The organism is Paraglaciecola sp. IT1134, from assembly GCF_058068185.1.
Genome location: NZ_CM176486.1, coordinates 5016930 through 5074600 on the forward strand (window position 1 = coordinate 5016930; position 57671 = coordinate 5074600).

General features: G+C 45.0%; 62 protein-coding genes (2 of these 62 cut by a window edge). 32 read left to right on the forward strand and 30 right to left on the reverse strand.

From position 1 onward, the window contains the following. The 4 genes from AC3RV5_RS21910 to AC3RV5_RS21925 all read left to right on the forward strand — a co-directional run. A protein-coding gene (locus AC3RV5_RS21910) for an HNH endonuclease (RefSeq protein ID WP_489729676.1) crosses the window boundary here: on the forward strand, positions 1-55 show its final stretch. Its footprint begins 494 nt before the window's first position; only the last 55 of its 549 coding nucleotides appear in the window; its start codon lies off the left edge, out of view; its stop codon occupies positions 53-55. 155 nt (positions 56-210) lie between these two features. Continuing rightward, a complete protein-coding gene (gene yihG / locus AC3RV5_RS21915; RefSeq protein WP_489729677.1) occupies positions 211-1116 on the forward strand; it encodes a 1-acylglycerol-3-phosphate O-acyltransferase, YihG family in 906 nt (301 codons plus the stop codon). A gap of 3 nt (positions 1117-1119) precedes the next feature. Beyond that, the gene (yihG, locus tag AC3RV5_RS21920; RefSeq protein ID WP_489729678.1) at positions 1120-2028 is read left to right on the forward strand and encodes a 1-acylglycerol-3-phosphate O-acyltransferase, YihG family; all 909 of its coding nucleotides are present in this window, start codon (positions 1120-1122) and stop codon (positions 2026-2028) included. Then, the gene (locus tag AC3RV5_RS21925; protein WP_489729679.1) at positions 2018-3262 is read left to right on the forward strand and encodes a mechanosensitive ion channel family protein; all 1245 of its coding nucleotides are present in this window, start codon (positions 2018-2020) and stop codon (positions 3260-3262) included. The genes yihG (AC3RV5_RS21920) and AC3RV5_RS21925 overlap by 11 nt, the downstream gene beginning before the upstream one ends. A gap of 25 nt (positions 3263-3287) precedes the next feature. Here AC3RV5_RS21925 and AC3RV5_RS21930 read toward each other — a convergent pair whose 3' ends face one another. Then, on the reverse strand, positions 3288-3485 hold the full coding sequence (locus AC3RV5_RS21930; RefSeq protein WP_489729680.1) for a hypothetical protein: 198 nt from the start codon (positions 3483-3485) through the stop codon (positions 3288-3290). Positions 3486-3759: 274 nt separating this feature from the next. On the opposite strand from AC3RV5_RS21930, the gene AC3RV5_RS21935 reads away from it, so the two are divergent. Next, positions 3760-4536, forward strand: a complete 777-nt coding sequence (locus AC3RV5_RS21935) for a YggN family protein (RefSeq protein WP_489729681.1) — start codon at positions 3760-3762, stop codon at positions 4534-4536. Between the two features lie 15 nt (positions 4537-4551). Continuing rightward, positions 4552-5364: an NAD-dependent epimerase/dehydratase family protein gene (locus AC3RV5_RS21940; protein WP_489729682.1), complete on the forward strand. Its 813-nt coding sequence runs from the start codon at positions 4552-4554 to the stop codon at positions 5362-5364. 50 nt (positions 5365-5414) lie between these two features. Here AC3RV5_RS21940 and AC3RV5_RS21945 read toward each other — a convergent pair whose 3' ends face one another. Together AC3RV5_RS21945 and AC3RV5_RS21950 are read right to left on the reverse strand one after the other, a co-directional pair. After that, on the reverse strand, positions 5415-6836 hold the full coding sequence (locus AC3RV5_RS21945) for a sodium-dependent transporter (protein WP_489729683.1): 1422 nt from the start codon (positions 6834-6836) through the stop codon (positions 5415-5417). 146 nt (positions 6837-6982) lie between these two features. Continuing rightward, positions 6983-7726 (reverse strand): SDR family NAD(P)-dependent oxidoreductase, encoded by a 744-nt coding sequence (locus tag AC3RV5_RS21950; protein ID WP_489729684.1) that lies wholly within the window; start codon positions 7724-7726, stop codon positions 6983-6985. Between the two features lie 326 nt (positions 7727-8052). Here AC3RV5_RS21950 and msrA point away from each other — a divergent pair, with 326 nt between their 5' ends. Next, positions 8053-8595, forward strand: coding sequence for a peptide-methionine (S)-S-oxide reductase MsrA (msrA, locus tag AC3RV5_RS21955; RefSeq protein ID WP_489729685.1), 543 nt, complete (start codon positions 8053-8055; stop codon positions 8593-8595). 8 nt (positions 8596-8603) lie between these two features. Here msrA and AC3RV5_RS21960 read toward each other — a convergent pair whose 3' ends face one another. Further along, positions 8604-9719, reverse strand: coding sequence for an esterase-like activity of phytase family protein (locus AC3RV5_RS21960; RefSeq protein ID WP_489729686.1), 1116 nt, complete (start codon positions 9717-9719; stop codon positions 8604-8606). 279 nt (positions 9720-9998) lie between these two features. On the opposite strand from AC3RV5_RS21960, the gene fldB reads away from it, so the two are divergent. The 3 genes from fldB to AC3RV5_RS21975 all read left to right on the forward strand — a co-directional run bounded on the left by fldB (position 9999) and on the right by AC3RV5_RS21975 (position 11893). Further along, a complete protein-coding gene (gene fldB / locus AC3RV5_RS21965) occupies positions 9999-10547 on the forward strand; it encodes a flavodoxin FldB (RefSeq protein WP_489729687.1) in 549 nt (182 codons plus the stop codon). A 2-nt stretch (positions 10548-10549) separates the two neighbouring features. Next, positions 10550-11356 (forward strand): CLCA_X family protein, encoded by an 807-nt coding sequence (locus AC3RV5_RS21970; protein ID WP_489729688.1) that lies wholly within the window; start codon positions 10550-10552, stop codon positions 11354-11356. A gap of 129 nt (positions 11357-11485) precedes the next feature. Continuing rightward, a complete protein-coding gene (locus tag AC3RV5_RS21975) occupies positions 11486-11893 on the forward strand; it encodes an ExbD/TolR family protein (RefSeq protein ID WP_489729689.1) in 408 nt (135 codons plus the stop codon). A gap of 93 nt (positions 11894-11986) precedes the next feature. Here AC3RV5_RS21975 and rraA read toward each other — a convergent pair whose 3' ends face one another. After that, positions 11987-12472 carry a ribonuclease E activity regulator RraA gene (gene rraA, locus AC3RV5_RS21980; protein WP_489729690.1) on the reverse strand — a complete coding sequence of 162 codons (486 nt, stop codon included), beginning with the start codon at positions 12470-12472 and terminating at the stop codon, positions 11987-11989. Positions 12473-12663: 191 nt separating this feature from the next. Here rraA and AC3RV5_RS21985 point away from each other — a divergent pair, with 191 nt between their 5' ends. The 8 genes from AC3RV5_RS21985 to AC3RV5_RS22020 all read left to right on the forward strand — a co-directional run bounded on the left by AC3RV5_RS21985 (position 12664) and on the right by AC3RV5_RS22020 (position 19115). Then, positions 12664-13173 (forward strand): phosphatase PAP2 family protein, encoded by a 510-nt coding sequence (locus AC3RV5_RS21985; RefSeq protein ID WP_489729691.1) that lies wholly within the window; start codon positions 12664-12666, stop codon positions 13171-13173. Between the two features lie 13 nt (positions 13174-13186). Then, positions 13187-14281, forward strand: a complete 1095-nt coding sequence (locus AC3RV5_RS21990) for an MJ1255/VC2487 family glycosyltransferase (RefSeq protein WP_489729692.1) — start codon at positions 13187-13189, stop codon at positions 14279-14281. Positions 14282-14361: 80 nt separating this feature from the next. Beyond that, positions 14362-14535, forward strand: a complete 174-nt coding sequence (gene lptM / locus AC3RV5_RS21995) for an LPS translocon maturation chaperone LptM (protein WP_489729693.1) — start codon at positions 14362-14364, stop codon at positions 14533-14535. 1 nt (position 14536) lies between these two features. Continuing rightward, entirely contained in the window at positions 14537-15787 is a 1251-nt protein-coding gene (lysA, locus tag AC3RV5_RS22000) for a diaminopimelate decarboxylase (protein ID WP_489729694.1), read from the forward strand. Positions 15788-15947: 160 nt separating this feature from the next. Beyond that, a complete protein-coding gene (gene dapF / locus AC3RV5_RS22005; RefSeq protein ID WP_489729695.1) occupies positions 15948-16778 on the forward strand; it encodes a diaminopimelate epimerase in 831 nt (276 codons plus the stop codon). Beyond that, on the forward strand, positions 16775-17473 hold the full coding sequence (locus AC3RV5_RS22010; RefSeq protein WP_489729696.1) for a DUF484 family protein: 699 nt from the start codon (positions 16775-16777) through the stop codon (positions 17471-17473). The genes dapF and AC3RV5_RS22010 overlap by 4 nt, the downstream gene beginning before the upstream one ends. After that, positions 17473-18369: a tyrosine recombinase XerC gene (locus tag AC3RV5_RS22015; protein ID WP_489729697.1), complete on the forward strand. Its 897-nt coding sequence runs from the start codon at positions 17473-17475 to the stop codon at positions 18367-18369. The genes AC3RV5_RS22010 and AC3RV5_RS22015 overlap by 1 nt, the downstream gene beginning before the upstream one ends. 29 nt (positions 18370-18398) lie before the next feature. After that, positions 18399-19115, forward strand: a complete 717-nt coding sequence (locus tag AC3RV5_RS22020) for an HAD-IA family hydrolase (RefSeq protein ID WP_489729698.1) — start codon at positions 18399-18401, stop codon at positions 19113-19115. Between the two features lie 17 nt (positions 19116-19132). Here AC3RV5_RS22020 and cysE read toward each other — a convergent pair whose 3' ends face one another. Beyond that, positions 19133-19912, reverse strand: coding sequence for a serine O-acetyltransferase (cysE, locus tag AC3RV5_RS22025; RefSeq protein ID WP_489729699.1), 780 nt, complete (start codon positions 19910-19912; stop codon positions 19133-19135). 147 nt (positions 19913-20059) lie between these two features. On the opposite strand from cysE, the gene uvrD reads away from it, so the two are divergent. Further along, a complete protein-coding gene (gene uvrD / locus AC3RV5_RS22030; RefSeq protein WP_489729700.1) occupies positions 20060-22228 on the forward strand; it encodes a DNA helicase II in 2169 nt (722 codons plus the stop codon). A gap of 517 nt (positions 22229-22745) precedes the next feature. Here the strand turns inward: uvrD and rarD are convergent. Beyond that, a complete protein-coding gene (gene rarD, locus AC3RV5_RS22035) occupies positions 22746-23657 on the reverse strand; it encodes an EamA family transporter RarD (protein WP_489729701.1) in 912 nt (303 codons plus the stop codon). A gap of 166 nt (positions 23658-23823) precedes the next feature. Here rarD and AC3RV5_RS22040 point away from each other — a divergent pair, with 166 nt between their 5' ends. Both AC3RV5_RS22040 and AC3RV5_RS22045 read left to right on the forward strand, forming a co-directional pair. Then, positions 23824-24393, forward strand: coding sequence for a YqaA family protein (locus tag AC3RV5_RS22040; protein WP_489729702.1), 570 nt, complete (start codon positions 23824-23826; stop codon positions 24391-24393). A gap of 40 nt (positions 24394-24433) precedes the next feature. Beyond that, positions 24434-25360 (forward strand): formate/nitrite transporter family protein, encoded by a 927-nt coding sequence (locus tag AC3RV5_RS22045; RefSeq protein WP_489729703.1) that lies wholly within the window; start codon positions 24434-24436, stop codon positions 25358-25360. A 53-nt stretch (positions 25361-25413) separates the two neighbouring features. Here the strand turns inward: AC3RV5_RS22045 and AC3RV5_RS22050 are convergent, their stop codons facing one another. After that, positions 25414-25818: a DUF2177 family protein gene (locus tag AC3RV5_RS22050; RefSeq protein ID WP_489729704.1), complete on the reverse strand. Its 405-nt coding sequence runs from the start codon at positions 25816-25818 to the stop codon at positions 25414-25416. A 246-nt stretch (positions 25819-26064) separates the two neighbouring features. Here AC3RV5_RS22050 and AC3RV5_RS22055 point away from each other — a divergent pair, with 246 nt between their 5' ends. The 6 genes from AC3RV5_RS22055 to AC3RV5_RS22080 all read left to right on the forward strand — a co-directional run bounded on the left by AC3RV5_RS22055 (position 26065) and on the right by AC3RV5_RS22080 (position 31748). Next, on the forward strand, positions 26065-26511 hold the full coding sequence (locus AC3RV5_RS22055) for a hemerythrin domain-containing protein (RefSeq protein WP_489729705.1): 447 nt from the start codon (positions 26065-26067) through the stop codon (positions 26509-26511). Positions 26512-26640: 129 nt separating this feature from the next. After that, positions 26641-27174 (forward strand): peroxiredoxin-like family protein, encoded by a 534-nt coding sequence (locus AC3RV5_RS22060; RefSeq protein WP_489729706.1) that lies wholly within the window; start codon positions 26641-26643, stop codon positions 27172-27174. Between the two features lie 336 nt (positions 27175-27510). After that, a complete protein-coding gene (locus tag AC3RV5_RS22065) occupies positions 27511-29145 on the forward strand; it encodes a diacylglycerol kinase family protein (protein ID WP_489729707.1) in 1635 nt (544 codons plus the stop codon). A 235-nt stretch (positions 29146-29380) separates the two neighbouring features. Then, positions 29381-29944: a CC0125/CC1285 family lipoprotein gene (locus tag AC3RV5_RS22070; RefSeq protein ID WP_489729708.1), complete on the forward strand. Its 564-nt coding sequence runs from the start codon at positions 29381-29383 to the stop codon at positions 29942-29944. A 77-nt stretch (positions 29945-30021) separates the two neighbouring features. Continuing rightward, positions 30022-30999 carry a mechanosensitive ion channel family protein gene (locus tag AC3RV5_RS22075; protein WP_489729709.1) on the forward strand — a complete coding sequence of 326 codons (978 nt, stop codon included), beginning with the start codon at positions 30022-30024 and terminating at the stop codon, positions 30997-30999. 320 nt (positions 31000-31319) lie between these two features. After that, positions 31320-31748, forward strand: a complete 429-nt coding sequence (locus tag AC3RV5_RS22080) for a PA2169 family four-helix-bundle protein (RefSeq protein WP_489729710.1) — start codon at positions 31320-31322, stop codon at positions 31746-31748. 210 nt (positions 31749-31958) lie between these two features. Here AC3RV5_RS22080 and AC3RV5_RS22085 read toward each other — a convergent pair whose 3' ends face one another. The 11 genes from AC3RV5_RS22085 to AC3RV5_RS22135 all read right to left on the reverse strand — a co-directional run bounded on the left by AC3RV5_RS22085 (position 31959) and on the right by AC3RV5_RS22135 (position 40827). Next, positions 31959-32288, reverse strand: coding sequence for a hypothetical protein (locus tag AC3RV5_RS22085; RefSeq protein WP_489729711.1), 330 nt, complete (start codon positions 32286-32288; stop codon positions 31959-31961). Positions 32289-32577: 289 nt separating this feature from the next. Further along, positions 32578-33216: a pentapeptide repeat-containing protein gene (locus AC3RV5_RS22090; protein ID WP_489729712.1), complete on the reverse strand. Its 639-nt coding sequence runs from the start codon at positions 33214-33216 to the stop codon at positions 32578-32580. Between the two features lie 876 nt (positions 33217-34092). After that, positions 34093-34659 carry a BON domain-containing protein gene (locus AC3RV5_RS22095; RefSeq protein WP_489729713.1) on the reverse strand — a complete coding sequence of 189 codons (567 nt, stop codon included), beginning with the start codon at positions 34657-34659 and terminating at the stop codon, positions 34093-34095. Between the two features lie 253 nt (positions 34660-34912). Beyond that, positions 34913-35719, reverse strand: a complete 807-nt coding sequence (gene dkgB, locus AC3RV5_RS22100) for a 2,5-didehydrogluconate reductase DkgB (RefSeq protein WP_489729714.1) — start codon at positions 35717-35719, stop codon at positions 34913-34915. Positions 35720-35909: 190 nt separating this feature from the next. Beyond that, positions 35910-37235, reverse strand: a complete 1326-nt coding sequence (locus AC3RV5_RS22105; RefSeq protein WP_489729715.1) for a DUF2254 domain-containing protein — start codon at positions 37233-37235, stop codon at positions 35910-35912. Positions 37236-37274: 39 nt separating this feature from the next. Further along, positions 37275-37460, reverse strand: a complete 186-nt coding sequence (locus AC3RV5_RS22110) for a hypothetical protein (RefSeq protein ID WP_489729716.1) — start codon at positions 37458-37460, stop codon at positions 37275-37277. A 169-nt stretch (positions 37461-37629) separates the two neighbouring features. Then, positions 37630-37824, reverse strand: coding sequence for a hypothetical protein (locus tag AC3RV5_RS22115; RefSeq protein WP_489729717.1), 195 nt, complete (start codon positions 37822-37824; stop codon positions 37630-37632). Between the two features lie 43 nt (positions 37825-37867). Next, a complete protein-coding gene (locus AC3RV5_RS22120; protein ID WP_489729718.1) occupies positions 37868-38044 on the reverse strand; it encodes a DUF1328 domain-containing protein in 177 nt (58 codons plus the stop codon). A 420-nt stretch (positions 38045-38464) separates the two neighbouring features. After that, positions 38465-39553, reverse strand: coding sequence for an AsmA family protein (locus AC3RV5_RS22125; RefSeq protein ID WP_489729719.1), 1089 nt, complete (start codon positions 39551-39553; stop codon positions 38465-38467). 73 nt (positions 39554-39626) lie between these two features. Next, a complete protein-coding gene (locus AC3RV5_RS22130) occupies positions 39627-39785 on the reverse strand; it encodes a YqaE/Pmp3 family membrane protein (RefSeq protein WP_489729720.1) in 159 nt (52 codons plus the stop codon). A 79-nt stretch (positions 39786-39864) separates the two neighbouring features. Further along, a complete protein-coding gene (locus tag AC3RV5_RS22135) occupies positions 39865-40827 on the reverse strand; it encodes a YihY/virulence factor BrkB family protein (RefSeq protein ID WP_489729721.1) in 963 nt (320 codons plus the stop codon). A gap of 140 nt (positions 40828-40967) precedes the next feature. Here AC3RV5_RS22135 and AC3RV5_RS22140 point away from each other — a divergent pair, with 140 nt between their 5' ends. Beyond that, complete coding sequence (locus tag AC3RV5_RS22140) at positions 40968-42116, forward strand: mechanosensitive ion channel family protein (protein WP_489729722.1); 1149 nt, start codon at positions 40968-40970, stop codon at positions 42114-42116. Positions 42117-42263: 147 nt separating this feature from the next. Here AC3RV5_RS22140 and AC3RV5_RS22145 read toward each other — a convergent pair whose 3' ends face one another. The 5 genes from AC3RV5_RS22145 to AC3RV5_RS22165 all read right to left on the reverse strand — a co-directional run bounded on the left by AC3RV5_RS22145 (position 42264) and on the right by AC3RV5_RS22165 (position 45915). After that, positions 42264-42437, reverse strand: a complete 174-nt coding sequence (locus AC3RV5_RS22145) for a hypothetical protein (RefSeq protein WP_489729723.1) — start codon at positions 42435-42437, stop codon at positions 42264-42266. A gap of 349 nt (positions 42438-42786) precedes the next feature. Beyond that, on the reverse strand, positions 42787-42987 hold the full coding sequence (locus AC3RV5_RS22150) for a hypothetical protein (protein WP_489729724.1): 201 nt from the start codon (positions 42985-42987) through the stop codon (positions 42787-42789). 183 nt (positions 42988-43170) lie between these two features. After that, positions 43171-44418, reverse strand: a complete 1248-nt coding sequence (locus AC3RV5_RS22155; protein ID WP_489729725.1) for a glutamate-5-semialdehyde dehydrogenase — start codon at positions 44416-44418, stop codon at positions 43171-43173. Continuing rightward, on the reverse strand, positions 44415-45521 hold the full coding sequence (gene proB / locus AC3RV5_RS22160) for a glutamate 5-kinase (RefSeq protein ID WP_489729726.1): 1107 nt from the start codon (positions 45519-45521) through the stop codon (positions 44415-44417). The genes AC3RV5_RS22155 and proB overlap by 4 nt, the downstream gene beginning before the upstream one ends. Next, positions 45514-45915, reverse strand: coding sequence for a hypothetical protein (locus AC3RV5_RS22165; protein WP_489729727.1), 402 nt, complete (start codon positions 45913-45915; stop codon positions 45514-45516). Before AC3RV5_RS22165 ends, proB begins: the two co-directional genes overlap by 8 nt. Before the next feature lie 439 nt (positions 45916-46354). Between AC3RV5_RS22165 and AC3RV5_RS22170 the strand changes: the two genes are divergently transcribed. The 4 genes from AC3RV5_RS22170 to AC3RV5_RS22185 all read left to right on the forward strand — a co-directional run bounded on the left by AC3RV5_RS22170 (position 46355) and on the right by AC3RV5_RS22185 (position 51090). After that, positions 46355-46828, forward strand: coding sequence for a MarR family winged helix-turn-helix transcriptional regulator (locus AC3RV5_RS22170; protein ID WP_489729728.1), 474 nt, complete (start codon positions 46355-46357; stop codon positions 46826-46828). 470 nt (positions 46829-47298) lie between these two features. After that, entirely contained in the window at positions 47299-48219 is a 921-nt protein-coding gene (locus AC3RV5_RS22175) for an MlaA family lipoprotein (RefSeq protein ID WP_489729729.1), read from the forward strand. A 7-nt stretch (positions 48220-48226) separates the two neighbouring features. Then, on the forward strand, positions 48227-50638 hold the full coding sequence (locus AC3RV5_RS22180; RefSeq protein WP_489729730.1) for an efflux RND transporter permease subunit: 2412 nt from the start codon (positions 48227-48229) through the stop codon (positions 50636-50638). Between the two features lie 263 nt (positions 50639-50901). Beyond that, a complete protein-coding gene (locus AC3RV5_RS22185) occupies positions 50902-51090 on the forward strand; it encodes a CsbD family protein (protein WP_489729731.1) in 189 nt (62 codons plus the stop codon). A gap of 124 nt (positions 51091-51214) precedes the next feature. Here AC3RV5_RS22185 and AC3RV5_RS22190 read toward each other — a convergent pair whose 3' ends face one another. The 6 genes from AC3RV5_RS22190 to AC3RV5_RS22215 all read right to left on the reverse strand — a co-directional run. Continuing rightward, positions 51215-53176, reverse strand: a complete 1962-nt coding sequence (locus AC3RV5_RS22190) for a response regulator (protein WP_489729732.1) — start codon at positions 53174-53176, stop codon at positions 51215-51217. A gap of 23 nt (positions 53177-53199) precedes the next feature. Further along, complete coding sequence (locus AC3RV5_RS22195; RefSeq protein ID WP_489729733.1) at positions 53200-53658, reverse strand: response regulator; 459 nt, start codon at positions 53656-53658, stop codon at positions 53200-53202. Further along, complete coding sequence (locus AC3RV5_RS22200; RefSeq protein ID WP_489729734.1) at positions 53648-55141, reverse strand: sensor histidine kinase; 1494 nt, start codon at positions 55139-55141, stop codon at positions 53648-53650. Before AC3RV5_RS22200 ends, AC3RV5_RS22195 begins: the two co-directional genes overlap by 11 nt. 62 nt (positions 55142-55203) lie before the next feature. Continuing rightward, entirely contained in the window at positions 55204-55428 is a 225-nt protein-coding gene (locus AC3RV5_RS22205) for a histidine kinase (RefSeq protein WP_489729735.1), read from the reverse strand. 9 nt (positions 55429-55437) lie between these two features. Continuing rightward, a complete protein-coding gene (locus AC3RV5_RS22210) occupies positions 55438-56763 on the reverse strand; it encodes a sigma-54-dependent transcriptional regulator (RefSeq protein ID WP_489729736.1) in 1326 nt (441 codons plus the stop codon). Between the two features lie 437 nt (positions 56764-57200). Beyond that, positions 57201-57671 carry the final stretch of a peptidase C39 family protein gene (locus AC3RV5_RS22215; protein ID WP_489729737.1) on the reverse strand. Its footprint extends 711 nt past the window's final position, so only the last 471 of its 1182 coding nucleotides appear in the window; the start codon falls outside the window, past its right edge; the stop codon is at positions 57201-57203.

Here is a 57671-nt window from a genome sequence, read left to right on the forward strand (position 1 = left end):
CCAAATGGCTTTTTTAGGCAACCACTTTTCAAAAAATCGCGCCTGGATATCCTAGCCCCCCTCTTTATGTATCTCTGAGCGACCCTGACAAGGCGCTCATATGCTGCTTAAACACAATTATCCCTATCTGGCCAATACTTAGCTACAAAAACGTACTGTGTTTGGTTTACACTAGCGCGCTAAGTATGCAAAGTTCTTATTGGAGTGGGTGTGGTGGCAGTGTTGTTTCGCAATTTGGTCGGTGTAATTTCGATCATCTTATACTTTATCAATACGATATCCTGGGTTATCCCGATTGTCTTTTTATCCTTTTTTAAACTGATCCCTATCAAGCCTTGGCGCACCTTGCTGTCATACTTGCTTGACGGTTGTGCGACATCTTGGATAAGCATCAACACCCTGCTGCAGAACTTATTCACTCCTACACGCATAGACTTAACGGGAGCACAAGACCTCACTTTAAAGGATTGGTACCTGGTTATATCTAACCATCAATCTTGGGTGGATATTCTGATATTACAACGAGTATTTAACCGTAAAATCCCCTTTCTGAAATTTTTCTTAAAAAAAGAACTAATCTGGGTCCCTTTTCTAGGTATGGCCTGGTGGGCACTAGATTTTCCCTTTATGAGCCGCCATAGCAAATCTTATCTGGCAAAAAATCCGCATTTAAAAGGCAAGGATTTGCAGACCACCAAAAAAGCCTGTGAAAAATTTCGCAGTAAGCCGGTTAGCATCATGAATTTTGTGGAAGGTACGCGTTTTACCCAAGATAAACACCAAAGACAGAACTCCCCGTTTAATTACTTACTAAAACCTAAGGCTGGAGGATTGGCATTTGTTCTGGGGGCCATGGGTACCCAACTGCATAAATTATTGGATGTCACTATTCATTATCCTCAGGGTATCCCAACTTTTTGGGATTTTGTCTGTGGTAAGGTCAAATCCATCCATGTAAAGGTAAAAATTTTGTCGGTCGAGGAGTTGCTAAACAGCGATGCTTTTGCCGAGGATTATTTTGACAACCCTGCTCAACGGGTGAAATTCCAGCGTTGGCTGAACGAAATCTGGCAGGAAAAAGATGCCACCATTGAACAACTTTCGGCCGGACAATAATCCATGTTGAGCTGTTTGCCTGGTGTTATTATATTTCCACTACATCTAATTTTGCAGCTGCTTAATTTATCTTGTTGGGCCTTGCTGATCTTAATATTGGGTCTGCTCAAACTGTTAATACCTGTTGCCTCACTCACCCGCGGGATCAATACTTTGCTTAACCTTATGCTCTTTGCATTTGGGGTCCTGAGTGTACGACTCATTCGGCTATTCAATCAGGTTGAACTGGACTACCAAGTCGAAGGGGTACTACGTAAAGATGAGTGGTACTTGATGATGTGTAACCACCTTAGCTGGTTAGACATTATCTTATTAACCGATTTTGCCGCAGGGCGCATACCTGCTCCGAAATTTTTTTTAAAAAAAGAACTGATCTGGTTACCTTTTGTTGGTGTGGGAGCCTGGGTCCTGGACATGCCTTTTATGCAACGTTACAGCCGGGACTTTTTACGCAAATACCCTCACTTGCAGGGCAAAGATATTCAAACCACACGTAAGTCCTGCGAAAAATTTCGCCAGTTGCCCACAACTGTGATTAATTTTGTGGAAGGCAGTCGCTACACCAGATCCAAACATCAGCTGCGTAACAGTCAATTCGACAACCTACTCCCCCCAAAAGCCGGAGGTATTGCCTTTACGCTGGCGGCAATGGGGGAATTATTTACCAGTATCCTGGATGTGACTCTGCTCTATCCACACAATGGCGGCAGTCCCATGCTCAAGATGTTAGCCGGCAAACTGCAAAAAGTGGTTATTAGAGTCAAGGTGCTGCCAAAAAGCCAAGATATAGTGGGGGACTATTTTTATGATGATGAGTTTAAAGAAGGTTTTCAGCTGTGGTTGAATAGCCACTGGCATAATAAAGATGATTTACTGACTCAATTAATTGGAGACAAAATAAGTGACACTTAACACCCAGCTAGTGGATTGGATAATACAAGGTTACGCTTACCTGGGTATTACAGTGACAGACACCAGCCTATTGTTCAACTGCACCGCAGTGTTGGGATTATTGGTAGTCGCCTGGCTGAGTTTCCGCCTTGCCCGTTTGATACTCAAAGGCAGAATGACCAAGCTGTTTTTCGCTACCAAAAACAAACTCGACGACGAACTACAAAAACATGGGGTATTCCGGCGCTGTGGACACATCATACCCGCCGTTATGATCTATATGCTCAGCTCAGTAGTTATCAGCGATCCACTATTACTGGCATTTTTACAAAAAATTGCGCTTATCTACGTGATCATAGCGGCTGTAGCAGCCAACAGCGCATTATTAAACACGGCCGAACAGATGTATAACGCGTCTGAATTAGCCAAACGGGCACCGATAACCGGCTTTGTACAAGTGGCCAAACTATTTGTGATTATTGTCGCCTCTTTATTAATTATTGCTAACCTGTTGAATAAATCCCCCATCTTATTACTCTCTGGACTAGGTGCCATCACCGCTATCCTGCTGTTGATATTTCGTGACACTATTTTAGGTTTTGTAGCTGGGATCCAAATTGCAGCGAATCGCATGGTCAATACGGGGGACTGGATAGAGCTGCCAAAATATGGCGCGGACGGCACAGTGCTCCAGGTCGGGTTAACGACAGTAAAAGTACAAAACTGGGACAATACCATCTCCACCGTACCCACCTATAGCCTGATCACGGATCCCATGAAGAATTGGCGTGGTATGACAGAATCTGGCGGGCGGCGCATCAAAAGATCCCTGTACATTGATGTCAATAGTATCCAATTTTGCGACCGAGCGATGCTGGCTAACCTAGGCCAAATTCGATTTATCAATCAGTACATCGAACAAAAACGCGCCGAACTGGACGCCTATCACCTAGAAAAGAAAATCGATATGCAAGATTTGTTAAACAGCCGTAGACTAACCAATATAGGTACGCTTAGAGCTTATCTTGATTCCTATTTACGTCATCACCCCAAAGTCAACCAGACCATGACCTTGATGGTCAGGCAGTTGCCCCCCACCGAACTTGGCCTACCTTTGGAAATCTACTGTTTTAGCGCAGACAAAAACTGGATCAATTATGAGGGAATTCAAGCGGATATTTTCGATCATGCTTTGGCGATGTTACCCATATTTGGCTTGCGAGCTTATCAACGTGCCAGTGACAGGACGCACTAACAAAGCACTACCTAATGGCTGTGGATTAACCTACAGTCAAAGCGTAAATAAACAGACCAAATAAGGCGACCCCTGAAATGCCGAAAAAACCGTATTCGACTCGATTTTTGATGACGTCTTGCTGACTAGGCTGAGCGATAAAACCCATAATAATACTGCTGATCCCTAACACAAATGCCACCAGTGCGAATCCAAAAAGTATTGCGTCACTCCAATTACCCATATTTGTTCCTAATGTTATAACGGCTACTGAATCATACCCACAAAATTTGCCCGCAATTATATACCTAAATAAACAAAGAAATATAGACTGGTGATACCCACTAATTATTGGTGCTTTAAACGATGATATAGCGGTAAACCGATCCAGCAGAATAGACACTTATCTATAAATGTTTATTTATTAAGGATTTATTAATACTGGCTTGCTAGTTGCTTTGATTCGAACATGCCAATACACCCTATGATCTACCCTGACAGTCTATTTGGAGAACCCTATGCAAAAACTGATTTTTACTAGTCTTTTACTACTGAGCGCCACGTGCGCGGCAGCCAATCAATGTGATGTCGAATTTAATGGTCAGATTGAACTTGAACAGCACGTCTTAACCATTATTACCAAACAACAAAATAAGGTGCTGATCAATCCAAACAAGGAACTCTTTGTCAATGGACAGAAAATCAAGCTGAATGTACAGCAACAGCAGCGGGTAGCCGAGTATTACGAGGGTATTAATGCTACCGTGCCTATGGCTGCAGATATCGCTTCAGATGCATTGGTGTTAGCCAGTAGTGCAATCAATGAAACCTTCAGCAAATTACTCGGTGCCGATAGTCAGGTAGTCGCTGATGCTTCAGCACAAATCGACTCGCTGAAGAAAACCTTAGATCACAATTTTTACGCAGAGGATGGATCCATACGCCTGCATTCCAAACAGTTCGAAGACGGCGAATTTTTTGGTGAAGACTTTGAACAACAATTAGAACAGGCGATTGAAGGGATCATTACCCAATCCATTGGTCAAATTATGGTGTCCTTGGGCACAGAGATGTTGTTAAACGGCGGTGACATGGAAACATTCGAACAGCGAATGAAAACCTTCGGCGACGACATCGAGCAAAAGTTTACGCACCAAGGCGCGGCATTAGAAAAACGCGCTGATATATTTTGTGCTAGTTTGGCCAATATCGACCGTACCGAACAAAAATTACAAAACGAAATTCCACAACTGGCAGATATGGACGTGCTGCAGGTCAAAAATTTTGAGATGTAACAGACGGTAACTAAAATGAAGATAACTATTTGCGGAGGGGGCTGGCTGGGTCAACCATTGGCCAAACAGCTAATGGAAAGTGGCCATGACGTATTGGCCACTTCACGCTCCCCCCATGGCGTACAGGTTTTGCTGGGTAACGAGATCCCGGCCGTTGCATATACACTTGGGGAGGCAGTGCCGAAGAAATTGGATTGTGACTTGTTAGTAGTCAATATTCCCCCCGGAAGCAAGGGAATGGATCACAAGGATCACAGGACATCCACCTTTGTAGCCCAGGTTTGCAGCCTGCTTAACCAGCTCTGTATTCAGTCAAACAGCAAACTCATATTTATTAGCACCACTGCCGTATATGGCGTCGCCCATGGACGAGTAACCGAACAAATGCCCGTGGCCCCCCAAACCGCATCCGCCAAGGCCCACGTGCAAATCGAACAGTTTATCATTGGCCACATCGGATCCGATGCCTGCATTTTACGCCTCGCTGGCTTAATAGGTGAACGGCGTCATCCCGTCACTTATCTGGCGGGTAAAAAAGATCTACAAAATGGTCAGCAGCTAGTCAACTTAGTACACCAAGCCGATGTTATTGCGGCCATAAGGCAAATTATTGCAAAACAACTGTGGGGGGAGATATTCCACTTGTGTGCCACTGACCATCCCAGCCGCCAAGCTTATTATAGCTGGGCAGCCAAGCAATTGGGGTTAATCCCTCCAGAGTTCATTCAAGGGCAGAATAATGGTCTGGGCAAGATACTGGACGCTACTGGCAGCTTGGATAAACTGGCCATGACACTCAGCTACCCTAGTCCATACGATATGTTGTAATCTAGCCCAAACTGACGCCCAGCGTAAGCCTGCTGGGCTTACACCGCAAATTATCCGATCAGCGCACTACCAAAATATTTAAGGGCGATGGTGTTGATAAATATCAGCAACAAAATCACCGGAATAAAGGTGCCCACGGAAAAGTTTACATATTTTTCGAACCAGCTTTTTGCAAACTGTGGCGCGCCTTTGTCCAGTTCTGCGTTAAAGTTGGCCTTTTTCCAGCGGTAGATCACAAAGATACAAATCAGTAATCCGTTGAAGGGCAAAATCGTGTCATAAAACACGTCTATGATGACATCGAACACCGATTTACTTTGTCCCGCGTAGCTGACAAAGTCAGTAAAAAATCCTACCAGACCAAAAGAGGTCGCAGCGAAAATCGACATTACTACCAACAGCAAACCTAACACCCCCAGAGAAGCCTTACGGCTGAGTTTCTTCTCTTCCATCAAGGCTGCTACCGGCACTTCAAAAATAGAAACCAGTGAGGTAATAGCGGCAAAAAATACCAGCAAGAAAAACAGGCTCGCTACCACGCTCGCCCCCACAAAACCTATATTGACTTGCAGAGCCAGAAAGATTTTTGGCAAGAAAGTAAAGATCATGCCCACTGAGGAGTCACTCAAATCTGCGGTATTGGTATTGGGGTTAAAAGAAAACACAGCAGGTAAAATCAGCAAGCCGGCAATAAAGGCCACGGCTGTATCCACTAATGCCACCAGCTTGGCCGAGCCGGGCACATCGCTGGCATCATCCAGGTAGGAGCCATACGTGATCATGATACCCATCCCCAGTGACAGGGAGAAAAACGCCTGGGACAGGGCAGCACTGACCACGGTTGCATCAATTTTTCCAAAATCCGGGATCAGATAATATTTTACCCCTTCTATGGCGTTATCCAGCGTCAATACAAAGACCACCAGGCCGATTAACATGATGAATAAGGCTGGCATCATTAATTTTGCGGCTTTTTCAATGCCTTGTTTTACACCTCCTTGGAGGATCAAATACACCACCAGCAACACTGCAAGCATATAATAAAATAGATCGTAACCATTGATGAAAGTGCCAAACGTACCCGGGGCTGCCAATACATCTAAATTACCCATTATACACTGCACCAGATAACCAAAGATCCACACGGTCAGCACCAGATAAAATACTGCGATCATAAAGGGTGTGATAATCGATAACCAACCGGCCAGCTTCCAGTGCCGTTCGCCCCCCGTCAGATTGTTATATGCCCCAAGCGGGTCTTTGCGGCTGTGACGCCCCACCGACATTTCGGCCAACATGACCGGCAGGCACACAAATGCCACAAAAATAGCGTACATCAGCAGGAACGCCCCACCACCGTTTTTGGTGGCCGCAACGGGAAACCCAACCATATTGCCAATACCCACAGCAGAACCGGCTGCTGCCAGAATAAAACCTAATCGAGATCCGAACTGTTCGCGAGGCGCACCCATAGTGTCATCCTTTATTATTTTTATAATTAGCAGCGGATGTTAACAGCAGATAAATCAAAAGTCTTCGCACAAATGCGGGTACCGCGTACTGAACACGCAGGAAGCAAAAATGCCTAAAATATTTACAGGATGTAACATCGACTGCTCTACCAGGGAATGGACTTACCATCCCAGTCTATGTAATGCGGTCCATCATGGGCATGTAACTGGACTAACTGACTGAGCAAGCGATTGACAGTAAAATGAGCCGTAAACAATTTATCTCTTTGTACATTGGCTTGAAACGGCTTTGACAGATCGGTATCAACGGTTCCGGGGTGATAACAAATCAAGGCCAGATTATTGACCCGACGTAGATATTCAATCTGGGCCGTTTTTATCAGCATATTGAGCGCCGCTTTACTGGCGCGATAACCATACCAGCCTCCAAGGTGGTTGTCGGTAATACTGCCTACCCTGGCACTAAAAAAAACCATCTTGGCAGGCCGATCTCTTGACACTAAAGGCTCAATATATTTCAGCCAAATGGCCGGTAATATCGTATTGGTAAAAAAATAGCCGCTGAGTCTGCCCATGGACAAATCTTCCAGACGTTTTTCTGGCTTGAGGGTGACGCCTTTTACGGTAGAACCCTGGAGTACTCCAATACAACAAATTATCAAGCTAAAACGTTCCGGCTGCTGAGTTAGCGCCTGGCAATACTCAGCCACTTTTTGTTCGTTGCTATAATCAATTTTTGAATACTCAACCCCCACTACCGGGCTGGTTGGCAAGGTTCTGGAAACAGCGTGCACAGTGGCAAAGTCGTCACTGTAACTCAGCTGACGTACCAGCTCACGGCCTATCCCCCCATTGGCGCCGATTACTAAGGCATCCAGTTTATTTGTCATCTTACATTGCCCTCTCCTGCTATATTTAGCTAAATCTGTTGTTGGTTAACAGATACCAAGAATTCTAAGCCGACTAATTCATACCTCTCTTACCAATGACGGACTCTGAGGCCAATAAATATGCCTGGTGCAACTATCAAAGCTCAGGTTTCGAGTATCGAGACGAGGCTTACAGATGCGGTTTTCACCGACTAGTGCTCTATAAATTATATTACGCAGTTTTCGAATAATCAGATTAGTAGGAAAAAAAATTTAATAATCTTTAACCTTGAACATTTCTAGTGGCGTAACCACATCATGTTTTTAGGCTATTACTGGAGTAACACATGGCAAACATTCAACAGGCTACCGTGGCTGGCGGCTGTTTCTGGTGCCTTGAATCAGCGTTTAACACAGTCGAGGGTATTGAAATAGCATTGTGCGGCTACGCGGGTGGTGAAACACAACATCCAACCTATGAGCAAGTTTGTAGCGGTACCACCGGCCATGCCGAGGTGGTTAGAGTCAATTTTGATGGGGATAAGATAAGTTACCGGGAGGTCCTGGAAATATTTTTTGCTCTGCATAACCCAACCCAGTTAAATCGTCAGGGCAATGATGTAGGCAGCCAATATAGAAGTGCTATTTTTTACCATAACAAGGAACAAAAACAGCTGGCTGAACAGATTGTGCAGGAAATCAGTGATGAGCAGATTTGGCCCGGCCCCGTGGTCACCCAAATCAATGACTTGTCCAATTACTCAAACGCAGAAGATCATCACCAGGACTACTTTGCCAATAATCCGCAAAATCAGTACTGCAATATGGTGGTTGCACCCAAACTGGCCAAATTTAAGAAAACCTTTGCCAGTCGGTTGAAGGTAACTTGACCTTTTAGTTATTCAAACCAATTAGCCTCAATAGGTAAGCTGAACAGTAACGGGGCCATCATGAGGTAATTGGCTCTGTTTTGTTCGCACTGCACGTTTTGCATATAGATCTGTTTCCAGGGATCGTTGATCAGCCACAGAGTCTGGTTCATTACAGCCACGCCTTCAATGGAAGCATTGTCCATCAACTCCCACTCGGGACAGCCGTGTCCGGGGGGCACCGGTGCCTGAAACGACAGATTTACGATGCGTGTGTCCTTGATGCCGGAAAGATCAATAATCCACAGTGTTTCGTCATTTCGGGCAGCAGCCAGCAGGTAACCTTTTCCGCCGTCGGAATAATACCCCAGGCCATTAATTGGGTGATTGCCTTGATTAAACTTGGGCAATTTCACCTTGGTATCCCTTAGCGCAACAAATTCCTCTGTCTGCCAAAAATTGTCGGTAATCTTGGCGGAGAAAATACGCGCACTACCTTTACTATCTTTCTCTAACGCCAAATACAGGGTGCGATCTGTGCCAATAGCCAGTCCTTCGATACCATCATTAGGAAAATTACCTATCTTGAACGATGGTGCAAATTGGACTGGCCGTACATGACTCATCAATACCTTACCATCATCCTGTACTTGCAGCCTGACTAACAGGGCAGGAAATTCGGTGGATCCGGAACTGGCGTACTTCTGGTGACAGCTGTCACTTAGCGGACCTTGACTGCTGGCGTCCTCGGTGATGGTGAAAAACACTCCGACCTCCTGAGGATCGGCCACTAAAGCTTCCAGGTCTGGATTGTTTCCCAAATAGTCACCAAAACAACCGGACGTGAGGTGTTCAGCCAAGATCATGGGCATATCTTTCGGGCTGAGTTTGGCGCTCTCAGCCTCAATAGCTCGCAAACGCAATCGTTGCGACGGGTGGCCGCTGTGGTCGCTCAGGGTAATCAGTTGACCATTCCAAAGGGTTAGCCCAGACGTCTGCGGATCGAGCATCACCTGCCCATTGGGTTCGATTATCCAATGTCCCTGTAGTGTGACTCCATCTAGCTCAGGCGATGGATCACTACGGTTACTACAAGCCATCAAACTACCCAACACCAGAGCCAGAATACACATCTTAATTTTCATATATTTTCTAATCCAGACCCCAAATAATTGAATTTAGCTTCACCAACAAAGGTTTAATGATACTCGTGGATTATGACAATCACTATCATATAAACGCCAAAACCGTAAACGTTCGTGCATTCCAGTCTTATCTGGTTAGAGGGGCTGATCGCCAGCATTACTTACTACCCGGCCAAACCCTGTGAGAAATAAAGACAGCAGTTTGTCATTGTCGCTAGACCCCACTGCGGCAAACAGCGACAATATTGCCTACGCTTTAATAAACCGATAAAGGTAAACATGTCTGAGTTGTCTTTTAAAATTGGCCTGTTCTACGGTTCCACTACTTGTTATACCGAAATGGCAGCGGAGAAAATTCAGGCTGCGCTCAATCACCTTTTTGCCGCTGAAGTGGTGCAGTTGTTTAACATCAAAGACGTCTCTTTGCACCAGGCTGAGCAGTTTGATGTGCTCATTTTTGGTATTTCCACCTGGGATTTTGGTGAGCTCCAGGAAGACTGGGAATCTTGCTGGCAAGATATCAGGGGGCTAAATTTACAGGGTAAAACCGTGGCTCTGTTTGGCCTGGGCGACCAACTTGGCTACACCGACTGGTTTCAGGACGCCCTGGGTATGTTACATGATGAAATAATGTTATTAGGATGCCAAATCATCGGATACTGGCCCAATCACGGCTACGATTTTGCACAGTCCAAAGGCCTAACCGCCGATCAAAGCCACTTTGTCGGACTATCGCTAGATGATGAGAACCAGTATGGCGAAACTGAGCAACGTATTACCACTTGGACCGAGCAGTTATTACTCGAACTCGATAACGTAACGGATTGAACATGTCTCAAACCCCAAATTCGAGATTACATCGTCCCTATTACCGCAACGGACCCGAACATAGAGGCGGCGCCGATGTCAGCTTCCGGGACATCGTTAAAATTTTTGGTTTCCCCAGCGCAGACATAGGCAAATGGGTAACGGGCGAGGAGCAACAAATAGCCGCCAATCTGTTTTTCGACGCTTTGTGTGATCTGATGGACATATTGCAGGTGCCGGAATCGGTGATTTCTCTCAATGGTACTTTATCATTGGCCTTTGGCACTGGAGGCCGCAAACATAGCTGTGCCCATTATGAATCCAGTCGTAAACGCCTGGCACTAGCGAAAAACGCCGGCGGCGGGGCCTTGGCTCACGAATGGTTTCATGCCTTCGACCACTATATCTGTGACAAGCTATTTTGTGATACCCAGCCAGGGGATTTTGCGTCCCAATTATGGCTAGACGATTACGAAATGCTGCCACATCGATTAAATAACAAACTTAATACCTGTTTCGAAACTATTTTTCTTGAGAAAGATAATGCCACCGCCCATACCTATGTTCTGACCAGCGCCCAGGTAGATAAAAGCCTGAAAGTTTATTACTACGCACGCCCTGAAGAGCTTGCTGCCCGTGCCTTTGAAGCGATCATTGAAGATCAGGATATACACAACGCCTTCCTCGTCCAAGGCAGCATAAAAAGTCCCGAAGTTATGCTCGGGATCTATCCTAAACAAGGACACAGGCAAATATTGGGACAGAACTTTCTGGATTATTTTCGCCATTTGGGGCAGGCTATATGCTCGAGTCACTTAAAAGATATTTAGGTATAAATGTGAAAAGCCGCACTTTTCATTAACACTATTATTAAAATTTAGTTAATTAGTGGATGCTCTTAAGTAAAACTGCCTTTATACTAGGCGAATTCGTTATCAACAATTTGGCGACAGATACAAATGAAAAGAAAAAAACACGGTTCCGCAGATGATGAAGCAGCAATAGATATGACTCCCATGTTGGACATAGTGTTCATCATGTTAATTTTCTTCATTGTTACGACCTCTTTTGTGAAAGAAAAAGGGTTGGATGTTTTACGTCCTAAAGACACAAACACCCCACCGCCCAAGACTAATGTAAAGTCATTAGCGATACGTGTGGATCAGGACGGCACTATCATAATGAATAACCGTGAAGTGGACATGCGCCGCATTGTGGCTAATATTCAGAGTTTCCTGGCAGAAAACAATACTGATACCGCAGCGGTACAGGCTGATCCAAAAGCCAAACATGGTGTAGTCACCGAAGTGATTAACCAGGTTAAAGAAGCGGGTATAGATAAAGTTTCGGTACTGGTATCTAAATAACTCCGTACGTCTTTAACTAAGACTCAATCAAAAACGCCATCATTTGATGGCGTTTTTTTGTAGGCGTCTAGATAAAAATGAAGAGCAAAGCCGTTATTCAAGGTCCAATGGCTCAGGGGACAGAATGACGCCGGTACTATCGGCATAGATATGATCACCAGGCAGGAAAGTCACGCCACCAAAATTCACGGCCACGTCTATTTCCCCTACTTCTTGATCGTCCGCGCTAACCGGGATAGAGGCAATGGCGTGGATACCGATATTAATTTCTTCTAAATCGTCCACTTCCCGCACACTGCCGTAACAGACAATGCCTTCCCAGCCATTGTCCATGGCAATTTGCGCGGCATTAGAATCGATTAACGCCCGGCGCATTGAGCCGCCCCCGTCAATTAACAGGACCTTCCCCAAACCCGGTTGCTCTAGGGCTTGTAACACCAGCCCCTTATCTTCGAAACACTTAATCGTGGCGATTTCCCCCCCGTAAGAAGGGCGCCCTCCAAAACTTACGAACATAGGTTCGACAACATCAACGCTATCGGCAAAAAGATCGCACAAAGCAGAAGTATTATAATCCATAACATATCCCCGTAATTAGCTTCACTCCCAGTATACTGTTAGGCGATGGCAATGCCACTAATAATCTGTACTCAGAGAAGCCGCTCCTTAGGAGAGATAAAATGCCGTTTCACATACTGTTCTTTAATATGTCACCTAAGTTTCATATACCCAGCCTAACCTAGCGCTATCCGGTTACTTGGAGATGGGTATTGAAAACGCTGACGCAAACAGATACACAATTGTTCCATTGGCTATTTAGCCTCACCGCTAAACGTGATTGCCGCTGGATAATCTGGCTATCAAGAACAGGAGACGGCCATCTATATTTGTTGCTTGGTTTGTACCTGTGGTTATTTGAAAGCCAACACGGCGCGTTGTTTTTATATTCTGCCTTGCTGGCCTATAGTCTGGAGTTGCCGCTTTACCTGGTGCTCAAAAAATTTCTCAAGCGCCAGCGCCCCTGCAACCTGTTTCACAACTTCCATGCCCATATTTGGCCATCAGATAAGTTTAGCCTGCCCTCTGGACACACTGCTGCCGCCTTTTTAATGGCCTCTTTGATTTCTACCTTCTATCCTTCAATGCTGTTACTGGTGTACACCTGGGCCAGCATAATAGGGCTCTCCCGGGTATTATTAGGGGTGCATTATCCAAGTGACATCATTGCCGGTGCGGCGCTGGGCCTGAGCATGTCTTATTTCAGCCTGGCGTTACTGTGAAGAGTATTGACTGGTGAAAATTCTATACGGTGTACAAGGCACAGGTAATGGTCACACAACCCGTGCCAGAGTGATGGCCAAGGCCTTTGCTCAACGCTCAGACGTGCAAGTGGATTATGTTTTTTCAGGGCGAGATAAAGAACAATATTTCGACATGCAAGTATTCGGCAATTACCAATCCTACCGCGGTCTGAGTTTTAAAACCCGTGGTGGAAGAATCAGTAAGTACGCTAGCTGTAAGGCCGCCAATTTCAGTGAGTTGGTGCGTGACATCAAGAGTTTGCCCACCTGTGATTATGATCTGGTTATTAACGATTTTGAGCCGGTCAGTGCCTGGGCGGCAAGACTGAGTAAAACCCCCTCTATTTCCATCAGTCACCAAGCCGCATTTATGCACCCCATACCCAAACATACCCGCTCACTATTTGATCGTGCTATCACCCAATATTTCGCTCCCACCGATGTGCAGCTGGGTGTGCACTGGTATCACTTTGGTCATGCGATCATGCCGCCCTTTATCGACGCACAGGACCTGGGTAGCGCACCCAGCAGCCAATATCTTGTATACTTGCCCTTTGAAGACCTAGAAGAAATCGAAGCCTTGTTAGACCCCTTAGCCGAATTCGATTTCATATGTTTTCATCCTGATGTGATCACTTCACGTGTGGCTGGCCACATTACCTGGTGTCGCCCGGCAAAAGATACCTTTGCACAAATACTGCAAAACTGTTCAGGGGTTATCGCTAATGCCGGTTTTGAACTGGCCAGCGAGTGTCTGCATTTTGGTAAAAAATTGTTGATAAAACCCCTGGCCGGTCAATTTGAGCAACTTTCCAATGCCCGGACCTTGGTTCAGTTGGGGCTTTGTTGCAGCATGCCAGAGTTAGACTCAGAAATTCTCGAAGACTGGCTGACCATGGCGGCTAACAAACCGATCAGGTATCCGCACAATCCCCATATCCTTATCGACTGGCTTATTGCCAGAGACTGGCAGGCGGTAGATAAACTCTGTGACCAGTTATGGCAAAATGTGTATTTTCCTCCCTCTGTGGTGACTCAGCTAGAAAAACTTGCCGTTTCACAGCGCAGCTCTGGATATAAATTATAACGTTTAGGCCACGCCTAATACTTTGCATTTCAGGCAGGTAATGACATCATACAACGCTAATCTGTATGTTGAGAACTGTGATGCGTCGCACCAATAGAAATGCTATTATTTTATGCGGGTTATTAACCGTATTTTGTCTGCCAGGCTGTGGCCAGAAAAAACCTCTATTTTTACCCCCAAACGTTGAAAGCAACCAACCTGCCATGCCTAGCGAATCGCGTCAGCCAACAGCAGTCCAAAAAGGGCAATACTAATATGGATTATTTCGGCTATAAAGATAAGCAACTCTGGGCAGAAGAAGTGTTATTGGCCGATATCGCCAAGCAACACGGCACCCCATGTTATGTGTATTCCCGAGCAACGATAGAGCGTCATTGGCATGCCTTTGACCAGGCCGCTGGGACTCACCCCCATCTGATTTGTTATGCCGTCAAAGCCAACGCTAACCTTGGCGTGTTAAGCATATTGGCCAAGCTAGGCTCAGGTTTTGACATTGTCTCTGGAGGGGAACTAAGACGGGTATTAAAAGCCGGTGGCGACCCAACCAAAGTAGTATTTTCCGGCGTGGGTAAAACGGCAGAAGAAATCGCCTTGGCCCTGGCGCACGATATTAAGTGTTTCAATGTCGAGTCTCCCGCAGAGCTGGAACGCATTAGTCAGGTAGCCGTGAGCCAAAACAAGGTTGCCCCTATTTCTATCCGGGTCAATCCTGATGTCGACGCCAAAACTCACCCTTACATATCAACAGGTCTTAAAGCCAATAAATTTGGTATCGAACGCGAGCAAGCTGTTGCTGTCTACCGTCATGCCGCCTCATTACCAAATCTGGCTATCAAGGGTATTGACTGTCATATCGGCTCTCAGTTAACAGAAGTAGCCCCTTTTGTTGATGCATTGGATAAGTTATTGGTATTGATTGATGAATTAGCCTTGGCAGGGATCCACTTATCTCATCTGGATGTAGGTGGCGGTCTGGGAGTTACCTATAAAGACGAAACCCCACCCCATCCCATTCAGTACACCCAGGCTATCGCTCAGCGCATGCAAGATCGTAGCGACCTCATGTTAATTTTTGAACCGGGTAGAGCGATCATGGCCAACGCAGGCGTGTTACTCACCAAAGTCGAGTTTCTCAAGCAGGGAGCAGAAAAAAACTTTGCCATAGTCGACGCAGCCATGAATGACTTGATACGCCCCGCCTTGTATTCGGCCTGGCAGAATATCATTCCACTGGATATTGGCTTGACCCGCCAACCAGCGGTCTATGATGTGGTTGGGCCCATCTGCGAAACCGGTGATTTTATTGGCAAGTCTCGGGAATTAGCCATAGCAGCCGGTGATTTATTGGCGGTACGAAGCGCCGGAGCATACGGTTTTGCCATGGCCTCGAACTATAATAGCCGCTGTAAAGCCCCAGAAATCATGGTTGACGGTAAACAAAATATAGTGGTGCGTCAGCGTGAAAAATTTGAGGACCTGTGGCGGGGTGAATCCACACTGACTTAAAATCAAGCTGTCAAGATAGCCCACTTTTTATGTTAATTTCTGTAGGCTTTATCAAAGACATGGTCAGTTATGCTACGAAATGTTATAACCTTAATAATAAATGTTTGGAACAAGACGTAATTCCGCTTTCAAACAACAGATTTTGATGTAAGTAGCAAACATGCAAGTTCAGTTTTCAAAAATGCACGGCTTGGGCAATGATTTTGTCGTTATCGATAATGTCACTCAAAATGTATTTTTCACAAAAGATAAAATTAAGCAATTAGCGGATCGTAATTTCGGCATCGGCTTCGACCAAATGTTGCTGGTCGAACCGCCTTACGATCCGGAGCAAGATTTTCATTATCGGATTTTTAATGCCGATGGCTCAGAAGTATCACAATGTGGTAACGGTGCGCGCTGCTTCGCGCGTTTTGTGAAGATGAAAGGCTTGACGAATCGAAATAAGATTGTGGTCAGTACCAAGGCTGGACGTCTAGTCCTGTATCACGAGCGGGACGGCCAGATAACCGTAAACATGGGTGTACCAGAGTTTGAACCAGCGCAGATACCCTTGGTCGCCAACAAACAAGAAAATATCTATATTATCCGCGCCCAGGAGCAAACATTTTTTTGTGGGGCAGTGTCTATGGGCAATCCCCATTGTGTGCTGTTAGTCGATGATGTAGCCAATACCGATGTCAATGGCATTGGCCAGTTACTATCCGGCCATGAGCGCTTCCCTGAGGGTGTCAACGTTGGTTTTATGCAGATTATTAGCCCACAGCACATTAAACTGCGGGTTTTCGAGCGCGGTACGGGTGAAACCTTGGCCTGTGGTAGTGGTGCCTGTGCGGCAGTAGCCGTGGGCCAAATGCAGAACAAGCTGGCAAAGGAAGTCACAGTGGAATTACCCGGTGGCAACCTTAAAATTCGTTGGCAGGGGCCGGACAATATATTAAAAATGACGGGCAATGCGGAACACGTTTTTGATGGAACTATAATGTTATGAAGGACACTTCTGGACAGCAAAAAAGTACGTTAAATGTCGCGCCTTCCTTTGCTGGATCAGATGCCATGACAGAGGATCAGGTGGCTAAATATTTAATCACACATCCAGAATTTTTTGTCACCCACCCCCAATTGCTGGAACAATTAGAAATCCCCCATATCCATAAGGGTAGCGTGTCACTGGTGGAGCGCCAGAGTGAACAACTGCGTCACAAGGTGCGGCAGTTAACTAGCAAGCTGAGCCAGCTCATTGCCATCGCTAAACAAAATGAAGAAATTTATCGTATTTATGCCGATCTCAATCTGCGCATATTACGCTGTACCGACATCAGCGAGGTGCAAATGGTGCTGGCCGAGGTGATGCAAGATCAACTCAACCTTTCATCGGTCGCCCTTAAACCTTACAAGGGTGCCTTGGCTTTACCTGAAATTCAGCGTAAGTTATTTTCCGAGAAGCGTTTTAAAGACAATGGGTTCTTTTTCGGTCGTCTCAGTGAGCACGAAAAGAAGTTATTGTTTAATGATCAGGAAGCCGGATCCGTGGCCTTATTGTTACTTGGCGCTCAAGGTGAATTAGGCATATTAGCCATTGGCAGCAAGGATCCCGGGCACTTTAATCCAGACATGGACACTTTGTTGATCACTCAATTGCAGCAATTTTTAAGTATATTGTTGCCCAAACTTCTGGATTATTAATGATGTTGCAGCCAAGCCTGCAGCCCCTGTTGGACAATTATTTTGCCCATTTGAAATATGAGCGCAACTTGGCCAGCAAGTCCATTGAAAATTATCAACGTCAACTTGCTGTAGTTGTCACCCAATTGACTATTCAATCATGGGCGGAGCTAAAAATGGAAGATGTGCGACTGATACTCAATCACGCCAGACGTCAACAACTCAGTCCCAGGAGCATCGCCCTTAGATTGTCCGCCTTGCGCACTTTTTGCTCTTATCTGGTGAATCAAAATATTTTAAACTGCAATCCAGCCAAGGCATTACAGGCCCCAAAGGCCGGACGCCCTCTGCCCAAGCAGCTGAATGTGGATGAAATGCACCAGTTATTGGAATTCAAGGATGACTCACTCTTAGCCTTACGAGACAAGGCGATGCTGGAATTAACCTACAGTTGTGGCCTGCGCCTGTCAGAACTGGCCGAACTTAATCTGACAGATCTCACTGCTGATAATCAATTAAGGGTGATGGGCAAGGGCGGCAAAGAGCGGATTCTGCCCGTAGGCAAAATCGCCCAGACGTGTTTGAAAAAGTGGTTAGCTGTCCGGCCTTCCCTCGCACAGCCAGAGGAACCCGCCCTGTTTATCAGCAAACACCTAAGGCGTATCAGCACCAGGCAAATTGCTAAACGCATGCAGCTGTGGGCCAAACACCAACAGCTGGATCAACATGTTAACCCACACAAATTGCGCCATTCCTTTGCCACCCATTTGCTGGAGTCCAGCGGTGATTTACGTGGCGTGCAAGAATTGCTCGGCCACGCCAATTTATCCACCACACAAATTTATACACACTTGAATTTTCAACACCTCGCTCAGGTATATGACGGTGCGCATCCAAGAGCCAAACGCCGCACCTAAGATCAGCCCTCAGGAACGAATAACGCAACATGATATTTTATCGCCAACTACAAAAAATTTCCGCCATGAGCTTTGATCTAGATGACACCCTGTACGATAACCACGCTTATATGCTCAAGGCCGAACAAAAATTAATAAGCTTTTTACAGCAACACAATCCCCCTGAAACAACCACTGACAGTCAGTACTGGCGACAACACAAACTGGCCGTACTCGACGCAAACCCCCAACTACACAGCGATATGGGCCAGCTGCGCAGACAGACTTTAATCCGGGGATTAGCTCAGTTGGGACATAAGGGACAGCAGCTGAACAAAGCAGTAGAGGAAGCATTTGCATTTTTCTATCACCAGCGCAGTAATTTCAAGGTAAGCAGTGAAGTTTGTAAAATACTGGATAACCTCGCCGCTCAGGTGCCGCTGGTGGCGATCACTAACGGCAATGTAAATCTGAGCCAAATTGGCATAGCCGAATATTTTCAGACAAGCTATCACGCCAATCTTACCTTACCGATGAAACCCAATAGCAACATGTTTAATGCCGCCCAACAATTTCTGCATTGCCAGGCGGGTGAAATATTGCATGTTGGTGACAATTTACACAAAGACATACAGGGCGCCAAGCTGGCTGGTTTCAGTTGCGCATGGTATGCGTGTAATCGCAGCATGTCCCTGGCCAATGAATCCGGCAGTTTGCTGCCCGACATTCAGTTGGCCAGCCTTGATGAGCTTCGCACTTTGCTCTAGGTTGGCCTTGGCCGCGGTTAATCTTCTAGTACGTTTTGACGCATGGTTTGGCAGGGGTTGGAACAACTGGGTTTTCCTACTATTTTTGCCGGCACGCCAGCCACAGTGACGTGGGCCGGCACATTATTCAGCACAACACTACCGGCACCCACTTTCGCGCCTTGCCCAATCTCAATATTGCCTAAAATCTTGGCCCCCGCCCCGATCATCACACCTTGGCGAACTTTAGGATGACGATCTCCGGTTTCGTTACCCGTGCCGCCTAATGTTACTGACTGCATAATCGACACGTTATCTTCGATCACTGCGGTTTCTCCCACCACTATGCCCGTGGCATGATCAAACATCACGCCCTGTCCTATATAGGCGGCGGGATGAATATCCACCGACAATACTTCGGAGCTTCTGCTTTGAATAAATAACGCCAACTCTTGTTTGTTGTTTAACCACAGAAGATGAGCATAGCGATGTACTTGAATGGCGTGAAATCCTTTGAAATACAACAACACAGTCAAATAAGATTTGACCGCCGGATCCCGCTCAAACACCGCTTGGATATCATGCATAGTAGCCTCAATCAATAGCGGGTGGGTGGTGTAGACATGGGCGAGCATACTGCGCAAGGCCGGCGCAGTCATCACTTCGTCAGACAGTTTGTTAGCTAGAATGAACCCCAGTGAAGATGCAAAATCAGGTTGTTTAAGCACGCATTCCAAGGCATAGGTAGCTAACAATGGTTCATTTTCAACCAGTTCGTGGGCTTCGTGTTTAAGTTGTTGCCAGAAATCTAGTTTCACAAATTTCACCTTATGTTCGCTCATCTATACAGTGTAAATAGCCAGCACAGATATGCCTAATTCTGATTAAGAACAAAATGATTAAATGTATAAAAACACAGTATAACTGCTATACTGGCCCGATGATTTTCCAGCCTTTTTATCTCCATGGATGTATCTCGACTTTTAGAACAACTGAATGACAAGCAGCGCGACGCCGTAGCTTCTCCCGCCTCAGACATGTTAATACTGGCCGGAGCCGGTAGTGGCAAAACCCGGGTATTAGTGCATCGTATTGCCTGGTTAATGGACGTGGAAGGTGTCGCTCCCTGGGGCATACTGGCGGTGACCTTTACCAACAAGGCGGCCCGGGAAATGCGCGGCCGCATCGAGCAGCTCCAGGGTAGTGCCTTAAGCAATATGTGGATTGGTACCTTTCATGGCATAGCCCACCGCTTGTTGCGTACCCATTACACTGAAGCCAAACTGCCACAAAATTTTCAGATATTGGACTCAGATGATCAATATCGCCTGGTTCGCCGGGTCATCAAAAGTATGAATCTGGATGAAAAACAGTGGGCCCCCAAGCAACTGCAGTGGTACATCAATGGCAACAAGGATGAAGGTTTACGTGCCGAGCACATCGAAACCCACGGTGACGTTAATCAACAAACTTTGCGCGATATTTATCACACCTATCAACAAACCTGCGATCGTGCTGGTTTGGTGGACTTTGCCGAATTACTGTTAAGAGCTCATCAGTTGTGGCTGCAAAACCCAGCCATATTGCAACACTATCAACAGCGTTTTCGGGCCATTCTGGTAGACGAATTCCAGGATACTAACAACATCCAGTATGCCTGGTTACGTCTGCTGGCGGCACCGAGTAATAACATGATCATTGTGGGCGACGACGACCAATCTATTTATGGCTGGCGTGGCGCAAATGTGCAGAATATCCAACATTTTTTAAGGGATTACCCCCAGGCTAAAACCATTCGCCTGGAGCAAAACTATCGCTCCACGGGCAATATCCTCAAAGCCGCCAACGCCGTCATTGATAACAACCAGGGCCGTCTAGGCAAAGAATTATGGACGGATGGCGCCGAGGGCGAACAGATTTCACTCTATGCCGGTTTTAATGAATTAGACGAAGCCCGCTTTACCGTATCGCGCATTAAAGACTGGCACAGCCAGGGCAATGCATTAAGTGATTGTGCAATCTTGTATCGTAATAATGCCCAATCCCGGGTGTTAGAAGAAGCCCTGTTGCAAGAGTCTGTTGCCTATCGTATCTATGGTGGTTTACGCTTCTTTGAACGTCAGGAAATACGAGATGCCCTGGGATATTTACGTATTATCAACCAGCAAATTGACGACGCCGCTTTTGAGCGTGTAGTCAATACCCCCTCTCGGGGAATTGGTGATCGTACTTTGGCGCAAATACGCGAGGTGGCCAAGGAAACCGAACAATCTATGTGGCAGTCATGTCTGCAATTGTTACGTGAAAAACGTCTTACGGGCCGTGCTGCCAATGCGTTACAGGCCTTTATCGATTTAATTCTGCAGCTGCAAAAGGACGTACTTGACCAACCCCTGGATTTACAGGCGGATCATGTGATCAAACATTCGGGTCTGTATGCTATGTACCAGGCCGAAAAAGGTGAAAAAGCCCAAGCCCGTACCGAAAACCTGCAAGAGCTAGTCACAGCGTGCAAGCAATATGCGCCGCCAGAGGAAGCTGAAGATATGACACCCTTATCGGCCTTTTTAGCTCATGCCTCATTGGAAGCGGGTGAAGCCCAGGCAGATAAACATCAAGATGCGGTTCAGATGATGACTATTCACAGCGCCAAAGGCTTAGAATTCCCTCTGGTGATCCTAGCCGGTGTGGAAGAAGGCATGTTCCCTAGCCAAATGAGTAATGACGAGCCGGGTAAAATTGAAGAAGAGCGCCGGCTTTGTTATGTGGGCATGACCCGAGCCATGCAGAAGCTATATATCACCTATGCGGAGAGCCGCAGGGTATATGGCCAGGATAAATATCATACCCCGTCGCGATTTATCAAAGAAATCCCCGGGGACTGTATTGAAGAGGTCCGTTTACGCACCACTATTTCCCGTCCCGCGCAAAATCGCTTTCAACCCGTAACAACCCACACTGCCTTTGAATCTACCGGATTTAAACTGGGGGAACGGGTTGCGCACCGTAAGTTTGGCGAAGGCACTGTGCTCAATTATGAAGGCAGTGGTGAACACGCCAGAGTTCAGGTGAATTTTGAGGAGCTGGGTAGCAAATGGCTGGTATTATCCTTTGCTAAATTAACCAAATTATAGTGGGCACTCTCTCTGCTGAAGCCCTGTCATCTGTTTTGCACAACATGGCCCAGCCGAAAAAGTTTAATAAACGGACGGCTTATTCCGCAAAAAGTACTGATAATATAGGACAGCGCAGACAGCATGCAAGAGATCACCAAGCTGATCAAGCTTGCTAAGTTAAGCCGGTTTGCGCCATAGTCGATTACACTCTGCCCGAGGCCCCTCATGCCGGGCTATCGATTTTGCCATGGATTTGTTTTTGTCTACCATAGTAGTCACGGTGCATCCTACGGCCCGTTCTGGCGGCGAAGAATTTTGTGTATTTATGCCAAACGTCTGCATTGATGCAGCGTTTGGCTGCTCGATAGTTTTCGACAAATGCTCGCCAGTCAAACCTTGAGATTCGAAGGTAACAGCTTTAATTGCAAAGTCAGCATTGCTGTGACTGAACTAGATGAGGGCGGTGTAAAAGGTATGATACGCCGGGCCGAGCAACACTTGTATACGGCCAAAAAAAACGGGCGTAATAAGGTGATTATTGACCACGAATTGCCACGACCAGTTTGCGAGCCTGATGATAGTGGCGTAACGAATCGTAGCTAAATATGCCCAGGGCCAGCCATACAAAGGCAAACATCACCAAAGTAGCATTATCCAGGGGTTCAGCATAAACCATGGTGGCCAAGGCAAACATAATACTTGGGCCAATGTACTGGAAAAACCCCAGGGTTGAATACATGATGCGTCTGGCCGCAGCGGTAAAACACAGCAAGGGCGCAGTGGTCACTATCCCGGCACATATGAGAGTGATATTCAAGACGGTATCATTTGTCGTCATATCACTCATCTGCCCAGCGAAGAAAATCCAGTAAATAAGCGCCGCTGGTAACATCATAGTGCTTTCAATCAACAAACCGGGTAAGGAATCCACCGCGACTTGTTTACGTAATAAACCATATACGCCAAATGTACCGGCCAAGGTTAACGCCACCCAAGGTACATGACCATAGGAAAAGAAAAATATCACCACCCCGGACAGTACTAGCCCTACTGCCAGACGCTGCAGATTACGCAGGCGTTCACCTAAAAACACTCTTCCAAGAAACACATTTAACAGTGGATTAATGTAATAACCCAAACTTGCATCTAACAGATGGCCATTATTTATGGCCCATATGAACAAAAACCAATTGCCTGCTAGCAGCAAACCGGATACCAGCAATATCTTCACAACTTTTGGGTTTTTTAGGGCAGCCTTAACCTTGGGAAAATGCCCGGTTACCGCCACCAGTATCAGCAGTAATAAAACTGACCAGACGATGCGGTGCAGCAGAATTTCTATGGCTGGCACAGCGTCAAGCAGCTTAAAGTAAATAGGTGCCACACCCCACATAGAATAAGCAGCGATCGCAAATAATACACCTGACTTAGCTGATTTATCGTACATGTGCAAACCACCCTTTGTTTAGAACGCGGCAGTGTGGATTAAGCGCCCTGAAAAATCAATGTCTTGTGTTGAAGCTTTTTGAAAATTAGCTATGGTATACATCGTGCTTGCTAAATTGTCACATGTATCAAACTCACTAACTGTTACCTGGCATATTAGGAAAAACATGGTCGCCTATTTAAAAGACAAAACGAAAAAACTCGTCGATTCCCACAACATGTACCTAGTGCTGGTTGGGGCCTCGTTTCTGGAATCCATAATAGTCCCTATCCCCTTAGAAGCAATACTGCTCCCCTTGATGCAGGCCAAGCGGGAAAAGCTCTGGCTACTGGCTTTTTTAGCGACCCTGGGCTGCATTTTCGGTGCGGTAATTGGTTACGCTATCGGCTATTTTCTGTTTGAGCAATTTGCACAGCAGATCGCCAATTGGTTTTCTGATCCCCAGCAATTGTCAGCAGTAAAAACCCAGATGCAGGAACAGGGATTTTGGTACGTGCTTTGGGTGGGTATTTTGCCAATCCCTTTTCAAATTGCCATGCTGGCCGCCGGAGCAGCTAAATACTCTTTAGGCATGTTCCTATTAGCTACCTTTATTGCCCGTTCACTGCGTTATTTTGGTTTGGCGTTGCTGGTGAAAATTGTCGGCAATCAGGCAGAAAACCTATTCAAAAGATATAAGATACCTACAGCCATAGTGTTAACCACCACTGTTATTGGTATATGGCTGCTCAGTTAGACGACGTTAACCATTCATCAGTACTTACATTAGGAACATTATGCGCGACTCTCTCGATCCACCTGAAAATAACAGCCATGAACCCAAGATAGTCTCAGCCACAGGTGAGCCCTTATTCAATGAGGATGCTCGAGAGCGCACTAAAGAGCGCAACTGGGAAAGTAACGAATATGTGTCGGTAATAGTTAAACGTACCGACGAAACCTTCCGCCATCCAGATGATATTCTGGAAAAGGCTATTGACGAAGGTATAGAGCAACTTAGCCGCCCAAGCATGTCTCTATTTATGTCGGCTATGGCAGCGGGCATGATCATCTGCTTCACCGTCTTAGCGGTTGGAGTGATGGCCAGCATGACCGGGGATCTCACCAGCGGCTTCAACCGTGTACTGGTCGCGCTGGTTTACCCCTTGGGTTTTGTGATGTGTATATTAAGCCGCACCCAACTTTTTACCGAACACACTGCCACAGCTTTTTATCCTATTTTAGACAGGCGGATCAAGGTCCACAGAATGTTTCGTTTATGGGCGATTGTCATAGCCGGCAACTTAATTGGTGGTGTCGTAAGTGCGGGGTTGTTAGCGCTAAGCGAAGAGGTGATCCACGCAGCAGACGGCTACCTTATTATCGCGGAACACCTGTTATCGTACTCGCCCTTGCCACTACTAATGAGTGCCACGCTAGCGGGTTGGTTGATGGCTCTTGGCGCTTGGACGATCTTGTCAACCCATTCCACTACCAGTCAAATACTGTGTATTTATATCGTGACCTTTGTGATTGGTCTGGGCGGCTTGCATCACTCCATTGCCGGATCGGTAGAATTGCTAGTGGCGTATTTCACCTCTAATACACTGAGCTTAAACGTCATGTTAAAAGCCATTGGCATTGTTTTGTTAGGCAATGCGATTGGCGGCACTGTTTTTGTGGCATTGTTGAATTACAGCCATATTCGAAAATTAAACAAATGAAAAAACCTTGGGAAGGGGGGGGCTCCCCTTAGCGGGTCAACAGACATTCATACTCAGCGAGCCAAACGTTTGACCATAACCCAGCTAAACCAGCCACTTAGGGCAGTTACGACTGTACCCCACACCCAATCCTTGATACTGATAGCAAGGGGCCAGTCAGCAAGAATAGCGTAATTGGTCAAGTTGTAGGCCCCATATGCGGCCATGCCCAATACGGCTCCTGATACCAATACTGGTAACCCCGAGCGCTTTACATAGTGTGGCGCTACCACCAGATGGACTAAGGCGCCACAATATGACAGATAAAACACGACCCAAGGTAAAATGGAGAAATCTTGGCGTAACCAGCCCTGCAAAGCAGTCATATATGTTTCCCGGGCAATCAGACCTAGCCAAATACCGTCTAACAGCAAAAAACTAAGCAACGCTGCCCCATAAGCCACCCAAAATCTTTTCATGCTTTTTCCTTGTTGCCATTTACCAAGTACACCCATTTACCAATAGATAATGCCCGATACCCTTGGTATAGAGTAGGAAATAACTGCGTATTGCGTGTAAGTTTTTCAAGTCCCTATCATCCAGACGTTGTTTTTTTTCTACATGGTTTTTTAAAATATTTTTAAATCAACAACTTACTCTAATGTGATTGGCTGGTATAAAGATCGCATCTAGCCATACATATTGAATTAATAAACGGTGAGTTAATGAAAATTTTTGAAGCCCTTCGACAAGACCACGACACGCAGCGCGAGTTAATGAAAGTGCTGGTTGAAACATCCGGCGATACTGAGCGTCGCCAGAAAAGTTTCAGACTGCTTAAAGAAGCGTTAGAGAGTCATGCCCTGTCCGAAGAGCGCCATTTTTACGCGCCCTTGATGGAATTTGATCAAACTATAGGTCCAGCGCGCCACGCCGTAGCCGAACATCACGAAATCGATGAATTGATTGAAACCCTGGAAGATACGGAGATGGACACCTCTGCATGGCTAACGTATATGAAAAACTTGCAGAAACTGGTGACACATCATCTGGATGAAGAAGAGCATGAATTCTTCCAGCAGGCGGGCAAAGTATTGAGCGAACAACAAAAATCGGATCTGGCCAGCAGTTATCGCAGCGAGATGACTAAACAGCACACCAAGGCTCAATGAGCCAGTCGGATTATAACCCTGTCATGTTTTTGAACGTTTCCGATAAACCATGCCCGTATGGAACTTTAGATCCACAGCCTTGGCTCCAAACAGGCGTGCCCATCAGCTAACAAGCAAAAGAGGATAGAAATGAATACAGTTAAAATTAACGCCGGTGCCACCTTTCCGCAATTAACAGTGCTCGATAAACAAGGGCAGTCGGTCACATTAGTGTCCCCTGAACATAAAGATGACTGGACTATGGTAGTGGTCTATCGAGGCCAACATTGTCCCGTTTGCACCAAGTACCTGAACCGCTTACAAGATATGTACCCTAAGTTCGCCGAAATTGACGTACAAATCGTCGCCGTATCGGCTGACTCAGTGGAACAGTTACAGGCCAAACTTGCGGATGATGTCAGTGTTGACTTCCCAGTGTATGCGGGGTTAACCCTAAAGCAAATGCAGCAACTCGGGTTATACGTTTCCCAGCCAATGTCACAAGCCGAAACGGATCATCCCTTTGCCGAACCGGCTATATTTGTTGTCAACAGCAATCATCAGGTACAAGTGTTGGAAGTAGCCAACAGTCCCTTTGTGCGACCAGATTTAGATACCTTATTATCCGGTTTGAGTTACACCCGAAAAAATGATTACCCCATTAGAGGCACCCATTCAATTTGAGCTGGGTAAGGTATTTAAGACTACGCTGAATCAATGTTAATGGACTACTCACCTGCCGGGAAAAATATTAATACCTGGCGGGAGACGTTTTTTTGATTTATCCCCCCTATTGACCTACAAACCCATAATGGATATTGCGAAGGGCTTGTTTACTTTGTTATCCCTTAATTCGTTGGCAAGAAACACTTCCCCCCGCAAGGGCGAGTGTTTCTTCGGCAAGGTAACTGACGACGTGAAATACCAAAGTATAGGGGTAACAAAGCGGCATGAAATTCGCTTTGTTTCTGTTTTCGGCCACAGTGGTGGCTGTGGGAACAACTTTCAATTGAGAAGCCAATGTTTATCATAAAATATTATCTAGGCAGCGCCCTGTTAGCTTTTGTTCTGGCTTGGTTTAGCCCCAATATTATTTTGACAATTCTTTTAACCTGGATTGGGTTATCTATGTTGGGTGTCAGTGCTGCTTATCTGTTGAAGCAACCGGCTATCTTTCGTAAAAAGCAGGATGGGACCATCCCCTTTTATATTCGGTGGCTGTTTGTGCCCTTTTTGATAGGTGTAACGCTATACAATGCCTGGGCCAGAAAAAATGACACTGTGCCTGCGATCCAGAAAATTGAGGAAAACCTGTTTCTCGCCTGTCGTTTATTCCCCACGGATGTTGAGGAGCTTAAGCACCTCAAAGTTCAGGCAATTCTGGATGTAACGGCAGAGTTTGACGGTCTGGATTGGACCGCCCAGTCAAAAGACCTGGCCTATTTGAATGTGCCTGTACTCGATCACCAAAGTCCATCACAGGAAGACCTGCTGGCTGCCGTTAACTGGATAGAGAATCACAGACGCGCTGGCCGCGGAGTCGTCGTGCACTGCGCGCTAGGCAGAGGACGCTCCGTGCTGGTCATGGCCGCTTATTTGTTGAGTAAACATCCATTGATGAGTGTACGAAGTGTAATGGAAAAAATTCAAGGAGTCAGGCGCACAGCCAATCTGAACTCGCACCAGCTCAAGTCATTGGTGAAGATACATGATACCGGAGCCCTGGACCTGCGCCCGCAAGTTTGGCTCATCGCCAATCCTGTATCTGGTGGTGGGAAATGGCCACAAAACCGGGAGTTTATTGAACAGCGCCTTAGTCCACAAATGCAGTTAACTATCAAAGAAACTAGTGGGGATATCAGCGCTCGCAGTTTAGCTAAACAAGCGATTGATGAAGGTGCAAAAACCATCATTGCCTGTGGCGGTGATGGCACCCTGACAGAGGTAGCCTCAGAACTGGTGGATACGGATTTGAATCTTGGCATTATCCCCTTTGGCACCGCCAATGCGTTGGCTCACGCCTTATTTGGCAGTAAGTCTAAAATTATGCCTGTGGAAGTTGCCTGCGAGAATATAGAACAGGGAATAGTTAAACGTATTGATACAGCCTGGTGCAATGAGCACTTAATGCTGCTAGTTGCTGCGGTGGGATTTGAACAAAAGATGATCGAAAACGCCGATCGCGAAGAAAAAAATCTGGGGGGGCAAATGGCTTATATAAAAGCGTTGTGGGACGCCGTGGATAACAACGAAAGCCTGGAGCTTCAGGTGGAAATCGACGACCAGCCAGCTCAGACAATACACGCCTGTAGCTTGGTTGTGGCCAATGCCGCGCCTTTTACTACCGTGCTGGCCCAAGGTGGGGGGGAACCTAACGTAGAAGACGGTAAACTGGATGTGACCTGGTTACCGCCGCAAAACTCTTTTGGTGGGCATATGTTCAGCCTGTCAGAATTAGTTATGCCTGGGCTTTTTGGAGATACAACTAACGGCCATGTGGAGCACACCAAAGTAGAAAACATCATCATCACAGCGGATTCAGATTTAAAATTTGTGATAGACGGTGAGAATTACACCGCTCAGCAAATAAATATAAGAGTTAATCCCTGCTCATTAAATGTATTGCTGGCACCCAAACAATATACCTCTGGGTAATTTCCCCCCGAACCAAGGAGCAATGAATTTTAACCACCTGAATATGTTTGTCTGGGTATTATGAATATTTTACCGGCACCAAAGTAACTTTTGCGCTAGGGTGTCTGAGCAAAATTTTGCACATCTTACTCACCGTGTTCTGCCACGCTGGCCCGGTTCTTGATACAAGTTTGGCAATAACACGTTAAAGCTGTCACTAAAAAGGTGACCACCAAAACAAAAGTGAGCCACTAATATGAATATACTGCCAGACTATATATTATTGAAACCTAGCTTGACGCTGTGTTTAATATGTTTATGTCTGTTTGGCTGCAGCAGTATCCCACCCACACCTTATCAGGCCGCAGTGGAAAACGGTGATGACGGCTTTAGCCATATCAAGCTCAGCGAAAATCAATATAGAGTGATATTCAACGGCAATAAAACTACAGACGAAACGAAGGTTGAGGATTACACTCTGCTTCACGCTGCAGAATTAACCCAAGCGTTAGGGTTCGATTGGTTCATCATCGTTGACAGCGACACCGAAGTGGAAAGCAAAGATATTACCCGTGTTGGCCCTCGTCCTACCCCCGTAACGCCAATCGGAAGGGACACTAACTGTGGTGTATTGGGTTGTACCACCCCTAGCTCACCCCATTATGCCGGGGGGCAGGTGGTCGTGCAAAAAGTTAAAAACAGCATATTGTCATCATTGTTAATCACTATGGGTAACGGTCAGCCAGATACCCCCTTAGAAGTATTTGATGCCGCTCAGTTGGCCAATAACCTACGTCAGCAATATTCAATTCATCAATAACCACAAGACAGGTATTTCCTCTTAGCGAGTGCTCTGCACTCGCTTTTTTTTGATAATTCAATACCCAGGAAATCATTATGGAATTTAAAGCCCTTGACGAATTTTCAAGTCTGATTAATAAAAAGCTACAAGGCTGGCTAGAAGCAAGCATCATGCATTTGCCCAATTTTGTGGTCGCTGTGGCTATTGTCGTGGTGTTCACTATATTAGCCAGGGTACTTAGCAGTATGTTACGCAAAGGTTTGCATCGTGCCCTGGAGTCACGGCAAATCGCTGATCTTTTAGTCTCGATCTTCAAAGTCTTGGTATTAGCCGCTGGTTTATTTATCGCTCTGGATTTTTTAGGTTTGTCGGGCACAGTGACTTCCTTGCTGGCCGGAGCAGGAATAATCGGATTAGCTATAGGATTTGCCTTTCAGGATATGACGGAAAACCTCATTGCAGGGATTGCTATGGGTATACGCAAGCCTTTCCAAATCGGTGATGTAATCCAAGCCGAAGAAGTTTTTGGTAACGTCAGAACCATTAACTTGCGTAACACTCTGGTGGAAACTTTTTTTGGCCAACTTGAAGTGATCCCCAACAAAATCCTGTTCAGGAATGTCTTAACCAATTATTCAACAATAGGGGTACGACGCATAGAAGTGCCAGTCGGTATCTCCTATGGCGATGATCCCCAGAAGGCTGCGGATGTAATCACTGAAAAACTCAATGGGTGTGAATTTGTCATTAAAAAACAAGAAACTGCGGTTTTTGCCGAAAGCTTTGGTGACAGCAGCATCAATCTGTTGGTCTGGTTCTGGATTGATTATCCAGGGGACACCGGCTTTATGGTCGCTCGACACAAGGCCATAGTTTTGATTAAACAAACTCTAGAGGAGAACGACATACTTATTCCATTCCCTATTCGCACATTGGACTTCGGCGCCAAAGGCGGTGAAAAACTAAATACCATGTTGGCGACAGAACAGCTATCAATGACGGATAAAAAAAACCTCGACGGGGAAAACACCATGCATAAACCGCAAAACTCGGCCGAGACTCCGAAGGATTAATCCTTCCTCAGCACCTATAAAAAAGTTTTAATATTGAGCCACAGTTAGCACTCCCTAGATGCTGGTTCTGCCATGTGGTACCACTTAACGTCTAGTGAAAGAAGAGTCACCCAGGTCGAAATTTCTACACAAAAAAGAAATATTTACCCAAATAGCTGTTCCACCATACATCCGCAAATCCTCACTAGAATTCTCAACTACAGCAGCAATTTTAGGCCAAGCATTTGATTACCAATTAAATTAGGGTTTCTTATGCCATGTTCCGGATTCACTGGTTTGCTTGTTGCATTGTATAGGTTAATCAGACCGAGACTCTGATTGTGTGCATACATTCGATTTCAATTATAAAAGTACTTAACGGCGGCATAGAATTTTATTCAAACGCCATCAAAAAGGTAAACTCCCCGGAAGTAAAAAATGTATTTAGCGCAATGATCCGTGAAAAACAGGCCGCTGCTGCCAAATTACAACCTTTTGCCGTAGCCAAACAAGGGAAATATGAAAGTGATAATTCCGTGGCCGTCGATACACGCAACATATATACCCGCCTTATCAGTACGTTTTCGTCGGATAGTGATCATACTTTTGTTAGCCAGCTAGAAGAAGTTGAGGATAAAACCCTGGACGTGACCAGAGACGCACTGGATGAGGATCAGCCTGGGGATTGCCGCTTAGTATTAAATGCGCTGATGACCGACATGCAACAATGCCATGATCAAATGAAAGCTTTGCAGAAAACCACGTCATAAAGACAAACAACAGATGGGCCCTAAACGTAATATTTTTTGGGTCCTATGTGCTGCACATCGCGACTTTCCTTACCCTCAATTGCAAAAAAATCACCGCACTGTGACTGACAATTCGATGGGTACTAAGGTATGTTACTAAAGCTGGAATAAAATCCCAGGTTAAAGATTTGGATGGGGTAACAGGTACTTGAAATACCCACATGCAGTGAACTAAAAACTGACTGTGGGGGCACCTGAGGATATTCTGCCTTGCAGAGCAAGTAAATTCAGCCCTCTCTGGGCATGGTCTAGCGCTTTGGCTTTCCAGCCGGAATCCAAATGCTTAACTGAGGATTGATAATAATATTGGGCTCGCTGTAGACGTAATCGAGAATTGCGATCATTCAGATCATAATTGGTGTTATCTAATTGGGTTGCAAGTACCTTTATCTCATTAGGCATGGGGAGTTTTGCAGTTCTGTCATCTGCGGCTTGCACAGAAAGCAATAAGGATCCCATGGTTAATAACACAGCTGAAGAAATGGATAATAAGGCTTTCATATAGATCCAATAAGGCTAACTAGTCTGACTAGTGTTGTGCAATTACGATACCAAGACCCCCAGTTAGTAGAAATGCATATCATAATACATATAACAAAATAACTTGTTATTTATCAAATGGTTAAGCTTAACATTTAAAGGAGTAGCTGTTTAGATGTGGTTAAAGCTACATGTGGTGATGAACCCCGATTGCATATCCTACAAAACAGGTATTTTTTACACTTATTAGGGGTTTCTTTGACTAGGAGCGGGTAATAGGTAGAAAAAATTTCTGGCTTGCTACTGTGGGCTACTCAATCAAATCAATATCCATAGCGGCAAGCAGATTCATGGCTTCGAAACGACAAAAGCGTGCCCCTTTTAATACATTACAACGCGGGTCAATATGGTAATCTGTTGCCTCGCTAAAATTTGCTTGGCTAAGATTAGTACGCACAAACAAACTGTTATAAAGGTCGGTACCGGTAAAGTTTGCGCTGGTAAGATCCGTCTCCCGAAAGTCAACATCTTGGGCTTTGCATTCAATGATTTGAATGCCGGCAATACCCAACGCAAAAAAAGTTGATGAGTTTAAGTTAGATTTTTTGAACTTCAATCCTGCCCCGGACATCAAGCCTCGCCAACAGGCATTTGTCCAATTGACACCCAGTAATTTACAGGCACAAAATTCCACATTTAGGAACTGACTAGCATTGAGCTTGACAAAACTTAAATTGCAGGATGTAAACAGGCAATCGGTAAATATACATTCTTGAATGAGCAAGTCTTTGAAATCACAATTGATAAATTCACAATCCTCAAAGCTCAGGCTAGTTAGTTGGTTCCGAGTAAAAATAATACCATTAAATTTTTTTCCATGTGAGTCGTGAAGTCTCGGGTGGCTGCCGGGCATCATTTTTCCTTTGACAGACAGGTTGTCATCGGACAATAACAGATATGCTCCTGAACTTTCATATGCAATAAGACATAAATATCTGTCGTGCCCTGATTAAAATCTGCGCGTAAAAGTTGTTACCGCATTTTTCTTAGTTAAAGCCACCTTGAGGATGGCCACAAAATTTATGTTGCTGTTGTTGTATGTCGCCCTACCAAGCTTGGCAAACGAAACTGTGATTCGCTTTTATACGATCCTAAAAGGAACCAACAACAGCTCGCTTGCAGCCAGTGAACATATCGATGGCACAAAGCCCGTTGGTAAAGGCCTGCGGGCAGGGAAATTATTTTATCTGACATGATTTATGACCTCAAATAAGCGAAAATCAATTTTGTTGCCCATCCGCTTTGCGTTGCTAAAAGGTTTAATGGGATGTCGCCCATTATTGCTCAATAAAGGCCAGCTACAAAATTTTTCCGATATATATAGCCTGGCATAATTACAAAAAACTGGTAGTGGGGTCAGTTTTGAGTGGTTAGAAACAGAAATACTTTTGCGCAACGGCTGGTGTTAGCAGGCGGCTCTGCAAAAAAGAGGCACAGAATGCTGCAAGCAAGCAGATTCGACTATTTTCCCTGAGGAATTTTTGGAATAAGGCGGGTGACGGAATTGGCGGAACGTATTGAGTCACGGTGAGACCCACCATCAACAAAGAAAATGTGAGGAAACTTCTAAGCCTCACACATAGCATTGCCAATGAAAGTATCTACAAAGCCAAAATACACCATCACATTATATTTAAGTTAAAAATACGGCGGTGAGCTGACCCGCCAAGAAGGTAGTAGATAAGCGTACTTTTCGGTTATAACTAAAGGGCAAAAAAAAACCCGCACAGGGCGGGTGTTGAGATATACCTAATTCACACCAACACTAATCATTGTGGTTAAGTTTATTGTTTTTTAAATTATCCACAACGCTCTTCACGTCAGTGGTATTTTCAGCAATTTTCACCGCTAGTTGACGCGCTGCGTCAGAGTCAACCATGCCTGTCAGGGTGACAGCACCCATTTTCGATTCAACTTCGATGTCTAACCCACTTACCTGCGACTCAAATAATAGACGGGTTTTTATTACGGTTTCAATTTTTGCATCATTTAAGGTCTGCATCATTTCACCGTCCTTCTCCGCGTCTAATTCTGCAATGACAGTTAACTGATTGTCTACATCCTTAACACCGTCCAGTGACATGACCAATTCAGTTGCCAGGGATTTATCTACCTGACGATCCACCTTACCCGTAAGGGTAACCACGCCGTCTTTTACATCAGTATTAATATCAAACGAGTCCAGATGACCGTTAAGCATCAGGGTGGTCTCGGCTTTACCATCTATCCAGGCATCGCTAGCGGTGTCCTTCCAGTTGTTCTGGGCATTAGCAGCTAATGACGCAGTTCCTAACGATACGGCTACTAAGACTGAAATGATTGAATGTTTCATAATTATCTCCTTTTTAAAATTCTCAATATCCAAAGCTAAATTCATGCCATCTCGCAAGCAATTGATTATATTGATTATTATCTTAATTTTTGGGGTTGTTAGTGCGCTAAAAACGTAACAATTGCGATAGGAATGTAAATAATTCCGCCATCTAGTCAGGCTAGTCATGGTCCACTTCGCCTGGCAAGGTTGCTTTGCTTGCAAAAACAAATTGCGCTACCGACAAAAGGCTAACGTGTATAGCGAGACTAGATCACCAATCTGGCGCAAAGTCCGGATTGACTATGCGTTCCTGTGGCTCGATAGCCGCGATCTCTGACATATCCTGTGGTGTCAATATCAGCTTGGTTGCAGCCAGATTGTCGCGCATATGACTGATGTTGGTAGAAGATGGAATGCTGATAATGTGTTTTTGGTTTAACCAGGCCAATGACACAGCTGAAGGCGTACTGTTATGTCTTTGAGCTATGGTTTTTAATATTTCATCCTCCATCACTTTACCCACACCAAGTGGCATATAAGCAACAACTTGAATACCATTGCGCTGACAGCATTCTACCAATTGGATATTTTGGAAATGAGGGTGTACTTCAATTTGGTTGGTCAATATTTGGTCAGTGCCTAAAATCGACAAGGTCTGGGCTATCTGGCTCGCAGTGAAGTTTGATACCCCGATATGTTTGCTCAGTCCACGCTCTTTACAGGCCTTCAAGTGCCCTAAGTAGTCTTCCAGGGCGACGTCGTTGTCCGGTGATGGCCAATGAATAAGTAATAGGTCGACATAGTCAGTATTGAGTAAAGTCAGACTATTTTGTACACTCGTAAGAAACTTGGATGCCGATAAATTTTCATACCACACCTTAGTGGTGAGAAAAAAATGCGCTCTGGGTAAACCAGATCCCGCGATAGCATCACCCACTTCAGCTTCATTTTCATAGATTTGCGCGGTATCAAGGTGTCGATAACCTACTTCGATGGCGGTGGAAACCGCAGTCTTGGCTTCCTCTTCTTTGAGTCTGTAGGTACCAAAACCTGGTGTAGGAATAGAAATATTGTGCATAATAACGTCCTCATAAATACATTCGCTTGCTACATTTAGCTTGCGGTATGTGATCAATACGCTTCGTCTTACGATTTACATGCCAACACCTAAACGTTTGATATTAAATAAGTATTTTGGTTTAGAGGCATTGACCGTGAAATATATTCACGGAATTATATATAGCTTTCATTTTGTGCAGGGTGTGGATCTACGCTTTCAGTTCGAGTTGAGTCTTGATTTGCTTTAATCGCCCGTTTATATCCTGCCAGTCCCTATCTGGAAGCGACGTTTCCCGTTGCACCTGTTCAATCATCAAAGCCTGAGAACGTACAAAGTCCCGCTGCTCATCGTTCTTGCTCACCCTAACTATGGTATTTAACCCTTCTAGCAACCGAATGGTGACGGCAATACTACCGTGAGCATATTGACGAATTTGATTAAATGCTGCTTCTCCCATGCCTGCGAATGATATAGGTCGACAGACTAAACGCAATACGCCTGAGTCGTCCCGTCTGTGAGCCTGAGGAAACGGTTTGTTGGTCAATTCGCTTAATATTGCCGTTAATTTATCTACACAGGTTATGGCGGAATAGGGATCGTTAATCCCAGGTGAAAGAGCTCGTACGGCAATTTCCACCAATTGGTGCACAGCAAATTCAGCATCTTGTACCGGTGTACGCTGTCCCCCTTGAATGATACAGTCGATAAGGGTATTGGGCTCACAAGGCAAAGCGTTACCTTGGAAATAAGCCGTGATCAAACAGGCATTTTTGCACACAAAATCCCCCGGCATATGATGTACGTCAAGGGCGATATCACATCTGGAGGCCAGCTTGAGCAAATACTTAAAATCAGTGGTTTGTATATAGCCGCTGCGGCCAGCTGGCAAATCCACATGATTGAGATAACGCTGCTCAAAATCAGCGGCTTGTTTACCCATCAGATTGGTTTGCTGATCCCGGTGCTCTGGAAACAGCCGGTCTATATTGCGTTGTAAATCGCAATACACATCATCAATAACATTATCTGCCTGAATGGCCCGAGCCACGTGATGAATAAAATAAATCAACACTCCCGCACCTATGATTGCCAGCACCATAGCGAAATACAAGGAAATACCGGGCACAAAAGGTGTATCTCCGTAAGACTTGGTGGCTTGAATAACGAGCAAACAGTAAATAAAGGTTGCGACGAAGTTACCCAGAACACATTTGGTGCCAATATCCATCATGAAATTACGGATAAGGCGAGGTCCAAATTGAGATGACGCCAGGCTAAGTGCCACCACAGTGATAGAAAAGGCGATACTGGTCACAGTGATCATCGAAGCCGCAATAGTAGTTAATAGTGCGCGGGCCGACTCAGGAGAGGTCTGGTAAAAGAAGGTAAAAAACCCGTTGGTGTGATTAACCCCGTAGCGGTCTAATTGCAGCAATACTTGCGACATAATAATGGCACAAAAGACCATCAGCGAAGGCACAAACCAAAAGCTCGTCCTGATAGAATCCCAAATCCGCAATATCCGTGTATTCATGTTAGGGGCAACCTAGTCGAGTAATTTAAAAGCAATGAATCAATGTTGCTGGTCGCGCTTTTTCGTCTTCATGGCCAGAATTACCAAGGCAACAACCGCTATAATCGTTATCACGCCAAAAGCGGCGAGAAAGGTGGTCAACAGGCTGCCAGACCCCATACCGCCTGCCGAAAAGATCACTCCTAAGGAAACAGCAAAAATAATAATGCTGATTTGTAGTAACATTTCAGCTACTCCTGGCGTTACGCCATTATGGATCATTATTGGACAAAGGCCGATTGTAAACAAAACCCCCTGTGCCACAGATAACATTCGCGGACAATTCAGGGGTACAAAAAAGGGGTGAAATCACCCCTTTTTTTACAACGTGTTTATAACAGGTAAGACCCGAATATTAACAATCAGTGTCTTCTGCGTTTGCACCTTCTTTCACATCTTCACATGCGTCTTCAATAGCGTTGCCAGCGTCAGTCGCCATTTCGTCCATTGTTTCACCAGCGTCTTCAGCATCGTTATCGTTACAGGCTGTTACCATAGTAAGTGAACCGAAAACCAAAGCTAAAAGGGTAAATTTCTTAAGTAAGTTCATAGTGAATCTCCATGTATTAGTAAAAAGTGTTGATAAAAATTGATTATACCCTAGGGCCTTTACCCCGAACAGCATTTGCTACCAGAGATAAAACCAACAGAACTAGAAACACAAAAAATATAATCTTTGCGATACCTGCAGCCGTGCCGGCTATACCACCAAAACCCATCACACCAGCCAAAATAGCGATAATTAAAAATGTTAATGCCCAGCCCAACATAATATTCTCCTTGATATTCAAAATTATTTTATAATCGAAACATATAATGCGTTATTCATGCCAATCAAAAATATTTTATAACCATTTGATTTAAAACAACTTAAAATACATTAGTGAGTTCCGAAGGGATAATCAGCAATTCATGCTTGAAATATTTACATTAAACAATGGAATAGTTGCACGGCATATCTGCTGGATCAGGCTTTTTGGTTCAGGCAAGGTTCTAATATTAGTTCAGTGATCAAAGGTTAAAAATCCGAGCAGTACAGTAGTTGTAATCGTACCGATTTCCATGGTGTTCCTGAAGTATTAAGTTAAGTGGAATACTGGCGAATCTGTGCCAAAGTCGTTTGGTAGAGTGGGAGAAGACATAAATTGAAATGGCTTGAGCCGATAGGGTGCATCCGCGTGTTTTATAAATTAAGGGGTTTCATCAAATGAGATGATTTTGTCGACTTTCATATCAAAGGCCTTTACGAAACCATTTTTTAAGATAGCCGCGATGGCTGGTAAAAGTGGAGTGTCAATACTATCTATTTGCCCTTCTAAGGGTATGCGTGTGGCGAGCAGATCTTTTTTATCGTTTTCCAGGATCTCGGACAAACCACCAGTTAATCCCTCAAATAGCCATTCAAACGGGTTGTCGCCATCCTTTACGACATCTTCTTGCCAGTCAAACACGTCCAGGTGGTATACCCCTACCTCTACATAGCCTTGGACCTGCCCCTGCTTGGCAGCTAACTCCATGGCAAAATCTATTTCACCGGCTTCAAAATCAAAAGGAGTATAAAAACTTATAAGGTGGTCAATTTGTTTAACGGGCAGACGCTGCATTTCCACGTCGAAATCGAATGTGGGTTTAGAAGCATAAGGATCATAGGAACCCGACATTATTAAGGGGCAAACACCCGCAACTTTTGCTTGCATCGAAATTTGCGTGACCAGACTGCCAGAGAATGCTCGGCTGTTGGTCAAATTAGTGATCTGACCGTTGACTTCTTGTATCTGGGTGACGGTCCTACGTTCGTCACTGAAGGTCTCTAGTGCAATGACCCCGTCAATTATATCGACGCGATCTATGGAAAAGGGCGCTAAACGGTTGACCAATGTGATCCAGGTTTCTTCGTCTTTTACATCCGGGTTAATTTTTTCATCTCGTCCAGCGGTGTCAATGAAATAAAACTCCGGATGGGTGAAGACCAGTTCTGCGACTATGGCGCCATTAAACAATGCCGACCAAAGTATAGAAATATCCAATTGACTAACCTTAATCAACGGCTTTTGTTGCTGACCATCCACCATATACAATTCAATGTCGTTTACTTGATAGGCTCCCCGGTACAAGGCGATATCCACATCACCGACCCTGCCGCTGATCCCGGCAGTGGTGGAGATAGCGTAATTGATGCCCTTTTTAACCGCCAGCGGCGCAAATAAACGCGCTAGTATCAGCAAAACAACGAGGCCTACTGAAATTTTTATAATGCGCGACCGGCGTAGATTTGACATCTAACCTCTCTTAGGATCTTTAGCCGGAAAATGTTACACACCCAAGCGCTAATTTTACCGGCTAGAAAACACGTTACCTTTTGGCGATGATCCAAACAGCGTGGATGATCCCCGGGATATAACCAAGTAATGTTAACAATATATTCAACCAGAACGCCCCGCCTAAACCAACCTGCAAAAACACGCCTAAAGGGGGCAATAAAATAGCGATAATAATACGAAATAAATCCATGTGAACTCTCCTCTATGTTAATCGAATTATTACATAGGCAATTACCGTTCCCATTTTGCTAATTGTGCTTAATATTCCGTTAGTCTATTTTTGATCTGAGGTCCTCTGGTACCGTGTCAGCCACCCGAGCGCCCCTGTCACCCATTTTATGGTTAGGCCCATGAGTACTGTCTTGCACAGTTTGATGCTCCATGGCCGCGTTGAATTCAGAACCCAACAGAACGATAAAGGCGGTGATGTAAAACCACATCAAAAGGATGACCACACTGCCCACCGAACCATAGGTTTCATCATAACTGGCAAAACTGGTCAGATAAAATGAAAACACTCCGGAAAAAAGTATCCAGATGCAACTGGCAAGGACTGATCCCGGTGTCACCCAACGCCATTTCGCATTTCTCCTATCAGGCCCATAGCGGTAAAATGCCGCCAAAGCCAGGTTAAATACTATTGCTAGAATTGGCCAGGTCAACCATTTCATTATCCCACTACTGTATGCCCGTAGACCGACCGAATCCAATAACATCGGAAGTAGTGCTATGGAAAATAAAGCCAGTACCATAACTAATACGGCGCAAACGGTTAAAGTGAATCGCAGGAGGATCTTTTTAAAAAAGCTCTGAGTTTGTTTTTCTCCATAGGTAATATTGCTGGCCGTCACCATGGCTTGGGTCCCTTTACTTGCGCTCCACACGGCGAACAGGGTACTGAGCACGGCCCCAAATCCTAAGGCAGTTTCAGATTTGCTGATCACCCGCTCGATTTGCGTTTGCAGTATATCCCTGCTTTGTTCAGGTATTACACCGATCAGGTGACTTAAATGCCCCTGCAGATCTTGGGGCGATACAAGTAAACCATAAACAGAAATTAGTGCTGCCAGCATGGGAAATATAGCTAACAAGAAATAAAATGCTACCCCCGCGGCAATCAGTGACAGATTATCCTCATTCATGTGTTTAAAAGTTCGACGCAATATGTCCCACCAAGCAATAAGCGGCAGCTCGGTTGGTGATTGAGCCTGTTGACCTCTTTTAGTATTCACCTAACTCTCCATCAATTGAACCCGAACTCATTGCCCATACAAGAACTCATTTATCAGTATATTATTTACAGCATACTGGTTCTTAAACCAGCTTAATGTTATTTATCTAACAAAATTAAACCATCACGAGCGGAAAACTTATGGAAATTCGGAGCCTATTGGCCGTAATAATGATGTTATTAAGCAGCGGTTATGCCAATTCTATGCCTGCTGCTGAAAAGGCGACAGAAGGTGCGGGATGGGTGCAACCTATAGATATTTGGCAAGACGTGATCTTACTTTGGCATAATACCTTGACCGCGCTACCAATGATCGCACTGGGTCTAGTCGTTTTTGTGCTATTTTATTTGGCTGCCAGACCCTTATCAACCCTGTTGGTCAAACCCATTGCTTATGTCAGTCAAAGCCAGCTTATCGAACTGGTTACCAGGAGGCTGATCAGCTTATTGATTATCTTACTGGGCCTGTATATATTTTTGCGTTTCGCCGGACTGACCGAATTTGCCATTGCCATCGTCAGCGGAACTGGGGTAATGGGCTTAGTGTTGGGTTTTGCTTTTCGTGATATCGCCGAAAACTTCATTTCAAGCCTGTTATTAAGTGTGCAAAAACCCTTTAAAATAGACGATGTAATTGAAGTCCAGGGTCAGTTAGGGGTAGTCAAACAAGTCACAGCCAGAGCGACCACCCTGGTTGATTTTGATGGTAATCACATACAAATCCCCAATGCCACCATATACAAAAATATCATCCGCAATTTGACCGCCAATCCAAAAATGCGCGGCCACTTCCTTATCGGCATCGGTTATGATTCCAGTATATTGGCATCGCAAAAACTGGCCACCGGGGTGTTACTCGCTCATCGGGCCGTATTGAATGATCCTGAGCCACAAATTTTGATTGAGAACCTGGCATCTTCAAGCGTCAATTTACGGGTCTATTTCTGGATAAACAGTCACGAACATAGTGTGCTCAAGGTTTCATCCATGTTGATGCGTTTGATCATGCGTGAATTTGAGAAAAATGGCATTAGTATGCCTGATGATGCCCGTGAAATTATTTTCCCACAAGGAGTGCCTATACATCAAATGGATAAGGCCTCCCCTGCAAAAGAAATACCTACAACCCGTATTGAGAAGCCGGTTGAATTGGCAGACAGCACCCTTGAACATATTGAAAATGATCAACGTGATGACCACATGGTGGATGATCTTAGCAGTGACACCGGGGACATTCGCCAGCAGGCTCAGGAAGCCCGGGATCCAGAACAGGGTGCCAACATTTTATAGCTTCGAGGCCTTGTGACAGAACCCAAATGTAAGTTTTTTGCACCTGAGGTGGAAAAATATGATTGCCCGAGGGGGCACGTGAAGCGGCAATAACTAAATCCTGGCCATTTATCGACTAATAGCAAGCTGCCTGTTCAATGGCACTGGCTAGCGATCAGAATAAGCAGCACTAGCCTGATCTGCGGCTTTTTGTATGGCAATTACAAACAGCCCGACAATATTTTGATTCTTAAAGGCGTTAACAGCGCAACTGGCAGAACTGAACACCATGGTGACCTGCTCACGCAGTTCGTGCAAAGGTTTGACACTTCTTTTAGCCATGGCAGCACCCGTGGCACTTTGACACACGGCCATTCTAGTGACTGATGGGGCAAGGCCCTATGCGCATGCGGATTTTTCAATGACTTCCACAAAGAGGAAAAAATAAGCCGGTGCACCACCAATGGTAGAGGTGAACGTTGCCATTTGTCCTTGGTCTTCCACCCAGATTGCCTAACTTACTGCCTGTATAACCTATTCACTGTGGTGATGTCTTACACGCCACATTCTAGACCTGTGTGTAAAGCGGGGAGCCCCTGAAAAATTGAACTAGGCAAGTTTGGTGCGCCGCATATAACTCGTTTGGCTCCACCCAAGTATTGACACAACGTACGGTGGCTGATGCCCTCAACTATAGGGATAAGCACCTTGTTCGCCAGGCTTTCTGCATGGCATTTCGAAACTGCATACATACTTCACTGACCAGTACGCCATACACGTTTACTATCAACAGCTCCGCAAAGCGCACCGCAGCTTCGTTGGTTGCATCGACTCCAATATGAAAATCAGCTAATGCTGAGATACGAATAGAAGGACGAGGATCACCCAGCAAAATATTCCTGCGCTAGAGAGCGTGTTTTATCAAGCCATCAGTTAAGACTAATGACATTTTGCCACTACCTACAAAGGCAATGTTCAAAGTCGGCTCAAGCACACTTTTCTGCTGTCTAGTTTATAGCCACACTATGGCAACATAACGCTTGGCATAGTGTGGCTATCTGTCTTTGGAGATTATTTAGGCGCGAATCTGGCCAGATCCAGTGACCAAGTATTTTTCGGTGGTCAACGATTCGAGTCCCATTGGACCGTAAGCATGCAATTTAGTAGTTGCTATGCCGATTTCGGCGCCCAGACCCAATTCGCAGCCATCAGAGAAACGTGATGACGCATTGACCATGACGACTGATGCATCAACACTGCGCTGAAAACGCCGGGCAGTAAGCTCACTTTTAGTACAGATAACTTCAGTATGATGACTGCCAAAACGTACAATATGGGCTAACGCGCCATCCATATTCTCTACCAGGCGCACCGCAATTTCCAAATCGAGGTACTCCTGTCCAAAATCATTTTCTGCCAGTATATTTGCTTGCTCGAAATACTTGGCAGCCCCTGCGCTAGCATTAATTTTCACCTGGGCATCTTTTAATGCGGCGGCGGCCAGGGGCAAAAAGTCCTCGGCAATATCTTTATGTACCAGTAAACCTTCAATAGCGTTACACACACCTGTACGGTGAGTTTTACCATTAACCAATAGATTAAGGGCGGTCGTCAGATCGGCATCTTTGTCTATATACAAATGACATACCCCTTTGAAATGTTGGATCACAGGAATTTTGCTGTTGTCCGTCACAAAGTTGATTAAACCTTCGCCACCTCGAGGAATAATAACGTCGATGTATGCTCGCTGCTGCATCAGTTCCATCATCAGTTCCCGGTCTGGATTAGGCACAACAGTGATGAGCTCGGGGGGCAGATTATGTTGAAGAAGCACCTTTTGCAATACACCGGCTATCACTTTACTGGTAGCCAAGGCTTCTTTGCCACCGCGCAGAATAACGGCATTGCCCGATTTAAAACACAGTGCCCCGGCATCTGCGGTCACATTGGGACGTGCTTCAAATATCATACATACCACACCTAAGGGAATGCGCATTTTACTGATTTTCAAACCGTTAGGACGTTCGCCTATAATGCGTTCTTTACCGACAGGATCAGGCAATGACACTATAGTTTCAATTCCTTGGGCCATGCTTTCGATACGCTCATCATTAAGCGTCAACCTGTCAAGCATGGCATCACCAAGTTGATTGTCCCGCGCAGCATTAAGATCCTGTTCGTTAGCCGTCAGGATCATTTGTTTCTGGGCGCGAAGCGCATCTGCCATTTCCTGGAGAACTTTATCTTTAGTGGCCTCATCAAGAACGGCCAAGATTTGTGCTGCTTGTGCAGCCTTGCTAGATAATTCGGTAATTAAACTCATTTTTTCTCCAGTACAGCGATATTTTTCTCAGAAATGATGGGGCCGGTTTTGCTTTGAAATTCACCTGCAAATTTACGATCACTTTGTTCGGCAATAAAACTTAACAGACAGCTGCTGTAATTGGATTTGGCCTTAGCCAAACGGGTTCCGTCACCTTTACGGACTAATATGGTATCCCCCACAGAAAAGTCGCCGTTGACCTCAATAATTTCATCACTGGTGAACTGGGCGCTTTCAAGCGCTAAGGACGTATCGAAATCATTTTCAACCACCAATTCCCCTTGCTCTTTTGAAGTATGGGTCATCCAATGTACATGTTCTTGCATAGGTTTGGCATAAGGTATGAAGTGCGTGCCCGGATTTTTACCCTCCAGCAAGGAATTAAAAGACGCAGCCTTAAAGCCGTTGACAATAAAGGTATTTATGCCATGGGAAGTCGCCTTTTCTGCCGCTTCTATCTTAGTTTTCATGCCACCAGTGCCGACTGCACTTGTTGCGCCGCCACCCATAGCATATATTTTACTGTCTATAGTGGTAACTTCTGGCAACAGCACCGCATCGTCATGCTCATTGGGATTTTTATCATAGAGCCCGTCTACATCTGAACAGATGATCAATGCATCTGCATCCGCAGCGGCGGCCACCATGGCCGACAAGTTATCATTGTCACCCACTTTTAAATTGTCTGTAGTAACTGTATCGTTTTCATTAATGATGGGTAATACGCCGTGTTCTAACAGAGTAAAAATGGTCTCTTTAATACTCACATAACGCTCTCGATCTCGCAGGTCGCCGTGAGTGAGCAGAATTTGTGCCGTGGGGAAATCAAATAACTTGTCCCAGGTTGCCATCATTTCGGTCTGTCCAGCCGCGGCCATGGCTTTTTTAATAGCAATATTCATTTTCAGCGAATCTGGAAAAATATTGGCGCCGGCAGCGACCGAACCCGAGGAGACCAGTACGACTTGCACGCCATTTGTGCGACAGCGAACAATAAATTGCGCAATGCTCAACAGATAATGGCTGCTGCAACCATTTTGGTGTGGTGCTATTAGTGCGCTACCAACTTTAATGACTACGCTTTTCCAATTGTGCTTATTCATTTCTAACTCCTATAAATTCATGTTGTCCTGCCAAAACACGATTGTTTTTTTCAAACATCAGAGTTGTGGAATGATTGGGTTGTTGACCAATGGCGCTGACTAGCCACATGACTAGACTGCTGGTGATCAACCCGGGTATTATTTCGTATACCAGACGACTTAATGTTTGCCCATCAGGTAAAACAGGTGGATTAATCTCTACTAAATTTGTGCTACCACCGGCTAAGATCTCGGCTATCGCTAACTTGTGTGGCAAAACTAGTACATCGAACTGTGGTTTAATTTGTCTGCTACCCAATAAATAGCCACACATGTCACTGGCACAGCGACGATAAACAAACACGCCTATACCTGATATCGCGGTTAAACGTAACAGTGTGGAAATAAAACTCATTTTGAACTAACTACTGTCTGGTGGGTATATGGTCGGCTGTGTTGCTGATGCGGTCAGCTAAACCTAATAAAGAAACTGTGGTCAAAAGCCAGAAACTGATAAAATGTAAAGCATTTATAATGATTTCCTCGGTAGATATTGCAAGCGTCTTACCGTTCGCTATAAGCGTTTTCATTGTATCTCCGTTAATGAATTAATAGGTACCACACTAATTATTTCAACCCAATTAATTAGTGTACGAACGGTATTATGCTCAAATTCCGTGCAAAGATCAAATTTAACCTTTCATATGTGTAGGTTACAAACGCTTTTGGAGTGCTCAAGAGACTGCGCAGATGCAGTAAATAAGGCGACAAATAACACTAGTGACGTGCTTTATGTTGCATTAAAGTGCAGATTTGATAGGGTTCGCGGGTTTTTACTGAAGAAGTTAACAGTTATGAAAAAGTATGATGAATTACTTGTTTCCTTGAGACGAGTGATACGTGCAATTGATCTTTACTCCAAGAAATTAAGTAAAGAAACCGGGCTGACCAGTCCACAATTGATTGTCATGCAGGAAATTGCCGCCAACGAAGATGTAATGGTCAAACATATTGCCCAAAATATTAATCTCAGTCCCGCCACTGTCACTAGCATATTGGACCGTTTAGAAGCCAAGGCCTATGTTATACGCCAGCGTTACACCATCGATAAACGCAAAGTTGGTTTACACCTCACCGACGCCGGCTTCGACGCGATCAAAGATGCGCCGACTCTACTTCAAGATCACTTCATCAAACGTTTCGAATCGCTGGATGAATGGGAACAGACCCAGTTGGTATCTACCATGCAGAGGATCGCTAAAATGATGGATGCCGATGCTTTGGATGCCGCGCCTTTATTGCAGGTTGGACAAATTTACGACAAATAGACCAGGCACCTCGCCGAACTTGTTCGTTCTCTTGGCAAGCTCGTTAAACAGATCGCCCTCTAATCATTAGCAGAACAGCCATCAACCTTGATATTCAAGTTAGAACGATCCGAATAGGTCACTTCTAGCGTAACAACCGGAAAGAATGTCAGTTGCTAACTGCAACTTTTACCTGAAAGTTACAATATTTCATTAAATTCTATAAAATATTGATAATATTCAAAAACTTAAATTTGGCCCAATTATTGTAGTAAATTACAGACAAGGGATATTAAAACGGCTCTTGTTTAATGAACGCTTGAGACATTGTTAACTCGAACTAACAGATTTACCCGGCCCTGTTGGTGCGTTAGAGCTTCCAAGAATGACAATCCTGCAGTTAGGGCTACCCAAAGCTGCCCAGATAGGGGATTGTTAAGCAGGAAATTTTAGAACTACTATTTTGACCAAACACCTTGAGGAATACGCCGTTGCAATCTGTTAAATTATTTGCATGTCTACCCAAACCGTTCCTTGCTGTCAGCTGTTTTTTATTACTATCTGCGTGTAGTACCCATAAAGCCAGCCCACCACTTGACAGCTTACCGACACAAAAACAACCTGGCACGGAGCTTATAGTTAACAGTTCCCATGGGACACAAAGCATAGAGCCGACAGTGGTAAGTTATGCTGCAGATGATGCCCAATCAGAGACTGATGTGGGGCAAGTGCCGGCCTTTGATGATCCCCTGGAATTTATTAACCGACCCATTTTTGCATTCAATGATAAATTGTTTGAATACGTGTTAATTCCAGCAAGTAAAGGATACACCGCAGTGGTACCCGAGCCAGTCAGACAAGGCGTAACCAACTTTTTTAGTAATATTCGCGAACCACTTAATGCTTTGAATCAGCTGTTTCAAGGCCAAGCAGGCAGCAGTGGCAAAAGTATAGGACGATTTTTGATCAATTCCACCGTGGGTGTGTTGGGCTTTTTTGACCCGGCCAAGGGCTGGTTTGATTTAGAATCAAATGTGTCCACCATCAATGACACCTTAGCCAGTTATGACGTGGGTTATGGCAGCTATATAGTTTTGCCTATACTCGGGCAGTCAGACCTGAGGAACGGTTTCTCAACGATTACTGAATCAATATTTAGCCCCATACAATATGTCACTGATGATCCCCAAACCTTGTATATCCAGATTTATGGTGGTTTTCATCAATTCGCTCCACAAGCACCGACTTATGAGCAACTGCGCGATGAAGCCGAAGATCCCTATGTGTTTTTCCGGAATATGTATATGCAAGGCGTACTCAGAAATCAGCAATATCCGAGCGAAACGCCACAGCAGAACGAGCAAGATAGCGATACCAAATCTTCAAAGCAGCCCGTAAACAACCCTGAGTAAGTGATCCATGACCAACCGCCTAGCTAACTTTATTATTCATAACGCTAAACTTATCTTGTTAATATTTGCCCTTGCTGGGGGCGTGGCGTTGTGGGCAGCTCAGCAATTCAAGATCGATGCATCCGCCGACACTTTATTGCTCAAAAACAATAAATTGTATATTAATACCCAGATCATGAATAAGCGCTTCGCACCTCAGGAATTTATTTTGGTCGCTTATGAGCCTAAAGCTCACCCCTTGTTTAGCGATAAGTCCTTTAGCGACATTCAAAAAATATCGGCACAATTTAGTAAGTTGACCAGGGTTAGTGCCGTGACCAATATCTTAAACGTTCCGCTACTGTCTTTGTCTGGCGCTCTGGATCCCGACATCAAGCCGGACGAGTTGTCATGGAATGCCAAACATTACTCCCCACAAAAAATGCAGGAAGTATTTAAGGATCATCCCTTGTTTACTGACTTACTGGTTAACGGTAAGCAAACCGCAACTGCTATGCAGATTTTGTTTAAGCCAAATCAGCAATTACGCGCCATCCAAGACCAAATTATCGATATTCAAAAGAAGCTTCTAAACGATGAGCTAAATGAGGAAGAACAGGCGAAAATAGAATTCCTCAAGGCCCAAGCCGATCCGATAGAAGAGCAACTCACCTTGCTGAGGCAACAGGAAATAGAGCAGATTTATCAAATAATCTCGGCTTATGAAGACGATGCTAACCTGTACTTAGGCGGAGCCTACGTACTCGGTCAGCAGATGATCGATATAATTCAAAATGACCTGGTTATTTTTGGTAGCGCCATAGGACTAGCCATCTGTCTGCTGTTATTTGTACTGTTTAGAAAAATTCGCTGGGTTGTTCTGCCCCTGTTGTGTTGCGCCTTAAGTGTGCTGATCACCATTGGTATTTTTGGCTTGCTGGACATGCGCACTACCGTTATTTCATCAAACTTCATCGCTCTACAGTTAATCCTTACGTTAGCAGTAGTCGTGCATCTTATAGTCGAATTCCGCCAGCTTGAAGCTAAGGATCAAGATGCCGGGCATGTTGATCTGCTGCGCCAAACCTTTTGCAATAAATTTAATCCTTGTCTCTATGCAGGATTAACCACCTCAGTTGGATTTGCTTCCCTATTGTTCAGTGGCATCCAACCTGTAGTCAGTTTTGGGTGGATGATGATGGTAGCCATGGCTGTATCCATATTGGTCAGTCTGGTGCTGTTTCCAGCCGTTCTGGCATTATTTAGCCGTGGTAGCGAGAGCTATTCAAGCCGAGCGAGTCAATGGCTCATATCCTCAATAAGTCACTTCACCTTGCAGTTTCCGGCTCTGATTATCATTTTGACATTGTTAGTCACAGGCGTATCTGTAGCTGGGATCTTAAAACTGGACGTAGAAAATAGCTTCCTGAATTATTTCAAAGAATCGACCCAGGTGCGCAAAGAACTGGAATTTATAGACCGTGAGTTTGGTGGCTCTACACCGCTGGATTTAGTTTATACCATTCCTGCCAACGAACAGAAAACCGATCTGGTGCTGAGTGCCAAAGCCGTGCAAAGCTTGCAAAAAATCCAGCATGTCATGCGTCAATATGAGGCCACCGGGAATATTACCTCAGTGGTGAATTTTACCGAGCTTGCCAAACAAATTAACCAAGGCAGACCGTTAACCGAGTATGAGCTCACGGTAATTTACAAGCTGCTCGATGAATCTCTCACCGAGCAACTATTAGGTGCCTACTTTGATCCTCAATCCCAGCAACTACGCATCAGCACGAGGATTAAAGACAGCACAGCAAATTTTAACCGCGCTGAGTTTTTACAAACCTTACGTCAAGATCTCAACACCTTGGGCCTCAAAGAAGACAGTTATTCTCTAACCAACCTCTTTGTGCTCTATCAAGACATACTACAGCGCCTCTTTACCTCGCAAATCATGACGCTTGGCTTGGTTTACCTAGCCCTAACATTAGTGTTATTTGCTATCTTTCGTTCTATCAAGGTCGCCCTGATTGCCGTATTACCCAATATACTGACCACCTTAATGATACTGGGCGTGATGGGCTGGTTAGGCATCGCCCTGGATTTAATGACGATTACCATTGCTGCCATAGCCATGGGAATAGCAGTGGATGACACCATCCATTTTGTGCACCGCTACCTTAAAGAGCTCAAATCCACAGATGCTACACAGGCGGTCCAACGTACGTTTAATAGTGTAGGTTATGCTCTTTTGTATACGACAACCATAATAGCCCTGGGCTTCTCGTTATTAAGCTTCTCGGATTTTGTACCCAGTATATTGTTCGGTTTATTGACGTGTTTGGCGATGTTGTTGGCTTTGATTACCGACACCACCTTATTACCCACTCTACTACACAGGTTTGTTAAGCCCAGCTCTGACACCGACTCCGCCTCATAACCTACAGCGTTTTTTGACTTTGGGGTCTTATCGCCCCTAAGTCAAAACAGATTTAGCTGCCAGCATTATGTTGAAATTGTTTCTAATCACCTTTGTAAATTTTACTCAGCAGTTGTCACAAACAGCCTACTAATTATATTTATACCCTTACTTATCAATAATTTAGAAAGTTGGTATAGCTATAGCATTAAGAACTGGGCATTACTTAAAAGGTATGCAGGCAGTTCAAGCAAAACCGCTAATTCAACGCACAGGAGAAGCATATGAACAGTGATATTGCGAAAGGTAAGTGGGACCAGCTAACTGGCTCGGTAAAAGAGAAATACGGGAAGCTTACCGACGATGACGTCAAACAGATCGACGGTAAATACGAAAAGTTTCACGGTAAAATGCAGGAAAAATACGGTATGAGTAAAGAAGAGACGCAAAAAGCCTTTAACGAACTCAACTGATCCACCTTCCGCTGGAACCGGGGCTTAAATTAATCTTAAACCTCTTGATACTGCTAATATCTTGGTTCCGGCGGACTTCTCTACATTTTAAGTCAGGCCTTTAACTCAAACCCTACAGTGCAGATCAGTCGCTATTGACTAGCTCGGAAAGTATTTGTCGGTTGATTGGCTTTAGCAAAAATGTATTAATCCCGGCCTCCTGAAGTTTCCCCTCTTCTGGCTGTTCGCCACTCAAAATCACTATATTCAAATTCGTATTTTGCTGACGTAATTGTTTGGCTAACGCAAAACCATTGATATCCGGTAGATGTAAGTCTAGTAGCACCTTAGTCCAATCAGAGCGCTGAGCAAACAATTCCAGGCATTGCTGACCCGTGTTGGCTACTTGCACTTTCACACCGAGTTTTTGCAACAGTAGTGCGGTTATATCAGCAGCATCTCGATCATCTTCCACTAACAAATAATGACAACTCTCAGTGGTGTCTGGCACGGGTTTTTTTTCTGCTTCCAAATGCGGAACTTGCATATAGTTTTTTAATACTGAGATGAGCGCATCATTATTAATGGGCTTTTCCAATACTTTGTCAAAACCCTGCTCTATCAATTCGTTACGCACACCTTTCATGGTCGCCGCTGTCATTGCCACTACAGGGCCATTGAAACTTTCTTCCCGGATATGTTTAATAGCTGTAGTGCCATCCATGACGGGCATGTGGATATCAATCAGTACCAAGTCATAAGGCTGCTGGTCCAACACGGCTGCTTTTACGCGGTCGAGGGCCTCAAGACCATTTTTAGCATATTCAACTGCAAGGCCTGTAGCAGAGACCAGGTGACCGACCAACAAACGAATATCGTTGACATCATCTACTACCAGCACTTTACCGCTGTAGAATAGGGTCTCGGTGACATTCGCATTTAGGGGTTTTGCATCAAAGGTTAGGGCCTCATGTCTGACTTGACTCACGTCTCCCGTCGCAATATGCGCAGTGAAACAACTCCCGGCGCCAAACTCAGAGTGAAGCTCTATTGCTCCGCCCATTTTGGCTATCAGCTCAGTACAGATGGCAAGCCCAAGACCACTACCTCCTTGGTGACGGGACACCACATCCGCCACTTGCTCAAAGGGTTTGAATACACTGGAGCGCTTGTCTTCGGGGATCCCTATACCGGTGTCAGATACGTCGAAATACAATAAGTGGCAGGCACTGTTTTGCTGCATCCACAATCTGACCGTGATATTGCCTTTCTCGGTAAATTTGATGGCATTACTGATCAGGTTGATTAACACCTGGCGTAAGCGTGTTTCATCTGTATATATTTGCAGGGGCAAAGGTGACTCAGAGCTAATCGTCAGCGCCAGACCCTTGTTATCTGCCGCCACACGCATCAGGGCGTACACGTCGGCAATCAAACTGTCCAGGCTCACTTCGGTGATATTCAGTTCAAGTTTATCCGCTGCAATTTTCGACAAATCCAACATATTATTCAACAAACTAAGTAAGTGTTTACTATTATTGAGCACTATACCCAGTTCAGTTCTGGCTCCCCGGCCGAGCTCAGAATCCATCAACAATTCGGTGTAACCTAAAATAGAAGTTAAGGGAGTACGTAACTCATGGCTCAAGTGAGCTAGAAAGCGGTCTTTTGAGCGATTTTCCGCTTCAGCTTTTAATCTATCTACCCGCTCTTTTTCAATTTCACGTCTGGCCAAGGCATACCGAATGGAGCGGGCAAAACGGGTACCGCTTAATTCGCTTTTGATTAGATAATCCACGGCCCCTGCATCAAGAGCAGCCATATCGACCTTCTCATCAGCTTGTCCGGTTAGCATAATAATCGGAGAGGTAAACCCAGCTTCAATGCCGCATTTGAGTACGGTGAGACCGTTTTCTGCCCCAAGTTGATAATCCAGTAAACATATGTCGTGACAATTTTTGGCCATTTCTGCCAGGGCATCGTTCTGATTGGTTACCCAATCGATTGCAAATTTGTGCGTCGTGAGTTGCTCAAGATAATCACAGGTCAGAATGTAGTCATCTTCGTCATCTTCGACTAACAACAATCGGGGAGTAATATTTGCCATAATATTGGGTTACGCTCTTGTCACTAATCGTCTTTAACTGGTAATTCGACAAATTCGACCCAGTAATTACCCAGCGCACGCATTAATGCCACCAGCCCTTCAAAAGTAACGGGTTTAGTAATATAGGATGCCGCTCCCAGATCATAACCTTTGACCATATCTTCTTCTTGAATTGAGGTGGTTAAAATCACAATAGGAATACTGCGTAAGTCAGGGTCCGCTTTAATATTTTGCAATGCTTCACGACCATCCATACGTGGCATATTTAAATCCAGCAGAATGAGTCCTGGTCGTGGCGAGTCACTCTTATCGGCATACTTCCCTTCGCGGCGCAGATAATTCAGCAGCTCTACACCGTCCTCCACACAGTGAAGTTCATTCAATACTCGACTTTCCCGCAGGGCATCCTCTGCTAACATGCGGTCGTCTTCATCATCATCAGCCATTAAAATGACGATGGGTTTAGCTTTGCTATATACCACTCAATTCTCCCATGTATTTGTTAACAACAGCCGCCACTGGCAACGTTATGGTAAATGTTGCACCTTCACCTAGTGCACTTTGTGCAGAAATCGTTCCGCCATGGCGCTCGACTATGCGGCGACACACTGCCAGGCCAATACCCGTACCTTTGTATTCAGAGCGGCCATGCAGGCGTTGAAAAGGCGAAAAAATCTTATCTGCGTAAGTTTGCTCAAAACCGATGCCGTTATCCGTGATCTTAATCTGATAACTTGGCACATCCAGATCCAATAGTTCATCTTTTACCATCACGTAATCGCAGCTCACGCTGAGGCATGGGGCCTGATCTGGCTTACGGAATTTCAATGCGTTGGATAACACGTTAATAAACAACTGATATATTTGGCTCGGATCGGCGCTAATTTTGGGCAATTGAGCAATATTGATTTGGGCATCACTCTCTTTTATAGCAATTTCGAGATCACCCAAAACCTGTTGCAAAGCAGTGTTTAAATCAACCTTAACAAAATCTTTACCCCGGGTAGTAATCCGGGAAAAATCCAATAAATCATTGATTAAATTAGACATTCTTAAAGCTGCTGCCGTCATGCGCTGAATATAATCCAAGCCTTTTTCATCCAGCTTGTCGGCATACATAGTGGTTAATCTGTTGCTAAACGCCTGAATTTTGCGTAAAGGCTCCTGTAAATCATGAGATGCTACAAAAGCGAAGTCTTCCAACTCCCGATTACTGCGTGATAGTTCATCGGCATAGATGGTCAGCTCCTGGGTGCGCTGGGCAACCTTTTCTGTCAATGACGCATTTTGCTCTTCCAGTTTGTCCTGATTTTTGGCGCTGGCCAGTAAGTTTTTGCGGGCCATCAGAAACATGCCTATCACCAATAGGCCACTGATAATAGCAGACACTCCAAAGTTTACTTTTGCATCACGCTGAACCCGTCGTAATTCATTAAAAAGCTGCTGTCGGTGTGCGAATTCAATCTGAATAATGTCTTTAAAGTTTTTGCGTATTTCGCGATACAGGTTGCGCCCCCTATTGGTCATAACCTGCTTTATTGCTCTATTTTCCTTTTCAGTTAACGCGAGCTTTACCGTAGTGATCAACTCATGCACTTTATCATTCACCAGCAGCAATAAACTGTTTATCTTGTTATCCTGCCCTTCGATTTCGGACTGGATCTCTTCAACACTGGCGATTTGCTCGTCCAATCCTTGCAGCGCTTCGTTATAGGGTGCCAGGTACTCTTCATATTCGGTTAGCAAATAGCCTCGCTGCCCTGATTCGGCAACGACTATCGACAAATGCAGATTATTTAAACGTACTATTGTATCCGCGGTTTTATCCAAACTTAATTGCACGCCACTGAGTTTATTGACCGTATTTAAGGCGATGGCTAAATTGATACCAATGAGGGCTACCACCAATACTGAAATGGCTATCCATGTGGCGGTAGTATTTCCAAACAATCTGTTACGCTGCATGCACACCCTTATGTATAAGGTCAGTTTCCATAGTTTAATTGTGTTTTATAGCCGCATCCTGCTTATTCAGCATAATAGTGTTCAGCCAATACCTGCAGTGCAGCGCTGCTGTCCTGGCAAGCCACCAGAATTTTGTCTAATGCGTCTAGGGCCTTTTCTTTGGGCATATCATGTTCTAATACAAGTTTGACCATTTCCGCCTGCATCGATATGCGATTCAGGGGATTACGTATATCATGAATTAAGGTATTAACTGGGGTGTTTCCTTCGCCTTGTGACTCGTACATAAATTACCTCTAAGCCTGGTTTCCCCAGGCATTCAGTCGGTTGTATAAGGTTTTTGTGCTAATGCCCAACATCTCGGCGGCCAGGGTTTTATTGCCCTCAACCTTCTCAAGTGTCACCCTAATCAGTTCCTTTTCCACGTCATCGATGGTTTGTCCTGCTGAGACATTGTTTTTAGGTTGTCTATTTTTTGAAAATGGTGACTCGAAGCTATTTGGCAAGGTAATCACTTTACTGGATGGATCGCTCATGATAAAGGCACGATGCACGGCGTGGCGTAATTCACGAATATTACCCGGCCACGAATACTCCTTTAATTTTGCCAGTTGCTGTTCTTGCCAGGTGAATTGTGTGCCGTTTTCATTATTTAACTCTTCCACAAAGGCAATGGCCAATAACGGAATATCACCGGTACGCTCCCGCAAAGGCGGAATAGTTATAGGGAATACCGCCAGGCGGAAATAAATATCTTCGCGCAATACTTTGCTTTCGGCTAACTCATCTATGGTGCGGTTAGTCGCCGAAATGACCCGACAGTCAACCGGCGTATCTTTGACTGCCCCGACCCGGGTAACACGTTTACTTTCAAGCACCCGCAACAGATTAGGTTGCATCTCAAGGGGCATTTCAGTGATCTCATCTAGAAATAAGGTGCCACCGATAGCTTGTTCAAAAACACCTAACTTACGTCCGACCGCACCGGTAAATGAACCCTTTTCGTGACCAAACAATTCACTTCCGATTAATTCCCGTGAAAAGGCCCCACAGTTTGTTGCCACCAATGGCCCTTCGGTACGACTGGCGGTATGAATAGCCTGAGCCACCACCTCTTTACCTACGCCACTTTCGCCCATTAACATCACATTGGCAGCAGTTTTCCCGACCCGGCCAATCATCTCGTACAATTCCTGCATGGGCGCTGATTCACCAACCAGACAGCCAAAATGTTTTTCTATCGCTGAGATGCTGGTCTTTTTAATCACCTTGGGTTTGCCCGATAACACCTGTTCCAGGTCTTCTCGCTGCAGGGGTTTAACCAAATAATTAACCTTGGGCCCGCACATACCTGCGATAATATTTTTCACCGCTGGATGGCCTGTGATCAAGGTCACAAAAGGCACTTTTTCAACTTTATTTAATTTATCGATAAGGTGCAGGGCGCTGCCATCTGGCAGCATGAAATCGAGTAAAATATGGTCAAACGCCTGCATATCAAGACACTTGTAGGCGTCTTCTAAACAGTTGGCTACTTCGACATCATGGTCAAGAAATTCGATGATACTTTTGGCTACTTCAGTAAACTCAATGTCATCATCCACTAATAAAACTTGAGACACATGTATTCCTTTTGGTAAAGCAAACTGACTGAACAGTTTATGGGTAATTTTTATTCACTAGCTAATATTTTTCACTCGGTAGCAACCAAATCTAAGTCGCTCGAACCCTACCGTAGTCTAAGCACTTGGCTCCAATTCACTTGGCAAATAATCTGTTTATCAAGGATAAAATATCACAAAAATTGCGGCTAATTACGAATAATCATCGGCACAAGTAAAAATTAATGTTACTGCCCGTGTAAGTTTATGATTATTAGATCAATATACTGTTTTTTCTTAGCAGGCTAAAACCTTCATCTGTACATCAGGCTGAGTAAACTTGACTTTTATCATGTATTTGACACTGCCCATTTTGCACAACGTAATACGCTGCTATACAGCGGCTAACCTTCCTTCTAATTTATATTGGGCACTAAGGACAAAATATCAAGCGCCGACTAAGCCCCAGATAGGATAATCTTAGGTTTGGCCACTTTGGGTTTGATCACTACCGCAGTGCGCAACTTATTTTTGCCAAAGGCCGACATACTAAAGAAGTCCTCCTGGGCGATAGGGATATGTTGACAGTCCATGGCCTGGGGATGTAAATCATCAGGATCCGGATCATGCAGATACAAACAGTCATCATCTATATGGGTAACCGTCACCCAATGTGGTATTTTTTTACCATCTAACTGATAGGTGCTGATCAAGCTAATCACTGCCGCGCCCTGACTCAATTCACGCCTTAAATCGGCTAATGGGGGGTCTGTATAAATAATTTTGATTCCCTGAGCCTTGGCTTGTTGTACGAATTGCTCATCAACCGCTTGCATGATGTGTTTCTTGTGTTCACTGCGCACTCCGTCAATAAATAGAGGGTCCTTACTGTTAACGTAAACACTCACCTCAAATTCACGCTGGTGAGC

Bases quoted from the DNA above. Each gene is read 5' to 3' on its own strand.
- AC3RV5_RS21930 (WP_489729680.1), bottom strand. From the start codon at position 3,485: ATGGGTAATTGGAGTGACGCAATACTTTTTGGATTCGCACTGGTGGCA.
- rraA (WP_489729690.1), bottom strand. From the start codon at position 12,472: ATGGATTATAATACTTCTGCTTTGTGCGATCTTTTTGCCGATAGCGTT.
- AC3RV5_RS21970 (WP_489729688.1), top strand. From the start codon at position 10,550: ATGTCTCAAACCCCAAATTCGAGATTACATCGTCCCTATTACCGCAAC.
- AC3RV5_RS22020 (WP_489729698.1), top strand. From the start codon at position 18,399: ATGATATTTTATCGCCAACTACAAAAAATTTCCGCCATGAGCTTTGAT.
- yihG (WP_489729678.1), top strand. From the start codon at position 1,120: ATGTTGAGCTGTTTGCCTGGTGTTATTATATTTCCACTACATCTAATT.
- uvrD (WP_489729700.1), top strand. From the start codon at position 20,060: ATGGATGTATCTCGACTTTTAGAACAACTGAATGACAAGCAGCGCGAC.
- AC3RV5_RS22125 (WP_489729719.1), bottom strand. From the start codon at position 39,553: ATGTCAAATCTACGCCGGTCGCGCATTATAAAAATTTCAGTAGGCCTC.
- AC3RV5_RS22060 (WP_489729706.1), top strand. From the start codon at position 26,641: ATGAATACAGTTAAAATTAACGCCGGTGCCACCTTTCCGCAATTAACA.
- AC3RV5_RS21945 (WP_489729683.1), bottom strand. From the start codon at position 6,836: ATGGGTGCGCCTCGCGAACAGTTCGGATCTCGATTAGGTTTTATTCTG.
- AC3RV5_RS21940 (WP_489729682.1), top strand. From the start codon at position 4,552: ATGAAGATAACTATTTGCGGAGGGGGCTGGCTGGGTCAACCATTGGCC.
- msrA (WP_489729685.1), top strand. From the start codon at position 8,053: ATGGCAAACATTCAACAGGCTACCGTGGCTGGCGGCTGTTTCTGGTGC.
- AC3RV5_RS21935 (WP_489729681.1), top strand. From the start codon at position 3,760: ATGCAAAAACTGATTTTTACTAGTCTTTTACTACTGAGCGCCACGTGC.
- proB (WP_489729726.1), bottom strand. From the start codon at position 45,521: ATGAATAAGCACAATTGGAAAAGCGTAGTCATTAAAGTTGGTAGCGCA.
- lysA (WP_489729694.1), top strand. From the start codon at position 14,537: ATGGATTATTTCGGCTATAAAGATAAGCAACTCTGGGCAGAAGAAGTG.
- AC3RV5_RS22040 (WP_489729702.1), top strand. From the start codon at position 23,824: ATGGTCGCCTATTTAAAAGACAAAACGAAAAAACTCGTCGATTCCCAC.
- AC3RV5_RS22105 (WP_489729715.1), bottom strand. From the start codon at position 37,235: ATGAATACACGGATATTGCGGATTTGGGATTCTATCAGGACGAGCTTT.
- AC3RV5_RS21960 (WP_489729686.1), bottom strand. From the start codon at position 9,719: ATGAAAATTAAGATGTGTATTCTGGCTCTGGTGTTGGGTAGTTTGATG.
- AC3RV5_RS22170 (WP_489729728.1), top strand. From the start codon at position 46,355: ATGAAAAAGTATGATGAATTACTTGTTTCCTTGAGACGAGTGATACGT.
- AC3RV5_RS21950 (WP_489729684.1), bottom strand. From the start codon at position 7,726: ATGACAAATAAACTGGATGCCTTAGTAATCGGCGCCAATGGGGGGATA.
- AC3RV5_RS22065 (WP_489729707.1), top strand. From the start codon at position 27,511: ATGTTTATCATAAAATATTATCTAGGCAGCGCCCTGTTAGCTTTTGTT.
- AC3RV5_RS22180 (WP_489729730.1), top strand. From the start codon at position 48,227: ATGACCAACCGCCTAGCTAACTTTATTATTCATAACGCTAAACTTATC.
- AC3RV5_RS22120 (WP_489729718.1), bottom strand. From the start codon at position 38,044: ATGTTGGGCTGGGCATTAACATTTTTAATTATCGCTATTTTGGCTGGT.
- AC3RV5_RS21975 (WP_489729689.1), top strand. From the start codon at position 11,486: ATGAAAAGAAAAAAACACGGTTCCGCAGATGATGAAGCAGCAATAGAT.
- lptM (WP_489729693.1), top strand. From the start codon at position 14,362: ATGCGTCGCACCAATAGAAATGCTATTATTTTATGCGGGTTATTAACC.
- AC3RV5_RS22165 (WP_489729727.1), bottom strand. From the start codon at position 45,915: ATGAGTTTTATTTCCACACTGTTACGTTTAACCGCGATATCAGGTATA.
- fldB (WP_489729687.1), top strand. From the start codon at position 9,999: ATGTCTGAGTTGTCTTTTAAAATTGGCCTGTTCTACGGTTCCACTACT.
- AC3RV5_RS22200 (WP_489729734.1), bottom strand. From the start codon at position 55,141: ATGCAGCGTAACAGATTGTTTGGAAATACTACCGCCACATGGATAGCC.
- AC3RV5_RS22095 (WP_489729713.1), bottom strand. From the start codon at position 34,659: ATGAAACATTCAATCATTTCAGTCTTAGTAGCCGTATCGTTAGGAACT.
- rarD (WP_489729701.1), bottom strand. From the start codon at position 23,657: ATGTACGATAAATCAGCTAAGTCAGGTGTATTATTTGCGATCGCTGCT.
- AC3RV5_RS22205 (WP_489729735.1), bottom strand. From the start codon at position 55,428: ATGTACGAGTCACAAGGCGAAGGAAACACCCCAGTTAATACCTTAATT.
- dkgB (WP_489729714.1), bottom strand. From the start codon at position 35,719: ATGCACAATATTTCTATTCCTACACCAGGTTTTGGTACCTACAGACTC.
- AC3RV5_RS22110 (WP_489729716.1), bottom strand. From the start codon at position 37,460: ATGTTACTACAAATCAGCATTATTATTTTTGCTGTTTCCTTAGGAGTG.
- AC3RV5_RS22140 (WP_489729722.1), top strand. From the start codon at position 40,968: ATGGAAATTCGGAGCCTATTGGCCGTAATAATGATGTTATTAAGCAGC.
- AC3RV5_RS22070 (WP_489729708.1), top strand. From the start codon at position 29,381: ATGAATATACTGCCAGACTATATATTATTGAAACCTAGCTTGACGCTG.
- AC3RV5_RS22010 (WP_489729696.1), top strand. From the start codon at position 16,775: ATGAAGGACACTTCTGGACAGCAAAAAAGTACGTTAAATGTCGCGCCT.
- AC3RV5_RS22130 (WP_489729720.1), bottom strand. From the start codon at position 39,785: ATGGATTTATTTCGTATTATTATCGCTATTTTATTGCCCCCTTTAGGC.
- AC3RV5_RS22015 (WP_489729697.1), top strand. From the start codon at position 17,473: ATGATGTTGCAGCCAAGCCTGCAGCCCCTGTTGGACAATTATTTTGCC.
- AC3RV5_RS22085 (WP_489729711.1), bottom strand. From the start codon at position 32,288: ATGAAAGCCTTATTATCCATTTCTTCAGCTGTGTTATTAACCATGGGA.
- AC3RV5_RS22185 (WP_489729731.1), top strand. From the start codon at position 50,902: ATGAACAGTGATATTGCGAAAGGTAAGTGGGACCAGCTAACTGGCTCG.
- AC3RV5_RS22055 (WP_489729705.1), top strand. From the start codon at position 26,065: ATGAAAATTTTTGAAGCCCTTCGACAAGACCACGACACGCAGCGCGAG.
- AC3RV5_RS22075 (WP_489729709.1), top strand. From the start codon at position 30,022: ATGGAATTTAAAGCCCTTGACGAATTTTCAAGTCTGATTAATAAAAAG.
- AC3RV5_RS22050 (WP_489729704.1), bottom strand. From the start codon at position 25,818: ATGAAAAGATTTTGGGTGGCTTATGGGGCAGCGTTGCTTAGTTTTTTG.
- dapF (WP_489729695.1), top strand. From the start codon at position 15,948: ATGCAAGTTCAGTTTTCAAAAATGCACGGCTTGGGCAATGATTTTGTC.
- AC3RV5_RS22190 (WP_489729732.1), bottom strand. From the start codon at position 53,176: ATGGCAAATATTACTCCCCGATTGTTGTTAGTCGAAGATGACGAAGAT.
- AC3RV5_RS22045 (WP_489729703.1), top strand. From the start codon at position 24,434: ATGCGCGACTCTCTCGATCCACCTGAAAATAACAGCCATGAACCCAAG.
- AC3RV5_RS22115 (WP_489729717.1), bottom strand. From the start codon at position 37,824: ATGAACTTACTTAAGAAATTTACCCTTTTAGCTTTGGTTTTCGGTTCA.
- AC3RV5_RS22155 (WP_489729725.1), bottom strand. From the start codon at position 44,418: ATGAGTTTAATTACCGAATTATCTAGCAAGGCTGCACAAGCAGCACAA.
- AC3RV5_RS22145 (WP_489729723.1), bottom strand. From the start codon at position 42,437: ATGGCTAAAAGAAGTGTCAAACCTTTGCACGAACTGCGTGAGCAGGTC.